At 68.4% G+C, this 55829-nt stretch carries 54 protein-coding genes (2 of these 54 cut by a window edge); 28 read left to right on the forward strand and 26 right to left on the reverse strand.

What is annotated here, in order from left to right; translation table 11 throughout:
• The 3 genes in view from Q1A87_RS01710 to phbB are tightly spaced (at most 39 nt apart) and all read left to right on the forward strand, a layout consistent with a single transcriptional unit that may run on beyond the window.
• On the forward strand, positions 1–719 hold the 3' portion of the coding sequence (locus Q1A87_RS01710) for an acetyl-CoA C-acetyltransferase (RefSeq protein WP_299646395.1). The gene continues 457 nt to the left of window position 1, outside the view; the window shows 719 of its 1176 coding nt (coding positions 458–1176); its start codon lies beyond the left edge, outside the window; its stop codon occupies positions 717–719.
• Positions 720–758: 39 nt separating this feature from the next.
• Complete coding sequence (locus tag Q1A87_RS01715; protein ID WP_299646397.1) at positions 759–1610, forward strand: patatin-like phospholipase family protein; 852 nt, start codon at positions 759–761, stop codon at positions 1608–1610.
• A 17-nt stretch (positions 1611–1627) separates the two neighbouring features.
• A complete protein-coding gene (phbB, locus tag Q1A87_RS01720) occupies positions 1628–2353 on the forward strand; it encodes an acetoacetyl-CoA reductase (RefSeq protein ID WP_299646399.1) in 726 nt (241 codons plus the stop codon).
• An 85-nt stretch (positions 2354–2438) separates the two neighbouring features.
• Here the strand turns inward: phbB and Q1A87_RS01725 are convergent, their stop codons facing one another.
• On the reverse strand, positions 2439–2612 hold the full coding sequence (locus Q1A87_RS01725) for a DUF465 domain-containing protein (protein WP_299646401.1): 174 nt from the start codon (positions 2610–2612) through the stop codon (positions 2439–2441).
• A 133-nt stretch (positions 2613–2745) separates the two neighbouring features.
• Positions 2746–2961 carry a DUF2007 domain-containing protein gene (locus Q1A87_RS01730; RefSeq protein ID WP_299646403.1) on the reverse strand — a complete coding sequence of 72 codons (216 nt, stop codon included), beginning with the start codon at positions 2959–2961 and terminating at the stop codon, positions 2746–2748.
• A gap of 65 nt (positions 2962–3026) precedes the next feature.
• Between Q1A87_RS01730 and Q1A87_RS01735 the strand changes: the two genes are divergently transcribed.
• Positions 3027–4019 (forward strand): polyprenyl synthetase family protein, encoded by a 993-nt coding sequence (locus Q1A87_RS01735; protein ID WP_299646405.1) that lies wholly within the window; start codon positions 3027–3029, stop codon positions 4017–4019.
• Positions 4020–4023: 4 nt separating this feature from the next.
• On the opposite strand, the gene Q1A87_RS01740 is transcribed toward Q1A87_RS01735, so the two are convergent.
• The 3 genes from Q1A87_RS01740 to Q1A87_RS01750 form a co-directional block, all read right to left on the reverse strand.
• Positions 4024–4818 (reverse strand): 4-(cytidine 5'-diphospho)-2-C-methyl-D-erythritol kinase, encoded by a 795-nt coding sequence (locus Q1A87_RS01740; protein WP_299646407.1) that lies wholly within the window; start codon positions 4816–4818, stop codon positions 4024–4026.
• Position 4819: 1 nt separating this feature from the next.
• Complete coding sequence (locus Q1A87_RS01745) at positions 4820–6502, reverse strand: tetratricopeptide repeat protein (RefSeq protein WP_299646409.1); 1683 nt, start codon at positions 6500–6502, stop codon at positions 4820–4822.
• 103 nt (positions 6503–6605) lie between these two features.
• Complete coding sequence (locus Q1A87_RS01750) at positions 6606–8252, reverse strand: electron transfer flavoprotein-ubiquinone oxidoreductase (RefSeq protein WP_299646411.1); 1647 nt, start codon at positions 8250–8252, stop codon at positions 6606–6608.
• 211 nt (positions 8253–8463) lie between these two features.
• On the opposite strand from Q1A87_RS01750, the gene lysA reads away from it, so the two are divergent.
• Entirely contained in the window at positions 8464–9738 is a 1275-nt protein-coding gene (gene lysA / locus Q1A87_RS01755) for a diaminopimelate decarboxylase (protein WP_299646413.1), read from the forward strand.
• Between the two features lie 33 nt (positions 9739–9771).
• Positions 9772–12351 (forward strand): DUF4175 domain-containing protein, encoded by a 2580-nt coding sequence (locus Q1A87_RS01760; protein WP_299646415.1) that lies wholly within the window; start codon positions 9772–9774, stop codon positions 12349–12351.
• 258 nt (positions 12352–12609) lie between these two features.
• Here Q1A87_RS01760 and Q1A87_RS01765 read toward each other — a convergent pair whose 3' ends face one another.
• The gene (locus tag Q1A87_RS01765) at positions 12610–13578 is read right to left on the reverse strand and encodes a zinc-ribbon domain-containing protein (RefSeq protein ID WP_299646417.1); all 969 of its coding nucleotides are present in this window, start codon (positions 13576–13578) and stop codon (positions 12610–12612) included.
• Between the two features lie 150 nt (positions 13579–13728).
• Here Q1A87_RS01765 and Q1A87_RS01770 point away from each other — a divergent pair, with 150 nt between their 5' ends.
• The 3 genes from Q1A87_RS01770 to Q1A87_RS01780 all read left to right on the forward strand — a co-directional run bounded on the left by Q1A87_RS01770 (position 13729) and on the right by Q1A87_RS01780 (position 16875).
• Complete coding sequence (locus Q1A87_RS01770; protein WP_299646419.1) at positions 13729–14514, forward strand: lysophospholipid acyltransferase family protein; 786 nt, start codon at positions 13729–13731, stop codon at positions 14512–14514.
• Between the two features lie 16 nt (positions 14515–14530).
• The gene (locus tag Q1A87_RS01775; protein ID WP_299646422.1) at positions 14531–15985 is read left to right on the forward strand and encodes a cobyric acid synthase; all 1455 of its coding nucleotides are present in this window, start codon (positions 14531–14533) and stop codon (positions 15983–15985) included.
• An 86-nt stretch (positions 15986–16071) separates the two neighbouring features.
• Complete coding sequence (locus Q1A87_RS01780; protein ID WP_299646424.1) at positions 16072–16875, forward strand: lytic murein transglycosylase; 804 nt, start codon at positions 16072–16074, stop codon at positions 16873–16875.
• 98 nt (positions 16876–16973) lie between these two features.
• On the opposite strand, the gene Q1A87_RS01785 is transcribed toward Q1A87_RS01780, so the two are convergent.
• On the reverse strand, positions 16974–17441 hold the full coding sequence (locus Q1A87_RS01785) for an Lrp/AsnC ligand binding domain-containing protein (RefSeq protein WP_299646426.1): 468 nt from the start codon (positions 17439–17441) through the stop codon (positions 16974–16976).
• 133 nt (positions 17442–17574) lie between these two features.
• Between Q1A87_RS01785 and Q1A87_RS01790 the strand changes: the two genes are divergently transcribed.
• Positions 17575–20538 (forward strand): L-glutamate gamma-semialdehyde dehydrogenase, encoded by a 2964-nt coding sequence (locus Q1A87_RS01790; protein ID WP_299646428.1) that lies wholly within the window; start codon positions 17575–17577, stop codon positions 20536–20538.
• A 4-nt stretch (positions 20539–20542) separates the two neighbouring features.
• Here the strand turns inward: Q1A87_RS01790 and Q1A87_RS01795 are convergent, their stop codons facing one another.
• From Q1A87_RS01795 to betI, 6 genes are all read right to left on the reverse strand, one after another.
• Positions 20543–20875, reverse strand: coding sequence for a hypothetical protein (locus Q1A87_RS01795; protein ID WP_299646430.1), 333 nt, complete (start codon positions 20873–20875; stop codon positions 20543–20545).
• Positions 20872–21327: a GFA family protein gene (locus Q1A87_RS01800; RefSeq protein ID WP_299646432.1), complete on the reverse strand. Its 456-nt coding sequence runs from the start codon at positions 21325–21327 to the stop codon at positions 20872–20874. The genes Q1A87_RS01795 and Q1A87_RS01800 overlap by 4 nt, the downstream gene beginning before the upstream one ends.
• A gap of 106 nt (positions 21328–21433) precedes the next feature.
• Complete coding sequence (gene betA / locus Q1A87_RS01805; RefSeq protein WP_299646434.1) at positions 21434–23080, reverse strand: choline dehydrogenase; 1647 nt, start codon at positions 23078–23080, stop codon at positions 21434–21436.
• Entirely contained in the window at positions 23080–24540 is a 1461-nt protein-coding gene (gene betB / locus Q1A87_RS01810) for a betaine-aldehyde dehydrogenase (RefSeq protein ID WP_299646436.1), read from the reverse strand. Before betB ends, betA begins: the two co-directional genes overlap by 1 nt.
• A gap of 98 nt (positions 24541–24638) precedes the next feature.
• Complete coding sequence (betC, locus tag Q1A87_RS01815) at positions 24639–26159, reverse strand: choline-sulfatase (RefSeq protein ID WP_299646438.1); 1521 nt, start codon at positions 26157–26159, stop codon at positions 24639–24641.
• Complete coding sequence (betI, locus tag Q1A87_RS01820; RefSeq protein ID WP_299646539.1) at positions 26156–26710, reverse strand: transcriptional regulator BetI; 555 nt, start codon at positions 26708–26710, stop codon at positions 26156–26158. The genes betC and betI overlap by 4 nt, the downstream gene beginning before the upstream one ends.
• Before the next feature lie 131 nt (positions 26711–26841).
• On the opposite strand from betI, the gene Q1A87_RS01825 reads away from it, so the two are divergent.
• Positions 26842–27741, forward strand: coding sequence for a choline ABC transporter substrate-binding protein (locus Q1A87_RS01825; RefSeq protein ID WP_299646541.1), 900 nt, complete (start codon positions 26842–26844; stop codon positions 27739–27741).
• 68 nt (positions 27742–27809) lie between these two features.
• Here Q1A87_RS01825 and Q1A87_RS01830 read toward each other — a convergent pair whose 3' ends face one another.
• Positions 27810–28427, reverse strand: coding sequence for a glutathione S-transferase family protein (locus Q1A87_RS01830; RefSeq protein WP_299646440.1), 618 nt, complete (start codon positions 28425–28427; stop codon positions 27810–27812).
• A 77-nt stretch (positions 28428–28504) separates the two neighbouring features.
• Here Q1A87_RS01830 and choW point away from each other — a divergent pair, with 77 nt between their 5' ends.
• The 3 genes from choW to choV are packed head-to-tail and all read left to right on the forward strand — an operon-like array spanning position 28505 to position 30770.
• Positions 28505–29338 (forward strand): choline ABC transporter permease subunit, encoded by an 834-nt coding sequence (gene choW, locus Q1A87_RS01835; protein WP_299646442.1) that lies wholly within the window; start codon positions 28505–28507, stop codon positions 29336–29338.
• Positions 29335–29757 carry a GFA family protein gene (locus tag Q1A87_RS01840; RefSeq protein WP_299646444.1) on the forward strand — a complete coding sequence of 141 codons (423 nt, stop codon included), beginning with the start codon at positions 29335–29337 and terminating at the stop codon, positions 29755–29757. The genes choW and Q1A87_RS01840 overlap by 4 nt, the downstream gene beginning before the upstream one ends.
• The gene (choV, locus tag Q1A87_RS01845; RefSeq protein ID WP_299646446.1) at positions 29754–30770 is read left to right on the forward strand and encodes a choline ABC transporter ATP-binding protein; all 1017 of its coding nucleotides are present in this window, start codon (positions 29754–29756) and stop codon (positions 30768–30770) included. Before Q1A87_RS01840 ends, choV begins: the two co-directional genes overlap by 4 nt.
• Before the next feature lie 132 nt (positions 30771–30902).
• Here choV and rfbA read toward each other — a convergent pair whose 3' ends face one another.
• From rfbA to Q1A87_RS01860, 3 genes are all read right to left on the reverse strand, one after another.
• Positions 30903–31778 carry a glucose-1-phosphate thymidylyltransferase RfbA gene (gene rfbA / locus Q1A87_RS01850; protein ID WP_299646448.1) on the reverse strand — a complete coding sequence of 292 codons (876 nt, stop codon included), beginning with the start codon at positions 31776–31778 and terminating at the stop codon, positions 30903–30905.
• An 87-nt stretch (positions 31779–31865) separates the two neighbouring features.
• Complete coding sequence (locus tag Q1A87_RS01855) at positions 31866–32525, reverse strand: ABC transporter ATP-binding protein (RefSeq protein ID WP_299646450.1); 660 nt, start codon at positions 32523–32525, stop codon at positions 31866–31868.
• A gap of 10 nt (positions 32526–32535) precedes the next feature.
• Positions 32536–34005 (reverse strand): sugar transporter, encoded by a 1470-nt coding sequence (locus Q1A87_RS01860; protein ID WP_299646452.1) that lies wholly within the window; start codon positions 34003–34005, stop codon positions 32536–32538.
• Positions 34006–34111: 106 nt separating this feature from the next.
• On the opposite strand from Q1A87_RS01860, the gene Q1A87_RS01865 reads away from it, so the two are divergent.
• Complete coding sequence (locus tag Q1A87_RS01865; protein WP_299646454.1) at positions 34112–34930, forward strand: ABC transporter permease; 819 nt, start codon at positions 34112–34114, stop codon at positions 34928–34930.
• Here Q1A87_RS01865 and Q1A87_RS01870 read toward each other — a convergent pair.
• Entirely contained in the window at positions 34905–35879 is a 975-nt protein-coding gene (locus tag Q1A87_RS01870) for a glycosyltransferase (RefSeq protein WP_299646456.1), read from the reverse strand. The two genes, Q1A87_RS01865 and Q1A87_RS01870, sit on opposite strands and share 26 nt — an antisense overlap.
• Before the next feature lie 88 nt (positions 35880–35967).
• A complete protein-coding gene (locus tag Q1A87_RS01875) occupies positions 35968–36945 on the reverse strand; it encodes an NAD(P)-dependent oxidoreductase (RefSeq protein WP_299646458.1) in 978 nt (325 codons plus the stop codon).
• A 178-nt stretch (positions 36946–37123) separates the two neighbouring features.
• Here Q1A87_RS01875 and Q1A87_RS01880 point away from each other — a divergent pair, with 178 nt between their 5' ends.
• Positions 37124–38281: an NAD-dependent epimerase/dehydratase family protein gene (locus Q1A87_RS01880; protein ID WP_299646460.1), complete on the forward strand. Its 1158-nt coding sequence runs from the start codon at positions 37124–37126 to the stop codon at positions 38279–38281.
• 435 nt (positions 38282–38716) lie between these two features.
• Complete coding sequence (locus Q1A87_RS01885; RefSeq protein ID WP_299646462.1) at positions 38717–39415, forward strand: IS1595 family transposase; 699 nt, start codon at positions 38717–38719, stop codon at positions 39413–39415.
• A 602-nt stretch (positions 39416–40017) separates the two neighbouring features.
• Here the strand turns inward: Q1A87_RS01885 and Q1A87_RS01890 are convergent.
• Positions 40018–41847, reverse strand: a complete 1830-nt coding sequence (locus tag Q1A87_RS01890; protein ID WP_299646464.1) for a DUF4422 domain-containing protein — start codon at positions 41845–41847, stop codon at positions 40018–40020.
• Between the two features lie 135 nt (positions 41848–41982).
• On the opposite strand from Q1A87_RS01890, the gene Q1A87_RS01895 reads away from it, so the two are divergent.
• Genes Q1A87_RS01895 through Q1A87_RS01905 form a run of 3 tightly spaced genes read left to right on the forward strand, consistent with a single transcriptional unit; the run spans position 41983 to position 44179 of the window.
• A complete protein-coding gene (locus Q1A87_RS01895; RefSeq protein ID WP_299646466.1) occupies positions 41983–42687 on the forward strand; it encodes an ABC transporter permease in 705 nt (234 codons plus the stop codon).
• Complete coding sequence (locus tag Q1A87_RS01900) at positions 42681–43391, forward strand: ATP-binding cassette domain-containing protein (RefSeq protein WP_299646468.1); 711 nt, start codon at positions 42681–42683, stop codon at positions 43389–43391. Before Q1A87_RS01895 ends, Q1A87_RS01900 begins: the two co-directional genes overlap by 7 nt.
• Complete coding sequence (locus Q1A87_RS01905) at positions 43388–44179, forward strand: substrate-binding domain-containing protein (protein WP_299646470.1); 792 nt, start codon at positions 43388–43390, stop codon at positions 44177–44179. The genes Q1A87_RS01900 and Q1A87_RS01905 overlap by 4 nt, the downstream gene beginning before the upstream one ends.
• Positions 44180–44224: 45 nt before the next feature.
• On the opposite strand, the gene Q1A87_RS01910 is transcribed toward Q1A87_RS01905, so the two are convergent.
• From Q1A87_RS01910 to Q1A87_RS01930, 5 genes are read right to left on the reverse strand one after another with little or no spacing between them, the layout of a single operon-like run.
• On the reverse strand, positions 44225–44698 hold the full coding sequence (locus Q1A87_RS01910; protein ID WP_299646472.1) for a DUF6505 family protein: 474 nt from the start codon (positions 44696–44698) through the stop codon (positions 44225–44227).
• Positions 44695–45342: a biotin/lipoate--protein ligase family protein gene (locus tag Q1A87_RS01915; RefSeq protein ID WP_299646474.1), complete on the reverse strand. Its 648-nt coding sequence runs from the start codon at positions 45340–45342 to the stop codon at positions 44695–44697. Before Q1A87_RS01915 ends, Q1A87_RS01910 begins: the two co-directional genes overlap by 4 nt.
• The gene (locus Q1A87_RS01920) at positions 45335–46399 is read right to left on the reverse strand and encodes an Mrp/NBP35 family ATP-binding protein (RefSeq protein ID WP_299646476.1); all 1065 of its coding nucleotides are present in this window, start codon (positions 46397–46399) and stop codon (positions 45335–45337) included. Before Q1A87_RS01920 ends, Q1A87_RS01915 begins: the two co-directional genes overlap by 8 nt.
• Positions 46396–46587, reverse strand: a complete 192-nt coding sequence (locus tag Q1A87_RS01925; protein WP_299646478.1) for a DUF6494 family protein — start codon at positions 46585–46587, stop codon at positions 46396–46398. The genes Q1A87_RS01920 and Q1A87_RS01925 overlap by 4 nt, the downstream gene beginning before the upstream one ends.
• 9 nt (positions 46588–46596) lie before the next feature.
• The gene (locus Q1A87_RS01930) at positions 46597–48519 is read right to left on the reverse strand and encodes a 4Fe-4S binding protein (RefSeq protein ID WP_299646480.1); all 1923 of its coding nucleotides are present in this window, start codon (positions 48517–48519) and stop codon (positions 46597–46599) included.
• A 111-nt stretch (positions 48520–48630) separates the two neighbouring features.
• Here Q1A87_RS01930 and Q1A87_RS01935 point away from each other — a divergent pair, with 111 nt between their 5' ends.
• Genes Q1A87_RS01935 through Q1A87_RS01970 form a run of 8 tightly spaced genes read left to right on the forward strand, consistent with a single transcriptional unit; the run spans position 48631 to position 55595 of the window.
• Positions 48631–49182, forward strand: coding sequence for a DUF3305 domain-containing protein (locus Q1A87_RS01935; RefSeq protein ID WP_299646482.1), 552 nt, complete (start codon positions 48631–48633; stop codon positions 49180–49182).
• Entirely contained in the window at positions 49179–49763 is a 585-nt protein-coding gene (locus tag Q1A87_RS01940) for a DUF3306 domain-containing protein (RefSeq protein ID WP_299646484.1), read from the forward strand. The genes Q1A87_RS01935 and Q1A87_RS01940 overlap by 4 nt, the downstream gene beginning before the upstream one ends.
• Entirely contained in the window at positions 49760–50374 is a 615-nt protein-coding gene (locus tag Q1A87_RS01945; RefSeq protein WP_299646486.1) for a molecular chaperone TorD family protein, read from the forward strand. Before Q1A87_RS01940 ends, Q1A87_RS01945 begins: the two co-directional genes overlap by 4 nt.
• Positions 50375–50401: 27 nt before the next feature.
• The gene (locus tag Q1A87_RS01950) at positions 50402–50581 is read left to right on the forward strand and encodes a twin-arginine translocation signal domain-containing protein (protein WP_299646488.1); all 180 of its coding nucleotides are present in this window, start codon (positions 50402–50404) and stop codon (positions 50579–50581) included.
• A gap of 13 nt (positions 50582–50594) precedes the next feature.
• Entirely contained in the window at positions 50595–53576 is a 2982-nt protein-coding gene (locus tag Q1A87_RS01955) for a formate dehydrogenase subunit alpha (RefSeq protein ID WP_299646490.1), read from the forward strand.
• A 12-nt stretch (positions 53577–53588) separates the two neighbouring features.
• Positions 53589–54194, forward strand: a complete 606-nt coding sequence (gene fdh3B, locus Q1A87_RS01960) for a formate dehydrogenase FDH3 subunit beta (protein ID WP_299646492.1) — start codon at positions 53589–53591, stop codon at positions 54192–54194.
• Between the two features lie 50 nt (positions 54195–54244).
• The gene (locus Q1A87_RS01965; RefSeq protein ID WP_299646493.1) at positions 54245–55465 is read left to right on the forward strand and encodes a formate dehydrogenase subunit gamma; all 1221 of its coding nucleotides are present in this window, start codon (positions 54245–54247) and stop codon (positions 55463–55465) included.
• Positions 55466–55469: 4 nt separating this feature from the next.
• Positions 55470–55595 carry a hypothetical protein gene (locus tag Q1A87_RS01970; RefSeq protein WP_299646495.1) on the forward strand — a complete coding sequence of 42 codons (126 nt, stop codon included), beginning with the start codon at positions 55470–55472 and terminating at the stop codon, positions 55593–55595.
• Positions 55596–55720: 125 nt separating this feature from the next.
• Here Q1A87_RS01970 and Q1A87_RS01975 read toward each other — a convergent pair whose 3' ends face one another.
• Positions 55721–55829, reverse strand: partial view of an NAD(P)-dependent oxidoreductase gene (locus Q1A87_RS01975; protein WP_299646497.1) — the end only. It continues 725 nt past the right edge of the window; 109 of the gene's 834 nt are visible here — the last part of the coding sequence; its start codon lies beyond the right edge, outside the window — the gene reads right to left on this strand; it ends in the stop codon at positions 55721–55723.

Raw genomic sequence — 55829 nt, forward strand, 5'->3', positions numbered from 1 at the left:
ATTACCACATGGGCACGACCGCCGAGAACGTCGCCGAGAAGTGGCAGATCAGCCGCGATCAGCAGGACGAGTTCGCCGTCGCCAGCCAGAACAAGGCCGAGGCCGCCCAGAAGGAGGGCCGCTTCAAGGACGAGATCGTGGGCTTCACCGTCAAGACCCGCAAGGGCGAGACGGTCGTCGATCAGGACGAGTATATCCGCCACGGCGCCAACATGGAGGCGATGCAGAAGCTGCGTCCGGCCTTCGCCAAGGACGGCTCGGTCACGGCCGCGAACGCCTCCGGTCTCAACGACGGGGCAGCCGCCACGCTGCTGATGTCGGTCGAGGAGGCGGAGAAGCGCGGCATCGAGCCGCTTGCCCGCATCGTCAGCTACGCGACCGCTGGGCTCGACCCGAAGGTGATGGGCGTGGGCCCGATCTACGCCTCACGCCGCGCGCTCGAGAAGGCCGGCTGGAAGGTCGACGACCTCGACCTCGTGGAGGCGAACGAGGCCTTCGCCGCGCAGGCCTGCGCGGTGAACAAGGACATGGGCTGGGACCCGTCGATCGTGAACGTGAACGGCGGCGCCATCGCCATCGGCCACCCGATCGGCGCGTCCGGCGCCCGCGTGCTCAACACGCTGCTCTACGAGATGAAGCGCCGCGACGCGAAGAAGGGCCTCGCCACGCTCTGCATCGGCGGCGGCATGGGCGTCGCCATGTGCGTCGAGCGTCCCTGACACGACGGAGGGACCGGGTTTGCGCCCGGTCCACACCGCATGCCCGGCACGCCCCTCCCCTACGAGCAGATCGTCTTCTCCGGCGGCGGACTGCGGTGCTTCTGGCACGGCGGCTGGATGGCGGCCGTCGAGGAGACCTGCGGATTGACGCCCGCCCGGGTCACGGGCAGTTCGGGCGGGGCACTCTCCGCCGCGGCCTGGCTCGCCGATCGGGAAGACGCGTTGCGCGAACGTTTCACCCGTGCGCTGCGGGGGCAGGCCGTGAACGTCACGCTGACGGATGTCGACGACGATGACGGCCGGACCCCGCATCAGCGGCTGTACGAGACGATCGTCGCCGACACCATCAACCCCGGGGCATGCGCGCGCATTGCCGACGGCCCCGTCTTCCAGATTTCCGTCTCCACGCCCGGCGGGTCGGCCGCGCCCCTGCTGCGGGCGCTCGCCGGCGGGGCGATCTACGAGGTCGAACAGGCGTTCTCGCCCATCCCGCGTCCCCGCCTGTCGTCCGTCACCGGCATGGAGCAGCGCCTGATCGACGCGAACAGGGCGGCGCGCGACGGCACGCTGGCCGACCTCATCCGCATGGCGGCGACCGTGCCCCCGGCCTTCCGGCCGGACGAATGGGACGGCGAGCACGTCTTCGACGGCGGCATGGTCGACAAGGCCCCCTTGCCGGAGCCCGATCGCGGACCGACGCTCGTCCTGCTGACGAAGCGGTTTCACGCGCTGCCCGACGACGACGGCGGCCGCATCACCTTTGTCGAACCATCCGAGGATGTGCTGCCGGGCGCGAAGCTCGACTTCACCGATCCCGACCTGCCCGCCCACGCCTGGGCGCAGGGACGCGCGGATGGCCTCGCCTGGCGCGACGCCTACATCCGGACCTGATAGAGGAGGAGAACATCATGTCCCGTATCGCAATCGTCACCGGCGGCAGCCGCGGCATCGGGGGCGCCGTGAGCCGCGCCCTTGCGGAGGCCGGCTGCAAGGTGGCGGCGACCTATGCCGGCAACGACGAGAAGGCCCGCGCCTTCACCGAGGAGACCGGCATCAAGACCTACAAATGGAACGTCGGCGACTACGCCGCCTGCAAGGACGGCATCGCGCAGGTGGAGGCCGATCTCGGCCCCGTCGAGATCCTCGTCAATAACGCCGGGATCACCCGCGACGCGCCGTTCCACAAGATGACGCCCGAGCAATGGTCGGAGGTCATCGACACCAACCTGACCGGCGTCTTCAACATGACGCACAACGTCTGGGCCGGCATGCGCGAGCGGAAGTTCGGGCGCATCGTCACAATCAGCTCGATCAACGGGCAGAAGGGCCAGTTCGCGCAGGCGAACTACGCCGCCGCCAAGGCCGGCGACATCGGCTTCACCAAGGCGCTGGCGCAGGAGGGGGCGCGGGCCGGGATCACGGTGAACGTGGTCGCGCCGGGCTACATCAACACCGAGATGATGAGCACGATCCCGGAGAAGGTGATGAACGAGGTCATCCTGCCGCAGATCCCCGTGGGTCGCCTGGGCGAGGCCGACGAGATCGCGCGCGCGGTCGCGTTCCTCGTCTCCGACGAGGCCGGCTTCATCACCGGCTCGACACTGTCGGCGAATGGCGGCCAGTACCTGCACTGATCGCGGCACATTGTGCGCCGGACCGCCACCATGAAAGCAAGAAGGCCCGCCATTCGCGGCGGGCCTTCGGTCGAATCGGGCCCCTCTAGTGGGCCATCGCGCTCAGCTTCGCGATCTCCTGCTTGATCGCGAGCTTCCGTTTCTTCATCTCCGTCAGAGCGATGCTGTCGACAGCCGGGCTTCGGGATTCCGTTTCCACCTGCTGGGAGAGGATCTCGTGCTTCTTCTGCAACGCCGTGAGATGGGACGTGAGCGACATGGCATTCTCCTTGGATTGGACAGATGAACAGCACCACACGAGCTGAGGCGCTGTCATCAGAAATTCACGAAGCAGGCGGAATGTTGCAGCGTTTTTGAATTTACTTAATGAAAAATGCGTGAGGGGCTCGTTTTCAGGTCGAAACTGAAACGCCGTTGTCGCGCATGACGGCCCGGGCCAGGAACAGGTCCCGTGCGGACACCATCATCCGGCGCGGAAGAATGCCGATCGAGCCCTCGAGCACCGAGATGTTCGCGTCGAGCACGAAGCATTCGATCCCCTCCCCCTCCAGCAATGCCGTGGCGAAGGCGACGATCGTCGGATCGTTGGTGCGCAGCAATTCCTTCATCGCGCGACAGCTAGGCACGGCGCGCGGGCTTGTCGAGCCACGCCGGATTCGCCATTGGAGGGTCGATGCCCGACGACGTCACCCTCAACCCGCTCGAGCGGCTCAGCGCGCGCCTCGCCGACGACCTGACCTGCGTGGACGGGCTGATCCGGACGCGGATGGCGTCCGAGAACGCACCCCGCATTCCGGAGGTCACGGCTCATCTGGTCGGGGCGGGGGGCAAGCGGGTGCGACCGCTCCTGACGGTCGCCGCGGCCCGGCTCTGCGGCTACGGTGGCGCCGATCACGTCAAGCTCGCCGCGACGGTCGAGTTCATCCACACGGCGACGCTCCTGCATGACGACGTGGTCGACGAAAGCGCGCAGCGCCGGGGACGGCCGACCGCGAACCTGCTCTGGGACAACCAGTCGAGCGTGCTCGTCGGCGACTACCTCTTCGCGCGCAGCTTCCAGCTCATGGTCGAGACCGGCAGCCTGCGCGTCCTCGACATCCTCTCCGGCGCGGCGGCCACGATCGCGGAGGGCGAGGTGCTGCAACTGACCGCGGCGCGCAACCTCGCGACGAGCGAGGCGACGTATCTCAAGGTCGTACGCGGCAAGACCGCCGCCCTGTTCGAGGCCGCCTGCGAGGTCGGCGGCGTCTTGGCCGGCGCGCCGGAGGCGCAGGTCCGGGCCCTGGCGACCTATGGCGACGCGCTCGGCATCGCGTTCCAGCTTGTCGACGACTGGCTCGATTACGGCGGCGCCGGCGACGCGACCGGCAAGAATCTCGGTGACGATTTCCGCGAGGGCAAGCTCACATTGCCCGTCATCCGTGCCCTGCCGATGGCCGACGACGCGGAGCGCATCTTCTGGCGCGACGCGATCGAGCGTGGCCGGTCGGAGGATTTCGCCCGCGCCCAAGCCATCGTCACGGCGCACGGGACGCTGGAGGCGACGCGGCGGGAAGCGCTGGCCTGGCGGGACCGCGCCAGGGACGCGCTCGGGGCGCTGCCGGACAACGAATTGCGCGCGATGATGGCCGATCTGGCCGATTTCGTCGTCGAGCGGGCGAGCTGACGCGTCAGCGCAGCGTGCAGGGCCGCACCCACCACCCGTCCCGCCGCAACCTGGCCGCGGCTTCGTTCGCGGCGACCTGCGTCGGGTAGAGCCCGAAACAGGTCGCGCCGGACCCGGACATCCGCGTCACCCGCGCGCCGGTTTGCCGGATCGTACCGAGAACATCGCCGATCCCGGGGGCAAGTGTGATCGCGGCATCCTGCAGGTCGTTCCTGCGTGCCCCGAGCCAGTCCAGCGCAGCGTTCGGCGTCGCGAAGGGCGGCAACTCTCCCTGCCCCGCATTCGCCACCCGGTCGAGCGCGCGAAACACCGAGGGCGTCGGAACCGCCAACCCGGGATTGACCAGCACCGCCGGCAGTGGCGGCAGATCAACCCGCACGACGTCCTCGCCGACCCCGCGCATCCGTGCAGCGCGTCCCATCGTGCAGACCGGGACATCCGCCCCGAGTGACAGGAGTTCGGCGGTCGAGAGCCTGGCCCCGGCCAGCGAAAGAACGGTCGCCGCGTCCGACGAGCCGCCGCCGAGTCCGGCCGGATGCGGCAAGCGCTTCTCGAGCGTCACCGCGCGCCGGAGGTTGGCCAGTCGCAAGGCGCGGCAAATCAGGTTGGACTCGTCGGCCGGCACGCCTTCGGCGAACGGACCGATGACGTCGAGCCCGTCGCCCGGCGCCACCATGACGACGTCACCGAAATCCGCGAAGGCCACGAGGCTGTCGAGCAGATGATAGCCGTCGGCGCGGCGTCCGGTGACGTGAAGCGTCAGGTTGACCTTCGCGGGCGCGAGCCCCCGGACCGCCACGTCAATCCCGCGCGGCCTCGACGGCGCCCGACTGGGCCTCCTTTTCGAGAACCTGGTCCAGGCCGACCTCCAGCTTGCGCCTGATGCGGTCGAGATCCTCCTCGGGATCGAGGCTCAGGGCGCGGCGCCACTGGAACTCCGCCTCCCGCGTCCGACCGACGACCCAGAGCACGTCGCCCAAGTGGTCGTTGATCAGCGGATCGAGCGGTTCCAGCATGACGGCGCGTTCCATCGGCTCCACAGCCTCCTCGAACCGGTCGAGCCGATAGAGGGCCCAACCGAGCGAGTCGGTGATGTAGCCATCGTTCGGCTGCGCCTCGACCGCCCGTTCGATCAAGTCCAGCGCCTCGTCGAGATCGGTGCGCTGCTCCACCAGCCCGTAGCCCAGATAGTTGAGCACGTTCGGCTGCTCCGGGCTGAGTTCCAGCGCGCGCCGGAAATCGGTCTCCGCCGGATCCCAATCCCCCAGTTCCTGATGGGCCGTGCCGCGCGCGAAGAACCAGAACCAGTTCTCCGAGGCGTCGCCACCGTCGAGTTCAATGGCCCGGTCGTAGGCCGCGACGGCGTCGGCGGGCCGATCGACGCGCCGGAGCGCATCGGCATAGGCCGACCAGACCTCCTTGCGATCCGCGTTCGACCGCGACAGCGCCCGCAGCGCCTCGATCGCCGCATCCTCCTGATCGGACGCGAGTAGGACGTCGGCCCGCGCGATCTCGGCCCCGAAGAAGGCCGGATCGTCGCGCGACACCTCGGTCAGGACCGACGCGGCCAGATCGTGCTGGGCCTGACTCTCGAGCAGTTCCGCCGTCAGGATCAACGCGTCGGATTCGTCGGGCCGAAGCGTCGTGGCGGCCCGGGCGTTGAGAAGCGTGAAGGTCGTCGAGGATTCGTCCGCCAGCAGGAGCGCGAGCGTGAAATACGCCTCCGCAAGTCCGTCCCGCGGCGAGGTGACGACGTCATAGGCCACGTCCTCCCCCGCCTCTATCCGCGCCTGCAGATCCTGCAGGACCGGGGCGTTCGCCGCGTCGTTCGCCTGGCGCAGAAGGTCGAGCGCGTCGGCCTCCCGGTCGAGCTTCATCAGGATCTGCGCATGCGCCTCGACGACCCGCACGTTTGCGGGCAACGGCCCATGTGCCCGCCCGGACAGGATCTCGTCGGCGCCCTCGAAATCGCCGGCCATCGCCAGCGCGTAGGCCTTCTGTATCCAGGCGAAGGGCGCGAAGCTCTCGGTCTCGGCCAGCGTGTCGAACTGCGCCAGACCGTCGGTCGTCTCGCCCGCCGCGATCGCGACCCAGGCGCTCAGGAGTCCGTCGAGCAGAGCGCCCCCGACGCCTTCCTCCTGACCGAGTAGCGCCCGCGCATCCTCGTAGCGCGCATCCACGAGGGCCTGTACCAGCTTCGCGCCGGACGCGAACTGGCTGCGCTGGCCCAGCGCCTCGAGATCGTCGGCGATCTCGGCGGCCGCTTCGAACCTGCCGAGCACGGAGTTGATGATGATCGCGTTCTCCAGCGCCTGCGCGTTGCTGTCGTCGCGCCGGATCAGCTGTGCGTAATACTCGCTCGCCGCGACATAGTCGTTCGAGAAGCCGGCGATCCGCGCGGCGAGATACGGCCCGGCCACGCCCTGCGCCTGTGCGCCGAACGGCCCCAGGATCGCGGCGGACAGAAGAAGCGAACGAAGCATGAGGCGAACTCCCTGAGCGGCCACGGCCGCGTTTGCATCGAAAGCTAGGTTCGCCCGCCGCCCGATGCAACGCATGCCACGACGTTCGCGGCATGCGGCATCGTCACATGTTCGGGTAGTTCGGCCCGTCGCCACCCTGCGGCGGAGTCCAGACGATGTTCTGTGCCGGGTCCTTGATGTCGCAGGTCTTGCAGTGGACGCAGTTCTGGAAGTTGATCACGAACCGCGCGTCGTCCCCCTGGCCCACGAACTCATAGACCCCGGCCGGACAGTAGCGGCTGCTCGGCCCGGCATAGTTCTTGAGGTCGACCGCCACCGGCACGTCCGGGTCCTTCAGCTTCAGGTGCGGCGGCTGGCTTTCCTCGTGGTTGGTGAAGGAGAAGGCGACGTTGGTCAGCCGGTCGAAGCTCAGCTTGCCGTCGGGCTTCGGGTAGTCGATCGGCTTGTGCTTCGAGGCCGGCTCCGTGCTCTCGGCGTCGGATTTCCGGTGCTTGTTGGTATAGAAGGACCGGCCGACGAGGTTGTTCATCCACATCGACGCGCCGCCCACGGCCATGGAGGCCGCCAGCCCGTAATTCGACCAGAGCGGCTTCACGTTGCGCACCCGCTTCAGGTCCTTGCCGATCGGGCCGGTGCGCACCTCGGTGTCGTAATCTTCCAGCACGTCGCCCGACCGGCCGGCGCCGATGGCCGCATGCGCCGCCTCCGCCGCGGCCTTGCCCGAGAGCATGGCGTTGTGATTGCCCTTGATGCGCGGCACGTTGACCATGCCGGCGGCACAGCCGAGCAGGACGCCCCCGGGGAACGCGGTCTTCGGCAGTGATTGCCACCCGCCTTCCGAGATCGCCCGCGCCCCGTAAGCCACGCGCTTGCCGCCCTCCAGAAGCTCGGCCACCATCGGATGGTGCTTGAACTGCTGGAAGGACAGGTACGGGTTCACGTAGGGGTTCTTGTAGTTGAGGTGGACGACGAACCCGACATAGACCTGATTGTTGTCGAGGTGGTAGATGAACGAACCGCCGCCGGCGTTGCGGCCCAGCGGCCAGCCCATCGTGTGCACGACACGGCCCGCCTGGTGCTTCTCGGGGTCGATCTCCCAGATTTCCTTCATGCCGAGGCCGTATTTCTGCGGCTCCGCGTCGGCGTCGAGGCCGAAGCGGGCGATCACCTGCTTGGACAGCGATCCGCGCACGCCCTCCCCCAGCATCACGTACTTGCCGTGCAGCTCCATCCCCGGCTCGTAGCCCGTCCCGGGCGTGCCGTCCGAGGACTTGCCGAACTCGCCGGCGACGACGCCCTTCACCCGGTCGCCGTCCCAGACCAGTTCGGTGCAGGACATGCCAGGAAAGATCTCGACGCCCAGTTCCTCCGCCTGCTCCGCCATCCAGCGGCAGACATTGCCCAGCGAGACGACGTAATTGCCGTGGTTGTTCATCAGGGGCGGCATGGCCACGTTCGGCACCCGGACCCGTCCCTCGTGACCCAGCACGTAGAAGTTGTCGGACGTCACCGGCACGTTCAGCGGCGCGCCCTTCGCCTTCCAGTCCGGGATCAGCGCGTCCAGCCCGACCGGGTCCAGCACCGCGCCCGACAGGATATGCGCGCCGACCTCCGAGCCCTTCTCGAGGACGACCACCGACAGATCCGCGTCGAGCTGCTTGAGCCGGATCGCCGCGGACAGGCCGGCCGGTCCCGCGCCGACGATCACGACGTCGTATTCCATCGCTTCGCGTTCGATCTGCTCGGCCATCGCCCGTTCTCCCGTCCTTCGATCGGAATGGGTATGGGGATCGCCCCGGCACGCGTCAATCGCGTCGCCACATCGTGTCGCGGGTGGCCAGCCGCTTCTTCTTGGCCGAAATACTCCCGCCGGAGGCGCCTGCCGTTCCAACCGGACCGGACATTGGCTATGGGACCGCGACCGCAGTACAGGAACCCGCCATGCCCCGGACCGCAAGCTGATGGATCACTTTCTCTACCGCGACGGCAGTCTTCACGCCGAGGACGTGCCGCTGACCGAGATCGCCGCCGCCGTTGGCACCCCGGTCTACGTCTATTCCGCCGCGACGCTCCTGCGGCACTACCGGCTCTTCGACGAAGCGCTGGCCTGGGGGCCGCATCTCGTCTGCTACGCGGTGAAGGCGGCGAGCAACGTGGCGATCCTGAAGCTGCTCGGCGATGCGGGGGCCGGCATGGATGTCGTCTCGGAGGGCGAATACCGCCGCGCGCGGGCGGCTGGCGTGCCGGGCGACCGCATCGTGTTCTCTGGCGTCGGCAAGACCGAGGGCGAAATGCGCCATGTCCTCGCGGGCGGGGTGCGCCAGATCAACCTCGAGAGCGAGCCGGAGATGCGCCTGCTGTCGCGCGTGGCGGCGGAGATGGGGGTCGAGGTCCCCGTGACCGTCCGCGTCAATCCGGACGTGGACGCGAAGACCCACGAGAAGATCGCGACCGGACGCTCCGAGAACAAGTTCGGCATCCCCATCGCCCGCGCCCGCGAGGTCTATGCCGAGATCGACCGCCTGCCCGGCCTGCGCGTCGTCGGCATCGACGTCCATATCGGCAGCCAGCTCACCGACCTCGACCCGTTCCGCCAGGCCTACCGCAAGGTCGCCCAGCTGACCGGCGCCCTGCGCGCGGACGGCCACGCCATCGAGCGGCTCGACCTCGGGGGCGGCCTCGGCATCCCCTACGCCCGCTCCAACCTCGCCCCGCCGGTGCCGCAGGAATACGGCGCCGTCATCCGGGAGGAGGTCGGCCATCTCGGCTGCGAGGTCGAGATCGAGCCGGGGCGCCTGATCGCGGGCAATGCCGGGCTGCTTCTGGCCTCGACGATCTACGTGAAGGAAGGCGAGGGGCGGGACTTCCTGATCCTTGATGCGGCGATGAACGACCTGATCCGCCCGGCCATGTACGGCGCCCATCACGACATCGTGACGGTCGCCGAACCCGCAGCCGGGACGGAGACCCGGCCCTACGACATCGTCGGTCCGGTCTGCGAGACGGGCGACACGTTCGCGAAGGCGCGCGAAATGCCGCAGATCAAGGCCCGCGACCTCGTCGCGTTCCGCAGCGCGGGGGCCTACGGTGCCGTAATGGCCAGCGAATACAACGCCCGCCCGCTCGTCCCCGAGGTTCTCGTTCAAGGCTCGGACTGGGCCGTGATCCGTCCGCGGCCGAGCTACGAGGAGATGATTTTGCGGGAGGCCATTCCCCAATGGCTCTCGGCCGGCTAGGTTGCTGCAACGACCACCGGCGGAGGCTCACCCGTGGCCGAAGACCTGCGACCCGTTCAGCGTCAGCTCCGACTGACCCGCCTCGGCCTCTGGGCCGAACGCATCACACATGCCTTCTGGCCGGCCTGGACGGCGGCGATCCTCGCGGCGGCGGTCTGGACCTCGGGGCTCGCACCGGATCTATGGGAGTTCAGCCTGATCGCGGCGCTGCTCTTAGCGGCGCTCGTCCTCGTGATCCTGGGTCTGCGCGGATTCCACGCGCCTACCTCCGAGGAGACGCGTGCCCGGCTCGACGCCACGCTGCCCGGCCGGCCGCTATCGACGCTCGCCGACCACATGGCGGTCGGCGGGTCCGATGCCGGCGCCTCCGCCGTGTGGTCCGCGCACCGGGCCCGGATGGCGGCGCGCCTTGCCGGCGCGAAGGCGGTCGCGCCCGATCTGCGCGTCGCGCGGCGCGACCCCTACGCGCTGCGCTACATGGCGGTTCTGTTCCTCGCCCTCGCGCTGAGCTTCGGCACCCTCTGGCGCGCGCCCGTCCTGCCCGACCTGCCCGGTGTCGGCCAGCAGGTCGCGACCGGACCGGCCTGGGAAGGCTGGCTCGAGCCGCCGCGCCATACCGGTCTGCCGACGCTTTACCTGAACGACATCGACCCCGGAGAGGTTACCGTACCGGAGGGAACCCGCGTCACGCTGCGCCTTTACGGCGAAGCCGGCGCGCTCGCAGTGTCGGAGACCGTCTCCGGCCGCGACGTCACCCGACCGACCGAGCCATTGCAGGAGTTCACGGTCGCGCAGACGGGCACGCTCTCGATCGACGGGACGGATGACGCGCCGTTCTGGACACTTGCCGCGACCCCGGACGCTCCGCCTGAAATCGCGCTCGATGGCGCGGCCGGGTTCGAGCATCCCGACATCACCACCCTGCCCTGGCGCGCGTCGGACGATTACGGCGTGACCGGCGCAGAGCTGACGATCGCACTCGACCCCGACGCGCCCGATCTGGATTACGGGCTCGCCACCGAGCCGGAGCCGCGGGAGCCGCTGGCGCTCGAGATGTCGCTGCCCATCGCCGGCGACCGGACCGATTTCGCCGAGACGTTCCGCGCCGAGCTCACCAAGCATCCGCTGGCGGGACTGCCAGTCAAGATCACGCTGACGGCGCGCGACGGCGCCGAGCAGACCGGCGACGCGGTCGAGACCTTCGTTCTCCCCGCCCGGCCGTTCTACAGCCCCATCTCCGCCGCCCTGATCGAGCAGCGCCGCGACCTGCTCTGGTCGCGCGAGAACCGGACCCGCGCCGCACGCCTGCTACGCGCGATCACGTGGCAGGCCGACGGGTCCTGGGACAACCCGTCCGCCTATCTCATCGTCCGCATGGCGATCCGTCGCCTCGACCGCGGCGACCTGAGCGTCGAGACGCGCGACGAGATCGCGGAGATGCTGTGGCAGGCCGCAATCCGGATCGAGGAGAACTCCCTCGACTCCGCACGGGAACGTCTGGAGCAGGCACAGGAACGGCTGTCCGAGGCGATCCGGCAGGGCGCGAGCCCCGAGGAGATCGAGCGCCTGATGGCCGAGATGCGGCAGGCGATGGACGACTACACCCGTCAGCTCGCTCAGCAGGGGCAGCAGGGCCAGAGCCAGCAGCAGGCGCAGGGCGAGATGCAGGAAGTCACGCCCGACATGCTCGATCAGATGATGCAGCGCATCGAGGAGCTGATGCAGCAGGGCCGAACCGCCGAAGCGCAGGAGCTTCTTCGGCAGTTGCAGGAGATGATGGAGAACATGCAGGTCGCCGAGGGCCAGGGTCAGGGCGGCCAGGGGCAAGGTCAGGGCGAGCAGGCGATGGATCAGCTCCGTGACCAGTTGCGCGAGCAGCAGGACCTGTCGGACGAGGCCTTCCGCGATCTGCAGGAGCAGTTCGGCTCGAACGGCCAGCCGGGCCAGCAGGGTCAGGGTCAGCAACCGGGTCAGCCCGGCCAGGGTCAGCCCGGCCAGGGGCAACCGGGCCAAGGTCAGCCGGGCCAGGGTCAGCCGGGACAAGGACAGCCAGGCGATGGCCAGCGAGCCGAGGAGCCGGGCGCGAATGGCGGTCAGGGCGGCACGCCCGACGCCCGCTCGCTGGCCGAGCGGCAGCGCGCGCTCCGCGAAGGGCTGGAGACGTTGCGCGACGGCCTTCCCGGAGCGGGCACGGAAGCCGGCGACGCGGCGCGCGAGGCGCTCGGCCGAGCCGAGGGCGCGATGGAGGATGCCGAACGCGATCTGGCCGACGGCAATCTCGGCGGCGCGCTCGACGACCAGGCACGGGCAATGGACGCGTTGCGCGACGGGATGCAGGAACTGGGCCGCGCGATGGCCGGGGAGCGGCAGGAAAACCCGGGCGAGGGCCGCGGTCAGGCCGGGATGCAGAACGGGCAGGCCATGGATCGCGATCCGCTCGGCCGGCAATCCGGCGAGGGCGGACAGTTCGGCACCGACGAGAACTTCCTGAACGGCCCCGACGCCGCCCGGCGCGCGCAGGACCTGATGGACGAGATCCGGCGCCGCTCCGGCGAACGCGAACGCCCGCAGGTGGAGCTGGACTACCTACGCCGACTGCTCGAGCGGTTCTGAGGCACCGGACGGGTCCGGAGTATTCTACAGGCGCAAAGCACAGGCGCACGTGACGCCGAGACGGCCGTGGCGATGCGTTGAGGGCCGGAGCGTTCATCGAAACCACCTCTCCGTGTTACAGCGCCTCAAGCCCGGTCGTGAGGCCGGACGCGCCCGACGGAAGCTCTCGTTTCTGGACGTGGTTGCACCGTCCGTCTCGTGCCGCAAAGGTGAGTCGGGCGCCCCCTCGAACGCCCCGATTTTCAGAAGCTCCCGGGCTCAGGTCTCCGACAGCATCCGCGCGGTCAGCGCCTCGACCCATTGCGCGAGCGCGGTCCGTTGCGCGTCGATCCAATCGACATAGTCCGCGAGCGGGTCGGCCGCCGTCGGGAGCGCGGCGGCGATCTCGTCCGCGAAAGCGTAGACAAGGACGAACAGGCCGACGAACGCACAGGCGATCAGGAAACCGCCCCAGAAGCCGGTCGACCCTCCGGCTGCGGCATCCCCCCTGTCCTCGTCCTCGACGGTCGTGCCCGACTCGTCCGGACGTAGCGACGAATTGATCTCCTCGATATCGGGCAGGAGTTCCCGCCGCATCTTGCGGGGCGGCTCCGCATCGGGACGGGGTCCGATACCCGGATCGACCTCGTTCCGTTCGCCCGTGGCGGAGGCCGCCGGGTCCGGTCGTGCCTTCGCAGCGCGTTCGGTCCGGTTCCCGGTCGCCTCGCGCGTGCGCGCATGTTCGGCCGCGGCGGCCATGCGCCGCCGCTCCGCCGCCGCCCGTTGGCGGGCATCGTCCGGCGGGGGAACGGCGGGTGTGGGTTCCGGTCGCATCGGGGCGGTGCCCACCCGGCGCCGTTGCGCCTCGTGGTCGCGCTCCTCCCGCAGGACCCGCAGGATCGCCTCGTTCGCCGAGGCACGCGGGATTGCAGACGGCATCCCGCCCCGGTCCGCCTCTTCGTCCTCGTCTTCGAAATCCGCCTCGTCCTCGGGGAGGGCCGTCGCATCGTCCTCCGGGTCGTCATCGAGGTCGGCCTCGACATCCGTCTCCTCGGGGTCTGCATCGTCGTCGCCGTCTCCCGCGCCGGCCGGATCGCCGCCGCCCGCAGCAACGGCGGGCGAGATCGGTACGCCATCCACGTACCATGCCCGGCCGCAATTGGAGCATTGCACCTCCCGACCGTCCGACGGGATCAGATCGTCGGCGATCTCGTAGTGAACGCTGCAATTCGGGCAGATGATGCGCATGTCGGGACCTCGAGACGTTGCGCCAACGCGCCTCATCAGCCTCGCGGTGTCAACCCTGACCGCCTTTCGCGTGACCCTGACGTCGTTTCCGCGTGACTGTGAGCGGACTCGGCCTTTCACGCATCCCGCGGCTTCGCGTATGGATGGCGCATGCAGCTGATCCGCTCTCTCGTCTTCAATTTCGTGCTCTACGCCTGGATGGCGGTCCTCGGAATCGTCTATGCGCCCTGGGCGATCGTCTCGCCGGTGGGGGCGCGGGCGGCCTGCGACGCCTATGCTCGCCACGTCCGCTGGATGCTGCACCATATCGTCGGCCTGCGCACCGAGGTTCGCGGCACGCCGCCGGAGGGGGCGGCGCTCGTCGCGGCGAAGCATCAGAGCTTCCTCGACATCCTCGTCCTCTGGGACGCGCTGCCCCGCGGCTTCTTCGTGATGAAATCGATCCTGCGCTACGCCCCGGTCTTGGGTCAGTACGCCCTCCGTCTCGGCTGCATCCCCGTCCATCGCGGCAAGCGGGCCGAGGCGATCAAGCGGATGCTGGCCGAAGTGACCTCCGGACAACGCGAGAGCGGGCAGTTGCTGATCTATCCGCAGGGCACCCGTGTCGCGCCCGGTACGGTGATGCCCTACAAGATCGGCACCTTTGTCCTCTACGAGCAGTTGGGCCAGCCCTGTGTGCCGGTCGCCACCAATGTCGGGCTGTTCTGGCCGAAGCGGGGCGTGCTGCGGAAGCGGGGCCTCGGCGTCGTCGAGTTCCTCGAACCGATCCAGCCGGGTCTCGACCGGACGACCTTCATGCGTCTGCTGGAGGAGCGGATCGAGCTGGCCTCGAACCGGCTGATGGAGGAGGCGGGATTCCCCGTCGCGAAAACGCCGCAGACCTTCGGCGACCCGGTCGCGGAGGCGGCGCGCGACATCGTCCGCTCGAATTCCTGACCGCAGGAACGGAACGATGACGCGCGCGGTGATGATCCAGGGCGCGGGCTCGAACGTGGGCAAGTCGATGCTCGTCGCGGGGCTCTGCCGGCACTTCGCGCGGCAGGGCCTGCGGGTTCGGCCGTTCAAGCCGCAGAACATGTCGAACAATGCCGCCGTGACTGCCGACGGGGGCGAGATCGGCCGGGCCCAGGCGTTGCAGGCGCTGGCCTGCGGGGTGGAGCCGCGGGTGGACATGAACCCGGTCCTGCTGAAGCCCGAAACCGAGATCGGCGCGCAGGTCGTCGTTCAGGGCCACCGGCTCGCGACGGTACGGGCGCGGGACTACGCGAAGCTGAAGCCGCAGCTGCTCGAGGCCTGCCTGACGAGCTTCCGGCGCCTGTCGGACGATTGCGACCTCGTGATCGTCGAGGGGGCCGGCTCCCCGGCGGAAATCAACCTGCGGGCGGGCGACATCGCGAATATGGGCTTCGCGGCGGCGGCGGACCTGCCGGTGATCCTCGCCGGCGACATCGACCGGGGCGGCGTCATCGCGCAGCTCGTCGGCACGCATGCGGTGCTGGACCCCGGAGACGCATCCCGCATCGAGGGATTCCTCGTCAACAAGTTCCGCGGCGACGCGACGCTCTTTGCCGACGGCATGCGGGAGATCGCGGCGCGGACGGGATGGACGGGCCTCGGCATCGTGCCGTGGTTCGAGGAGGCCTGGCGCCTGCCGGCTGAGGACGTGATGGACATCCGCTCGCGTTCCCGCGACGGGGCCTTCCGCATCGCGGTGCCGCGGTTGAACCGGATCGCCAATTTCGACGACCTCGACCCGCTCTCCGCCGATCCCGCCCTCTCCGTCGAAATCGTGCCGCCCGGTCGCCCCCTGCCCGTCGCCGACCTGATCCTCATTCCCGGGTCGAAATCCACCATCGCGGACCTGGCCTCGTTCCGGGCCAACGGATGGGACATCGACCTGATGGCGCATCGCCGGCGGGGCGGTCACGTTCTCGGCATCTGCGGCGGCTACCAGATGCTGGGGCGCAGCCTGTCGGACCCGGGCGGTATCGAGGGCCCGCCCGCCACGGTCCCGGGGCTGGGCCTGCTCGACGTCGACACGGTGCTCGCCCCGAAAAAGCATTTAGCGCGGGTCGCTGCCCGCTACGTGGCAAGCGGGGCCGCCGTGGCCGGCTACGAGATCCATATGGGGCAAACCACCGGGCCCGATGCAGGGCGCGGCTGGCTCGAGGTCGACGGTGCGCGTGCCGGCGCGGCGAGCGCGGACGGACATGTGCTCGGCTGCTACCTGCACGGGCTCTTCACCGGCGACGCCTTCCGTGCGGCCTTCCTCGCCCGGATCGGGGCCGCGGCGAGCGAAGGGCAATACGGCGCGGGCGTCGAGGACGTGCTCGACCGCCTCGCCGACCACCTTGCCGCCGCTCTCGATCTGGGCGGAATCGAGCGAATTGCCCGCGTTATCAGATAGCGCCGCGCCATCGTTGCCGTAAGAGGTCCGGCAACCTATGGTCCCGCCGACCTGCCCCCGACTTTCCCCGTCCAGGAGACGCCCCTATGTTCCGCGCCCCGCTCCTCCGCGCCGCCGCCCTGCTCGTCCTCGCCGCTACGCCCGTCCTCTCCGCGCAATGTGGCAACGACGCGGGCGGCTGGGACCGTTGGAAACGGGAGTTCGGCGAGGAGGCCGCCGCCGCCGGGATCGGGCAACGCGGGTTGCAGGCCCTCGGGGGCGCGACCTACGCCACCCGGACCATCGCGGCCGATCGCAACCAGACCGGCGTGAAATACGCCCTCGACGACTTCATTCGCATCCGCCTCGGCTCCCTCGACGGGTTCGCGGCGCAGGCGAACAAGCGGCTGAACCAGAACCGCGCCTTCTTTCAGAACCTCGAGGCGCGCTACGGCGTGCCGGCTGGCATCCTGCTGGCCATTCACGGGATGGAGACGGGGTTCGGTCGCAACATGGGATCCGAGAACGTCGTGTCCTCGATCCTGACGGTGGCCTACGATTGCCGGCGCAGCGACTTCTTCACGCCGCACGCGCTGGCCGCGTTGTCGATGGTCGACCGGGGCATGCTCTCGCCCGGCCAGGACGGCGCCGCGCACGGGGAGCTCGGCCACACCCAGTTCCTGCCAGGCAACGCGCTGCGCTACGGCGTGGACGGCAACGGCGACGGGCGGGTCGACTTCTACGACATGGCCGATGCGCTGGCCTCGACGGCGTACTTCCTGCGGCAGAAGGGCTGGCAGCCGGGACAGCCGTTTCAGGAGGGAACGGCGAATTTCCGGGTCCTGGACGAGTGGAACGCAGCGACGGTCTACCAGCAGGCCATCGCGCTCTCGGCGGCCCGTATCGGCTGAGGCCCGGCGGCCCGCGGGACTTCGCCTCACGAAAGCGACGTGATGCGCAGCCGGCCCGGGCGTGCTTCCGGCAGGCCCGGGACCGTCAGGCCGAACGGCTAGATCGACGCCGAGGCGCCCCCGGCCGGGATCTCCTCGATCACGACATAGGTCCGCGTCTCCCGAACGCCGGGCAACGCGGCCAGGGCCTCGGCGAGGAAGGCGCGGTAATCGGCCATGTCCCGGTGCCGCGTCTTCAGGAGGTAATCGAACCCGCCGGCGACCATGTGGCATTCCTCGATCCCCTTCACGCCGGCGACGGCCTCGGCGAAGGCGACGAAGACGTCGCCGTCCGTCCGGTCCAGCTTGACCTCGACGAAGGCGATCAGGCCCAGACCCAGCGCCGCGTGATCCAGGCGGACCGTGTAGCCTGCGATGACGCCCGCGCGGCGCAGCCGGCGCATCCGCTCCGCCGTCGCGTTGGCCGACAGCCCGATCCGCTCGGCCAGGGCCGTGACGGAAAGCCGCGCATCCTCCTGCAATGCGCGGACAAGCCGGCGATCCGTCCGGTCGATCGGATCTATCACCGCGAAATCCTCCGTCCTGTTTCTCGATACCACGAATATACTAAGTCGCGCGGGCCGTCAGGCCCCGTTTTCGGTGAGTCCGCATGGCTTCGCCCGTGCTATCCCTGTCGGGACACGTCCGAGGAGCCTGCCGATGTCCTTCTCCGCCCCTTTCGCCGCCGCCGACGAGACGCTCGTCCCCGCGCTCCTGCCACTCGCCGAGGTCGCGCCCGAGACGCGCGAGCGGGCCGAGCGCCTGATCCAGGGTATCCGCCGCGCGCAGACGCGGATCGGCGGGCTCGAGGACTTCCTGCGCGACTACGACCTTTCGACCCGCGAGGGGCTCGCGCTGATGGCGATGGCCGAGGCGCTGCTCCGCGTGCCCGACGAGGCGACGCAGGACGCGCTGATCGCCGACAAAATCGGTGCGGGGAAGTGGGACGAGCACGAACCCTCCGACGCCTGGCTGGTCTCCGCCGCGACCTGGGGGCTCGGCATGTCGAACCGCCTGCTGCGGCCCAACGACACCGTGCCCGGCGTCCTGACGGGGCTGACCCGGCGCATCGGCGTGCCCGCCGTGCGCACCGGCGTCCGGCAGGCGATGCGCTTCATGGGCCACCAGTTCGTGCTGGGCGAGACGATCGAGAGCGCCCTGAAGCGGGCCCGAGAGAACGAAGCGAAGGGCGCGCTGCACAGCTACGACATGCTGGGCGAGGGCGCGAAGACCCGCGCCGATGCCGAACGCTACGCGAAGTCGTATGCCGGCGCGATCGACGCGATCGGTCGCGCGGCCGGCAACCGCCCCCTGCCGCACAGGCCCGGCATCTCGGTCAAGCTCTCCGCGCTCCATCCCCGCTATGAACCGCGCAACCGGGCGGCCATGCTGTGCGAGCTGACACCCGTCCTCGTCGACCTCGCCCGGCAAGCAAAGTCCTACGACCTGAACTTCACCGTCGACGCCGAGGAGCAGGATCGGCTGGAGCTTTCCCTTGAGGTGATCGAAGCCGCGTTCGAGGACGAGCGCTTGCGCGACTGGAACGGGTTCGGCCTCGCCATCCAGGCATACGGCAAGCGCGCCGAGGCGGTGATCGACTGGGCCGGCGACCTTGCCCGTCGTCATGGCCAGACGCTGATGGTGCGGCTGGTGAAGGGCGCCTACTGGGACACCGAGGTCAAGCACGCCCAGGTCGAGGGCCATGCGGACTACCCGGTCTTCACCCGCAAGGCGGTGACCGACCTGAACTACCTCGCCTGCGCGAAGAAGATGCTGGCTCTGCGCCCGCATCTCTATCCGCAATTCGCCACGCACAACGCGCTGACCATCGCCAAGATCATCGAGATGGACGCGGAGGGCCACGGCACCGGCAACCGCCATCCGGGCGGGTTCGAGTTCCAACGGCTGCACGGCATGGGCGAGGCGCTCTACGCCGCCGTCGCCAAGGAAACAGAGATGCCCTGCCGGATCTACGCGCCCGTAGGCGGGCATCGCGACCTGCTGGCCTATCTCGTCCGGCGCCTTCTGGAGAACGGCGCCTCGACGAGCTTCGTGGCCATGGCGGGCGACAAGGACGTGGACGTTGCCGCCGTGCTCGACATGCCGCAGGACCTCGCCGCGACGCCCCGCCACGCGCGCATCCCGATGCCGAACGGCCTCTTTGCCGGGCGCCGCAACTCCACCGGTGTCGAGATCGGCGCGCGGCGGGAGCTCGACGCGCTGTTCCGAGACATGCAGCGCGCGCCGGCGGCGTCCGAGATCAAGCCGATGGCCCCGTCCGACATCGACGGTGTCATGTCCCGCGCGCGCGCGGCCTTCGCCGAGTGGTCCACCACCGCACCCGCCAGCCGTGCCGCGATCCTGCGCCGCGCGGCCGACCTTCTGGAAGCGGAACGCGCCGCCCTCATGGCCACGCTCGCCCGCGAGGCGGGCAAGACCATCGACGACGGCATCGCCGAGATCCGGGAGGCGGTCGATTTCCTGCGGTTCTACGCCGACGAGGCGGAGACGCTGTGCCAGCCGCGCGCCCTGCCCGGCCCCACGGGCGAGTCGAACGAGTGGCGGGTGCGGGGCCGCGGGGTCTTCGTCACCGTCGCCCCGTGGAACTTTCCGCTGGCGATCTTCCTCGGCCAGACCGCCGCCGCGCTCGCCGCGGGCAACGCCGTCGCCGCCAAGCCCGCGCCGCAGACGCCGCGCATCGCGGCGCAGGCGGTCGCGCTGCTGCATCGGGCCGGCGTGCCGGCAGACGCGCTGATCCTCGTGCCCGGGGGCGTCGAGGTCGGCCAGGCGCTGATCGCGCATCGCGATGTCGCCGGCGTGGCGTTCACCGGCTCCACCGCCACGGCCAAGGCGATCAACCTCGCGCTTGCGCAGAAGGATGGCCCGATCGTCCCGCTCGTCGCGGAGACCGGCGGGGTCAACGCGATGATCGTCGATGCCACCGCCCTGCCCGAACAGGTGACGCGCGACGTGACCGCCTCCGCCTTCCGCTCCGCCGGTCAGCGCTGCTCGGCCTGCCGCATCGTCTACCTGCAGGAGGACGTGGCCGACCGGATGCTGGAGATGATCGAGGGCGCCGCGGCGACGCTCACCCTCGGCGACCCGATGGACCCGGCGACCGATATCGGTCCGGTGATCGACGAGGCCGCGCTGAAGAAGCTCCGCGATCACGCCGGCGCGCACCGCATTCGCTGGCAGGGCGACGCCCCGGAAGGCCGGTTCATGCCGCCGACGATCATCGAACTCGGCCCGGACGAGAGGCTCACGGAGGAGGTGTTCGGCCCGGTCCTGCACGTCAAGCGCTGGAAGGCCGGGCGGATCGACGCCGTGCTCGACGAGATCGAGGCGACCGGCTTCGGGCTCACCTTCGGGCTCCACTCCCGCATCGACGCGACCATCGCCCACGTGACCGCCCGCGCGCCGGCCGGCAACGTCTACGTCAATCGCAACCAGATCGGCGCCATCGTGGGTTCGCAACCTTTCGGCGGACGCGGCAAGTCCGGCACCGGACCGAAGGCGGGCGGTCCGCTCTACCTGCAGCGTTTTGTGGAGGAGGTCGTCGTCTCGACCGACACGACGGCCGCGGGCGGCAACGCCACGCTGATCGCGATGGAGGCGCGCTAGAGGATCACGCCGGCCGGGCCCCGTTCGCCGCGGGGCCGTTCCGGATCGCCGCGATCAGCGCCTCGTCGGATTCGAAGAACTCCGTCTCCGGCAGGAACGGTGCCATCGGCGGCCGTCCGGTCCAGCTCATGTGGATGAGCGCCACCGGTGTCGCGGCGATCCCGGTCCGCACCACGATGCGATCCCCGTGCCGGTCCCGCGCGACCACCTGCAGCCGGTCGTCTGCCGGCCAGAGGACGTGTCCCACCGGAAGCTCCGCCAGCAGATGCGTCCGGAGCGCATCGCATTCGGCGTCGGAGGGCTGCCAGAACGAGGTTCCGGCATAGGGGTTCTTCATCGCGTCAGCCCCGTCCGCTCGTGCCAGGCGGCCAGGCTTTCCTCCGGATACTGCTCGAAGGTCCTGTCCCGCGGCGCGACCTCCGGCTCCGCCCAGTTCGCCCGGGAGCCGAGAAGAATATGCGTCCGCTCCGGCGGCACCGGAAGATCGGTGTCGATGGCCGAGGCATGGGGATGGATCAGGTCCGGCCAGGCCGGCGAATAGAGCCATAGGGCGCTGCCGCAGATACGGCAGAACGTCCGTTCCGCATCCTCGCTCGATTGGTAGGTCGAGACGTTCTCCTGTCCCGTCACGTCCAGCGTGTCGCGCCTCGCCCCGATATTGATCGCGAATCCGCCGCCCCCCGCCGTCTTGCGACAGATCGAGCAATAGCATCGCTGGTAGGGAACCGGTTCCGGCGCGTCCACGGTGAACCGCACCGCGCCGCAATGGCAGGACCCTTCGAGTTTCATCGACGTATCCCCCCGTCATCGGCCCCGAACGGGAACAGGGTCCCGCGTTGGGCCCGAAGAATCAAGAGAGGCGTCTCTGGCGATGCGCGCCCGGTGGGCAAGTGCCTTACCTTTGGGCCGCTGCCCAGTGCGGATGCTGCCAGAACGGTTGCGGGTCATGCGGCAGGGACCGTCCGAGGATATGGTCCGACGCCTTCTCGCCCACCATGATCGACGGCCCGTTGAGGTTCCCGTTGGGAATCCTGGGAAAGATCGAACTGTCCGCGAGCCGCAGGTTGTCCACGCCGATCACCCGGCATTCCGGGTCGACCACCGCGCCCGGATCGTCCTTCGCCCCCATGCGGCACGTGCCGCAGGGGTGGTACGCGCTCTCGGCATGTTCGCGGATCGCGTCGTCCAGCTCGTCGTCGCTCTGCACGTGTGCGCCCGGCTGGATCTCGTGGCGGCGGAAATCGGCGAAGGCGTCCTGCGCGAAGATCTCCCGCGTCAGCCTGATGCAGGTGCGGAACTCGGCCCAGTCGTCGGCGTGGCTCATGTAGTTGAACCGGATTCGCGGCGCTTCCTCCGGATCGGCGGAACGCAGGGTCACGTCGCCCCGCGACTTCGAGCGCATCGGCCCGACATGCGCCTGGAACCCGTGGCCCTCCGCCGCGATCTTGCCGTCGTAGCGCACGGCGAGCGGCAGGAAGTGATACTGGATGTCCGGGTAGCGGATGCCCGCGCGCGACCGGACGAAGGCCGCGCTCTCGAAGTTATTGGTCGCCCCCGGGCCGCTGCGGTGGAACAGCCAGCGCGCCGCGATCCAGGCCTTGCCCAGCAGGTTCCAGTAGGTGAAGAGCGTGATCGGCTTCGAGGCGGCCATCTGGATATACATCTCCAGATGATCCTGCAGGTTCTGCCCGACGCCCGAGCGATCCGCGACCACTCCGATCCCGTGCTCCGCCAGATGCGCGGCCGGCCCGATCCCCGACAGCATGAGGAGCTTCGGCGAGTTGATCGAGGAGGCGGCGAGGATGACCTCCCGCCCGGCCTCGAGCACTTGCCCGCCCTTGAGCCGCACGCCCGTGGCCCGCCCGTCCCGGATCACGATACGCTCGGCCAACCCGCGGACCAGCCGGCAGCGCCCGGTCGCGCGGGCGGGCCTGAGATAGGCGTTCGCCGCGGACCAGCGCCGGCCTTTCCAGACCGTCTGCTCCATCGGCCCAAAGCCTTCCTGCTTCTGGCCGTTGTAGTCGTCCGTGACCCCGTAGCCGGCCTGCCGTCCGGCTTCGACGAAGGCCCGGTAGAGCGGATTGAGCCGCGTCCCCCGCGAGACGTGAAGCGGCCCGTCGGTCCCGCGCCAGGTCGGATCGCCGCCGTGGCCGCCGTCGTGCCACGTCTCCATGCGCTTGAAGTAGGGCAGCACGTCCGGGAAATCCCAGCCGGTCGCCCCCTGCTCCGCCCAATGCGCGTAGTCCAGCGGATGCCCGCGGACGTAGACCATCCCGTTGATGGAGCTCGACCCGCCCCAGACCTTGCCCCGCGGACAGGCCAGCCGGCGTCCGCCCAGATGCGGCTCCGGCTCGGTCCAGTAGCCCCAGTCGTAGCGCGGCATGTTCATCGGAAAGCTGAGCGCGCCCGGCATCTGGATGAGCGGCCCCGCATCGGTGCCGCCGAACTCGAGCACGATGACGGAACGCCCCGCCTCGGCGAGCCGGTAGGCCATGGCGCAACCCGCGCTGCCCGCCCCGACGATGACGTAATCGGCCTGCATCAGAACGCGCTCTCGACCCGGCCCATGCCGACATAGACCGTCTGGACCTCGGTGAAGTGGTCCATCGCGACCCGGGCGTTCTCCCGTCCGATGCCCGAGGCGCGGGAGCCGCCGAACGGCATGCCCGCGGGCGTGAGGTTGTACTGGTTGATCCAGCATGTCCCCGCCCGAAGCTGCGCCACGACCCGGTGTGCGCGCGCGAGGTCGCGGGTGAAGAGACCGGCGCTCAATCCGAACTCGGTCGCGTTGGCCCGCGCGACGGCCTCCGCCTCGTCCGCGAAGGTCAGCACCGACATGACGGGGCCGAAGATCTCCTCACGCACGCAGGTCATGTCGTCGCTCAGGTCCGTCAGCACAGTCGGCTCGATCCAGTAGCCCGCGCGGTCCAGACGACGGCCGCCGATCGCGACGGTCGCGCCCTCCGCCTCGGCCGTCGCGATATGCCGCATTACGATATCGGCCTGCGCCGCGGTGGTGATGGGCCCGAAATTCGTGGCCTCGTCGAGCGGGTCGCCCATCACCACACCCGCGAGCCGCGCACGAAGCCGATCGAGGAATGCGTCGTGCAGGCTCTCATGCACGAAGATGCGCGTGCCGTTGGAGCAGACCTGGCCGGACGAATAGAAGTTCCCGTTGATCGCCCCCGAAACGGCATCCTCCAGATCGGCATCCTCGAAGACGAGGATCGGGGACTTGCCGCCGAGCTCCATCGTGACGTGCTTCATGCCCCCGGCCGCGGCGGCCGCGACCTTCCGCCCCGTCGCCACGGAGCCCGTCAGCGAAACCTTCGCCACGCGCGGGTCGGTGGTCAGCGCCGCACCCACCTCGCCCGCGCCCTGCACCACGTTGAAGAGCCCGGCCGGCAGCCCCGCCTCGATCAGGATCTCGGCGAGATTGAGCGCGCAGAGCGGTGTCGTCTCGGACGGCTTGAAGACCATCGCGTTCCCGGTGGCGAGCGCGGGCGCCGCCTTCCAGCACGCGATCTGCGTCGGATAGTTCCACGCCCCGATGCCGACGCACACGCCGAGCGCACGTCGGATCGTATAGGCCCAATCTTCACCGAAGCGGATCGAGGTCCCGGTCACGTCCGGCGCGAGCCCGCCGAAATATTCGAGCGCGTCCGCGCCGGAGGCGGCATCGGCCACCAGCGTCTCCTGCAGCGGCTTGCCGGTATCGAGCGTCTCCAGTTCAGACAGGGCCCGGTTCCGCGCGCGGAGCAGGTCGGCCGCGCGCCGCAACACCCGGCCCCGCTCGACCGGGTCGGCGACGGCCCACGCCACCTGCGCGCGCTCGGCCGACGCCAAGGCACGCTCCAGGATCCCGGGCGTCGCGGCATGCACCGTCGCGATGGTATCGCCGGTCGCAGGATAGATCACCGGGATCGGCGTGCCGGCGGCGTCCTCGACATAGGCGCCGTCGACGAAATGGCTGGCCACGGGTCTCGCATTGGGTCTGGTCATCGGGAACCTTCCCGGACGCCGGCCGGCTGGACCTGCGCCCTTCTTCTTGGTTGAAATACTCCGGGGAGCGCGAGGGGTTGGCCCCTCGCTCCGCCATCTCAGTCCTTCGGCGCGCGCTGGCTCTCCTCCAGCACGTTGAGATCCATGTGGTTGCGCATGTACCGCTCCGACGCGACCTGCAGCGGCTGATACTCCCACGGGTAATAGCCGCCCTGACGAAGCGCCGCGTAGACGACCCAGCGCCGGGCCTGACTCTCGCGCACCTCGGCATCGAAGCGGTCGAGGTCCCATCGTCGGTCGGCCTCGTCGCGGAACGCGGCCAGCGTCTCGGCATGGGCCGGATCGTCCGCAAGGTTCGTCAGTTCGTGCGGGTCGGCGTCGAGGTCGAAAAGCTGCTCCGGATCGAGCGCACAGCAAGTGTACTTCCACCGTCCCAGGCGCAGCGCGACCAGCGGCGCGTAGCTGCCCTCGGCCGCGTATTCCATCGCCACCGGCGTTTCGCGCCGACCGCCCTGCCCGAGGGGGACGAGCGACTCGCCCGTCGTCCAGGGCGCGACCTCGCTCAGGTCCACGCCCGCAAGGTCGCAGAGCGTCGGACAGACGTCGATGTTGGACACGGGCGTCAGGTCGAGCCCCGGCTCGATCCCCGGCGCGGCGATCATCATCGGCACGCGCGAGGAGCCTTCGAGGAAGCTCATCTTGTACCACAGCCCCCGCTCGCCCAGCATGTCGCCGTGGTCGGAAACGAAAAGGACGATCGCCTCCTGGCGCGTGTCCTCGAGAACCTGCAACAATTCGCCGACCTTCTCGTCGAGATAGGAGATGTTGGCGAAGTAGGCCCGGCGGGACCGCATCACGTCCGCCTCGGTGACGTCGAAGTTGCCCCGGTCGTTGGCGTCGAGGATGCGCCGGGAATGCGGATCGTGCGCCTCGTACGGCATTTCGCCCACCTCCGGCAGCAAGTGGTCGCAATCCTCGTAGAGGTCCCACAACCGCTTGCGCGCGACGTAGGGGTCGTGCGGATGCGTGAAGCTTGCCGTCAGGCACCAAGGTCGCGCGTCCTGCTTCCGCGCGGCGTCGTAGAGCCACATCTTCGCGAAATGCGCGACCTCGTCGTCGTATTCCATCTGGTTGGTGATCTCGCCCACGCCCGAGCCCGTGACGGAGCCCATGTTGTGATACCACCAGTCGATCCGCTCGCCGGGCTTGCGGTAGTCGGGGGTCCAGCCGAAATCGGCGGGATAGATGTCGGTGGTCAGCCGCGTCTCGAACCCGTGCAGCTGGTCGGGGCCGACGAAGTGCATCTTGCCCGACAGACAGGTGCGCCAGCCGGCACGCCGCAGGTGATGCGCGTAGGTCGGGATGTCGGAGGCGAACTCGGCGGCGTTGTCGTAGACCCGCGTGCGGCTCGGCAGCAGGCCCGACATGAACGAGGCCCGGCCCGGCGCGCAGAGCGGCGAGGCCGTGTAGCAGTTCCGGAACCGCCGCGACCGCGCGGCGAGCCGCTTCAGGTTCGGCGCATGCAGCCATTCGGCGGGACCGTCGGGAAACAACGTGCCGTTGAGCTGATCCACCATCAGGATGAGGATGTTCGGTCCGTTCGTCTGGGGCATGCTCATGCCAACCCCCTGTCGATGTAATCGAGGACGAGCGCGGTGGAGGCCGCGCTGTCGAGATCGTCCGGCCGAAGCGCCTGGCGGACGTAGAGTCCGTCGATCATCGCGCCGATTCCCTCGGCCAGAACTTCCGGCCGCTCCGTCAGCGGTCGCAGCGCGTGGACGAGGTTCGAGCGCAGACGCGACTGGTAGACGCGCAGGAGGCGCTGGGTCTCACCGGGACGCTGTGCCTGGACGTAGAAGTTGAGCCAGGCGGCCACGACCTCGTCGTGGAAGTTCGACGGCGCGAAGCTCGCCCGCACGATCGCCTCGAGCCGCGCCCGCGGCGTCTGCGCGGCGGCAAGCGGAGCCCGCACCTCGGCGACGAAGACGGAGAGGACGTGCCGCATCGCGGCCAGCAGCATCCTGTCCTTCGAGCCGAAATAATGATGCGCCAGCGCCGGCGACATGCCGGCACGCTTGGCGATCCTGGCCACGGTCACCTCGCCGGCCCCGGTCGCGGCGATCTCGGAAATCGCGGCGCGGACGAGCGCGTCCCGACGTTGGGGTTCCATTCCGATGCGCGGCACCGCAAACTCCGGTCAGTGAAGGGCTGTATGCTGATTGACTGATCAATCAACTCAACGGCCAAGTCAATATTGATCGGGAGATTGAGATGAACCGCATTGTTGCACTCGCCTCGGCGATGGCCGTCACTGTCGGCGTCGCTCACGCGCAGGATTCCTGCGAAGAGATCGTCTTCGCCGATGTCGGCTGGACCGACATCACCGCGACCACCGCCGCGACCACGGTCGTGCTGGACGCGCTCGGCTACGAGACCGACATCAAGGTCCTGTCGGTTCCGATCACCTATACGTCGATGGCCGAGGGCGACGTGGACGTGTTCCTCGGGAACTGGATGCCCACGATGGAGGCCGACATCACGCCCTATCGCGAGGCCGGGACCGTCGAGACGGTGCGTGCCAATCTGGAGGGCGCCAAATACACGCTCGCCGTCAACGCGCCGGCACAGGACCTCGGGATCGCGTCCTTCGGCGACATCGTCAGCCAGGCCGAGGCGCTCGACGGCAAGATCTACGGCATCGAGCCGGGCAACGACGGCAACCGCCTGATCCAGTCGATGATCGACGACGACGCGTTCGGCCTTTCTGATTTCGAGATCGTCGAGAGTTCGGAGCAGGGAATGCTGGCGCAGGTCGCGCGCCTGACGGAGCGCGACGAGCCGATCGTGTTCCTCGGCTGGGAGCCGCATCCGATGAACGCCAATTTCGAGCTGACCTACCTGCAGGGCGGCGATGAATATTTCGGCCCCGATCTGGGCGGCGCGACGGTCTACACGAACACACGCGCGGGCTATGTCGAGGAATGCCCGAATGTCGGCCGCCTGCTCGGGAACCTGAGCTTCTCGCTCGCCATGGAGAACGAGATCATGGGGGCCATCCTGAACGACGGCGAAGACCCGCAGGACGCGGCGACCGCCTGGCTCGCGGCGCATCAGGACGTGCTGGGCGGCTGGCTCGAAGGCGTCACCACGATCGACGGCGAGGACGCGATGGCGGCCGTCACCTCCGCCCTCGGGAATTGATCGTCTCGCTCCGAGCGACATACCGACGGCGCGCGCGACCCTTGCGCGCGCCACGATTTCCGGCGGACCTACCCTGCTTGGGCGGGCAGCAACGCGTCGTCGAGCTCGGCGGCGCGGATGGCCGCGGGACGGGCCGCGTTCCGTTCGACGACCGCCTCGAAGGCCGGCCGTCGCTCGATCGTGCCGAACCGCATCCCCCAGGCGAGATGCGCGCCCACATAGAGGTCGGCCGCGGTGAAGGCCGAGCCGACCAGATGCTCGCTCTGCGTCAAGGCGGCGTCCAACGTGTCGAGCGTCCGGCCGAGCGTGCCGTAGCCGACCATCCCCTCCCGGTCCGGCGTCACCTCGACACCGAGCGCGCGGTTGGTCGCCGCCGCTTCCAGCGGCCCGGCCGCGAAGAACAGCCAGCGATAATAGTCGCCGCGCAGCGCGCTATCCAGGGGCGGGGCCAGTCCGGCATAGGCGAAGGCATCCGCAAGATACGCGCAGATCGCCGCCGTCTCCGTCACGACAGTGCTGCGATGGACGAGCGTCGGAACCTTGCCCATCGGGTTGATGTCGCCCAGCGCGCTCTTGCTTTCGAAATCGACGATCACGGTCTCGTAATCCGTGCCGACCTCCTCCAGCATCCAGCGCGCCGTCCGTCCGCGCGACATCGGGTTCGTGTAGAGGATCGGAGCGGACATGGCGGACCTTCCGTGGTTGCGTGGCGAAACGCTGACACGATTCGTGCGTTGGCAGAACGAAAAAGGGCGGGCCGCGCGTGGAATGGCTGACCGACAACAAGATCCCGCTCGGCGACTGGGCTGCCGACGCCTTCGACTGGCTGCAGGATGTGGGTCAGCCGTTCTTCGACGGGTTGGCAACGGTGATGGAGGCGATGATCGAGGCGATCCTGTGGGTCCTCCAGACGCCACATCCGCTCATCGTCGTCGCGGCCTTCGCGGCGCTGACCTGGGCACTGCAACGCTCGTGGAAGGTGACGCTGTTCGTGGTGCTCGGCTTCCTCTTCGTCCTGAACCAGGATTACTGGGAGGAGACGACGGAAAGCCTGACGCTCGTCCTGTCGGCCTGCGTGGTCTGCATGAGTGTCGGCGTGCCCATCGGTATCGCGGCAGCGCACCGGCCGCGCCTCTACGCCTGGATGCGCCCGGTGCTCGATCTGATGCAGACCCTGCCGACCTTCGTCTACCTGATCCCCGCCATCGTGTTCTTCGGCATCGGCATGGTGCCGGGCCTGATCGCCACCGTGATCTTCGTGCTTCCCGCGCCGATCCGGCTCACGCATCTGGGCATTTCCAACACGCCCCCCGCGCTGACCGAGGCGGCGGAAGCGTTCGGCGCCACGCCGCGCCAGACGTTGTGGAAGGTGGAGCTGCCCTACGCCCTGCCGCAGATCATGACCGGGTTGAACCAGACGATCATGCTGTCCCTGTCGATGGTGGTGATCGCCGCGCTGGTGGGGGCGGACGGGCTCGGCGTGCCGGTGGTGCGCGCGCTCAACCAGGTGAACACGTCCCTCGGATTCGAGAGCGGCTTCGTCATCGTCGTCGTCGCGATCATGCTGGACCGGATGCTGCGAATGGAGCGGAAATGACCGAGACACGTGAAGCCGCCTGTCATTGCGGGGCCGTCCGCCTCCGCGTCACCCTCGTCCACGGGCTGCACACCGCCCGCCGCTGCGATTGCAGCTTCTGCACGATGCGCGGTGCCGTGACCGTCACGGCGACCGGGGACGGGATAGAGGTCGTCGCGGGCGAGGACGCGCTGACGCTCTACCGGTTCAACACGAACACGGCGCAGCATTACTTCTGCCGCCATTGCGGCATCTACACCCACCACCGCCGCCGCTCCGACCCGAACGAATACGGCGTCAACATCGCCTGCATCGAAGGCGTCTCGCCCTTCGACCTGCCCCTCGTGGTCGTCAATGACGGTCAGGCGCATCCGAGCGACGTCGGCGCCTCGCGCGTCGCGGGCGTCCTGACCTACACGCGCCAGGACACGCCCGAGTGAGCCGCCCGGCCGTCGAGTTCGATCGCGTCTCCATCGTCTTCGGCGACCGGCCGGAGCGTGCCCTGCCACCCATGGATGCGGGCCGGACCCGCGCCGAGGTGCAGGCGGAGACGGATCAGGTGCTCGGCGTCCACGATTGCTCCCTCACCGTCGCCGAGGGGGAGATCGTCGTGCTGATGGGCCTGTCGGGGTCGGGGAAATCGACGCTGTTGCGCGCGGTGAACGGGCTGAACCCGGTCGTGCGCGGCGAGGTGCGGATCGACGACGGCGGCCGGATGGCCTCTGTCACGCAGGCCCGCCCGCGCGAGTTGCGTCGCCTGCGGCAGGAGCGCGTCGCGATGGTGTTCCAGCAATTCGGCCTCCTGCCGTGGCGGCGCGTGCGGGAGAATGTCGGCCTCGGGCTCGAACTCGCCGGCCGGTCGGCGGCGGAGCGGCGCGAGATCGTGGACCGGCAGCTCGAACTGGTGGGGCTGACGGAATGGGCCGATCGCAAGGTGGGTGAGCTTTCCGGCGGGATGCAGCAGCGCGTCGGCCTCGCCCGCGCCTTCGCGACCGAGGCGCCGATCCTTCTGATGGACGAGCCGTTCAGCGCGCTCGACCCCCTGATCCGGACACGTCTGCAGGACGAGCTGCTGGAGCTGCAATCACGGCTCCGGCGGACCATCGTCTTCGTGAGCCACGATCTCGACGAAGCGTTCAAGCTGGGCCAGCGAATCGCAATCCTCGAAGGCGGCCGGATCATCCAGTGCGGCACGCCCGCCGAGATCTTCACCCGGCCCGCGAACGCGTACGTGGCCGATTTCGTGGCGCACATGAACCCGCTCGGTGTGCTGACCGCCGCGGATGCAGCGACGCCCGGCGAGTGTGCCGGACCGGCGATCCCGGCGGAGATGCCCGTCCGCGAGCTCATCGAGCTCTGCGCCGGCCGCGACGGCCCGATCCCGGTCGAGCGCGACGGCCAGCCGATCGGTATCGTCGACCGGCAGAGCCTGCTCGCCCGGCTGGCGCGCTGAACCGTTCGAGGCATCAGGCAATACAGGGCAATAGCAGGAGAACGTCAGCCCCCCTTGGTGGGGGCTTCACGGCGTGATGTCGGGCGGCCCAAAGATCGAAAACCGCCGCTCCGTTGCCGTTCGGCCCGCCGCCTACGCGCCGGCGATGCGGCGCAGGTAGGTGCCGTAGCGGTTCTTGGCGTAGCGGTCGGCCTGCGCCAGCAGGTCGTCGCGTGTGATCCAGCCCGCGTCGAAGGCGATCTCCTCCAGACAGCCGGTCTGCAACCCCTGCCGCCGCTCCAGCGTCCGCACGAAGTTGCCGGCATCCAGAAGGCTCTCGTGCGTACCGGTGTCGAGCCAGGCATAGCCCCGCCCCATCCGCTCCACCGACAGCGCGCCGTCGTCGAGATACATCTGCAGAAGCGACGTGATCTCCAGTTCGCCGCGCGCCGACGGCTCGATCCCCTCCGCCCGGTCGGGCGCGGTCCCGTCGAGGAAGTAAAGCCCCGTGACCGCATAGTTCGACGGCGGCACCTCGGGCTTCTCGACGATCGCCTTCGCCTGACCCGAAGAGTCGAAATCGACCACGCCGTAACGCTCGGGATCCGCGACCTGATAGCCGAAGACGCAACCGCCCGCGGTCCGCGCATCCGCCGCCCGCAGGATCTCGGGCAGGCCGTGACCGAAGAACACGTTGTCGCCCAGCACCATCGCCGAAGGCGCGCCGTCGAGGAATTCGCGGGCGAGCAGGTAGGCCTGCGCCAGACCGTCGGGCGAGGGCTGCTCGATATAGGTAAGCGAGATGCCCCAGAGGCTGCCGTCGCCCAGCGTGCGCTGGAACTGCTCGCGGTCCTGCGGGGTGGTGATCATCGCGATCTCGCGGATGCCCGCCAGCATCAGCACCGAGATCGGATAGTAGATCATCGGCTTGTCGTAGATCGGCAGAAGCTGCTTCGAGACCCCCGCCGTGATCGGATAGAGCCGGGTGCCGGAGCCGCCGGCAAGGATGATGCCCTTGCGCTTCGTCATGTCGTCCTCGTGTCGGTTGGCCGGACGGATAGAGGGATGGGGGCGGAGCGGCAAGCGAAGCGGCGAAACATGGTTTCCCCGCGGCCGCTATTCCTCGCCCATCAGCGCCTTGTGCCGCGCCACGCCCTCGTCGAGGTCGTTGTAATATTCGAGCCGGCCCTGGTGCAGGACGAGGGCCGCGTCGCAGTAATCCTTCACCTTGCGCGTCTGGTGGCTGACCATGATCGCGCTGGCGTTGCGGATCCGCTCGCGAAAGACCGCCTTCGACTTGCGGTTGAAGCTCGCATCGCCCACGGCCGTGGTCTCGTCCACGAGGTAGGTGTCGAACTGGATGCCCATGGAGAGCCCGAAGCTCAGCCGTGCCTTCATACCGGAGGAATAGGTCCGCACCGGCGCGTCGAACTGCGCACCGAGCTCGGAGAAGTCGAGGACGAAGCGCAGAAGGCTCGCCGTGTCGACGCCGTAGACGCGCGCCACGAAGATGGTGTTCTGGGCGCCGGTCATGTCGCTGTTGAACGACCCGCTGAAGCCGACGGGCCAGGACACGGCGCCGTCGGTCACGACGCGCCCGGTATCGGGCTGCTGCACCCCGGCGATGATCTCGAGGAGCGTCGTCTTGCCTGCCCCGTTCCCGCCCAGGAGCGCGAGGGACCGTCCCTCCGGCAGCGTGAGGTTCAGGTTCGAGATGATCGTGCGCCGGACGCCCCTGTACCAGAAGCTTTTCGACAGGTTCTCGAGCCGAAGCATCGCGGCGCCCTCAGCGGCTGTCCCGGACCGAATAGTAGATCAGCACGAGGATCGACCAGCCGAGGATCAGGAACATCGCCGACAGCGCGAGCAGGACGCCGCGCCGGGGATATTCGGGGGATTGTGGCCGGGTCGGGCTGATATAGGTCGCGAGGTAGCGCGTCTGCCGACTGGCATTCGTCCGCGAGATATCGAGCGCGCTAAGCGCGGCGCGGTAGCTCTCCTCGGCGAATTCCCGGTCCACCACGAGGCCCTCGTATTCCGCGAGGAGCGTCGGGTAGTCGTCGCCGTCGATATCGTCCTGCCCGGCGGCGACGGCAGCCCGTTCCGCGGCGATACGCTCGCGGATGACGGCGATCTGACGCTCGGACTGCTCGACGCGCGGATCGGAGGCGCTGGTCCGGTCCCGCAGGATGTCGAGATCGACCAGCGCCTGCGCGAGCTGCGCCTGCAACGTGTTCACGACGGCCATGCGTCCGGCGAGGTCGGTCTCCGGATCGACGATCTGCGTGCGGGTGCGGAACAGGGTGAGCGCCTCGCGCGCCTCCTTCAGACGCGCCAGCGCCTCGTCGAGATCCTGGCGGGCGAACCGGCTCGCATCCTCCCGGGCCGTCGCGTTGAGGTCGTTCACGAGGCTCTGGCTCTCGCGCAGGATGGCCTGACCGATCTCGACCGCCTTGTCCGGGTCGAAGGCAAGAACGCGGAGCTCCACCTGTCCGCTTGTCTGATCGTAGGAGACGCGGACGATTCGCGACCAGAACCACAGCAATTCCTCGATCGTCGGGTCCGGCCAGATCGAGAAGACCGGGTCATCCGCCCAGTATTGCGAATAATGCTCGGTCAGGCCGACCTCGGCCTCGATGGCCATCACCATCGCCTGCGACTGGATGTATTCGTAGAGGATGCCCGCATCCGAGCCGGCGGACCCGCTGGAGAGCTGCGCGGCGAATCCCGTCAGCAACTCTGTCGCGGCGCCCCCCTCCTCCTGTCTGACGGTGAACCCGGCCGTGGAGGCGTATTGATCGCGCGCCGTCGTCCAGAGATACGCGCCGACGAGCGCGGTCGGCACCAGGACGATCATGACGAAGCTCAGAAGCACGCCCCAGTGCCGGCGCCGCATTCGCGCGGGCGCTCCCATCGGTGCGACCTCGACAACCCTGGCGTCATCGGCCTTGCCCTTCTTGCCGGCGCGATTCCCCTTTTTCTTGCCGCCCTTCTTGCGCTTGCCGTCCGTCTCCCCATCCGGGTCGTCGGCGTTGTCCGTGCGCTCGGATTCCCGCTCTGCACGCCGCGCGGCGCGTCGCTCCTCGCGCGCGTCATTTACGTCTTCCTCGCGCCCGATATCCCGCTCCGCCCGTCTTGCAGAGCGACGTTCCTCACGTTCCTCGTCGGAGAGCGAGCGGCGTCGCGCGACGCCCGACGCGAACGTGATCGGGGACACGTTCTTCGGTTCGGAGGCAGGGCGGTCGCGGTCTGTCATGGAGGTGATGGTCCGCCGGATGGCGCCGACCGGCTCGGGCGCACGATTGAAGTTCGTCCGGTTTTCTTAAATAGCTGCGTCCGGAAATACCAGAACGATGGCATCCATGGTCGACGCAACCTCCATTCCCCCGGCTCTCGCGCCCCGGAAGCGCCTGCGGCAGGACGGCAGCCGCCTGCGGTCGATCGCGGCGCTCGTGCTGCGGGAGATGCAGTCGCGCTACGGACGCTCGCCCGGCGGCTATGTCTGGGCGATTCTCGAGCCGCTCGGAATGATCACCCTCCTGGCCTTCGGGTTCTCGCTCCTGCTGCGGCGGCCGTCCCTCGGCGACAGCTTCCTGCTGTTCTACGCGACCGGATACCTGCCGTTCCAGCTCTACGGTCGCCTGCAGCAGATGGTCTCGCAGGCCCTGAAATACTCGCGCAGCCTCCTCGTCTATCCGGTCGTGAAATGGTTCGACGCCATCGTCGCGCGGGTTCTGCTGCATTCGCTGACGGGCTTGCTCGTTGCCACCCTGCTCCTGACGGGGATCGTCGTGATCCTGGAACTCGACGTCCATGTCGACGTGGTGCCCGTCCTGATCGCCTTCGCGATCGCGATCGGGATCGGGTCCGGCATCGGCATGACGAACGCCGTCCTGCTGTCCTACTTCCCGATCTGGCGGACGATCTGGACCATTGCCACGCGACCCCTGATGCTCGCGTCGGGGGTGCTCTACATCTACGAGGACCTGCCGCAGATCGCGCGGGACATTCTGTGGTACAACCCCCTCCTGCACATGACGGCGGTGGCGCGGAGCGGGTTCTTCCCGACCTACGATCCGCAATTTGTCTCGCCGGCCTATGTCGGAGGGTTCGCGTTCGTCGTCCTGTTCCTCGGCCTGCTCCTGATGCGGCGCTTCAACGGCCGGGTCCAGACCCGCTGATCAATGCGCGGACGGCGTCGAAGTCGCGGTCGAGCCGGCCGGCCAGACCGTCCGACATCGCCGCCCGCCAGAGCCGGAGGTAGGCCGCCCGGTCGGTCCCGTATCGCCCGGCTCGCAACCGCCAGACCGCCCCGAGGCCGAGATAGATTGCCGTGCCCAGCGCCCGCCCCACCGTCTGACGATAGACCATCGCCCGGTTCCGGTAGAGGTAGAACACCTTCCAGAGCGGCCGGACCGGCGTGCCGGCAATCGTCGTGCCGCAATCGTGCTCGAAGCGGATGGCCGGATCGAAGCCCAGCGGGCCAGCCAGTCGTCCGAGCCGCAACGTGTAGGTCGTGTCGTCCCCGTAGATGAAGAACCGGCCGTCCGGATAGCCCGCCACCTCCACCGCCCGGCGCGACAGGAACGCCCCGACGAAGGAGCCACCGTCGATGTCCACGGGGTCCGATGCCCTGAAGGCGTCGGGCGAGAGGTGGAAGGTCTCGCGACCGCGGATCAGCGCCGCGATGGTACTCCGCGCATTTCCGAACGGGTCAAGCAGTGGCCGGTTCATCTCGCAGATCGCGCCGTCGGGATATGTGACGGCGGCGAACCAGGCAGCACGGTCCTCGCGCCTCCGGGCGCGAAAGCGCGCGAAGGCCCCGGCCACGGGGCGCGCGTCGTCGTCCATGAGACACACCCATCGGGCGTCGGTCTTCTCCATGACATGCCGCAACCCCGCCTCGAACCCGCCCGCGCCGCCCTGGTTGCGCGAAAGGGTGAGGACGCGAAGCCGCGGATCCTTGAGGCCGGCGAGCCAGGCGCCTGTGCCGTCGGTAGAGGCGTTGTCGACGACGAGGATGCCGGCCAGATCGACCGGATCGCTCTCCAGCAGCCGCCGAAGCGTCACCGCGAGCAGATCGCGTCGGTCGAACGTCACGACCACGGCCCAGAGACGCGTTTCCGTCATTCAGCGCCGTCTGGAGGTGGAACGGGGTCGCCGGTCACGGCTCAGTGCCGGGTCGGCGACACCGGCGATCGAAGGGCCGACACGCGCATCAGGCGGCATAATATTCGTAGGTCCGCGCGATCCCGTCCTCGAAAGCGGTCACATGCGAGCCGAGCAGAACGCGCACGTCCTCCGCGTCCGCGATCACGTCGCGCGGCTCGGTCGCGAGCAGGTCCGTGGCCGGGACCTTCTCATAGGCGAGCGGTCGGCCCGTCGCAGCCTCGATCGCGGCGATCACGTCCATGAGCGACGTGGAACGCCCGCTGCCCAGCATGTTGATCCGCGCCGTCTCCTCGCCCTCGACCAATTGCCGCGCCAGCGTCGCGATGCCGTAGCCCACGTCGCCCGCATAGATGAAGTCCCGGCTCTGCCCGCCATCCCCGTTGACGAGGACGCTCCGCCCTTCGATCGCGGCGCGGGTGAAGGCGTGGATGGCGCTCTTCTTGTTGTCGGAGAACCGGCCGAAGACGTTGGTCAGCCGCACGACACGGAACGTCCCGCCGCGGAGCTCCACAAGCTTCTCGAGGATCATCTCCTCCGCAGCCTTGGTCGCGCCGTAGAAGTTCTTCGGGCAATAGGCGCTGTCGACGCCGACCTCGAAGGTCCCGTCGAAGAGAGCCCCGGCGGTGGAGACGAGGATGAAGCGGTCGCCCGGCTGCACCGCTTCCATGACGAAGCGCGAAGGGCCGGTCACGTTCGCCTCGATGAAGTCGAGGGGGCGGTCGCGGCTCTCGGCCACGCGCGTCTCGCCGGCGAGGAAGACGAAGGTGCGGCCCGATTGCTCCTGCGGCAGCTCGTTCAGGAATGCCACCGCCGCCTCCGTCCCATAGCCGCCCTCGTGAAGCGGCAAGTCCAGCGCCTCGTGCCCCGGCGCCGGGTTCGACAGGTCGTCGATCACCACCGGCGCCAGTCCCGCGAATTCAGGCTCCCGCGCGATGACGTCGAGGATGTTGCGACCGACGAAGCCGAGCCCGCCGACGAGGATCAGGGAGGAGGAGTTCTGCATGCCGTATGCCCCGTTTGCCATTCACCGTCCGGCGGCGCCCGGCCGGTGCTTACGGCGGACCTCTAAGGTCGCCGTGGCGGAAGTGCAAACCTCGTGCCGCGGCGTAACAGACCTGCAACAGGCCGTGTTTGCCCTCCCCACCAATTGCGGCGATACAGCGCCGCGACTGACCGTGCGATTCGATGGGAGACACGTGCACATGAAGGTGATTATCCTCGGCGGAGACGGCTTCTGCGGCTGGCCCAACGCGCTCTATCTCTCGGCGCGAGGGCACGACGTCATCATCGTCGACAACCTGTCCCGGCGTGCCATCGACCTGGAGCTCGAGGTCGACAGCCTGACGCCGATCCGTCCAATCGGAGAGCGCCTGCGCGTCTGGAAGGAGCTTACCGGTAAGGAAATTCAGTACCACAACTTCACCGTGGGCGAGCATTACCACCGGCTTCTGACGTTGTTCCAGGAGGAAGCGCCCGACGCCGTCGTGCACTTCGCCGAGCAGCGCGCCGCGCCCTATTCGATGAAGTCCGCCGCGCACAAGCGCTACACGGTCAACAACAACCTCAATGCCACCAACGACGTGCTCGCCGCGATCGTGGAGTCGGGCCTCGACATCCACCTCGTCCATCTCGGCACGATGGGCGTCTACGGGTACGGCACCGCGGGCATGCGCATCCCCGAAGGCTACCTCAAGGTCCGCGTCGAGACGCCCGTGGGCGATAGCGAGCAGGAAATCCTCTACCCGACCAATCCCGGCTCGATCTACCACATGACGAAGTCGCAGGATCAGCTGTTCTTCCACTTCTACAACAAGAACGACCAAGTCCGGATCACCGACCTGCACCAGGGCATCGTCTGGGGCACGCAGACCGAGGAGACGCGCCGCGACGAGCGGCTCATCAACCGGTTCGACTACGACGGCGATTACGGCACCGTGCTGAACCGCTTCCTGATGCAGGCGGCGGTGAACTACCCGATGACGGTGCATGGCACCGGTGGCCAGACGCGTGCCTTCATCCACATCCAGGACACCTGCCGCTGCATCGAACTCGCGCTCGAGAACCCGCCGCAGAGGGGAGAGCGCGTGAACATCCTCAACCAGATGACCGAAACGCACCGCGTCCGCGACCTCGCGCAGATGATCGCCGACAAGCTCGACGCCGAGATCGCCTATCTCGACAACCCGCGCAACGAGGCCGACGAGAACGACCTCCACGTCGCCAACGACCGCTTCCTCGGTCTCGGCCTCGAGCCGATCAAGCTGTCCGAAGGTGTGATGGACGAAGTGCGCGACATCGCCGCCAAATACGCGGAACGCTGCGACAAGACGAAGATCCCCTGCGTCTCGCTCTGGCGGTAGACCGAGGGTCCGGTCTCGACTGAAGTGGCGCCGGATGTTCTGGCGCCGCTTTTATTTTGGGGGTGTCCGCAAAGCGTGTTGGTTTGCTTCGTCTTAACTTGGAAGGGCTTTATTCGCCCGCTTTTGAAGCGGAGGATGCCCTTGCTACACCACGACATTCGCCGTTTTCTTGATGCCCTCGACGACCTGAACCCGGCTCAGATCGAAGACGCCCAGACGAAGATCCGGGGTCTCCTGCAGAAGTCCGAGGCGATCTCGGAGATCGAAACACGGACAAAGTAAGAACACAAGTGCCCTTTCTGTGGCGACAAGCGGCGCCAGAAGTGGGGTCGCACCCGAACCAGGATCCAGCGCTACCGATGCGGCGGCTGCCAGAAAACCTACTCAGGCCGAACCGGGAGCGCCATCGGCCGCATCTATCGCCCTGACCTGTTCATGGTCGCATTGAGGGATATGCTGGGTGCCTCCGCGCCGCAGTCGGTTCGCAAGCTCGCAAGGGAGCTCAAGCTCAATAAATACACGATTTGGCGCTGGCGGATGATCGTGTTCTCGATAGTCGGGAGCAGCAGCGTAGCGGCGAGCTTCTCCGGGATCATCGAGGCGGACGAGACCTACCAGCGGGAGTCCCGGAAGGGATCACGCGAATGGGTCCGCCACTTCGCCGATCCGCAGAATATCCCGAAACCACCGCGCCCACGGTGGGAAGACTTCACGACGCAAGGACTGAAGATGATGCGTGGTCTATCGAGGTGGCAGCTCCCCATTCTCACTGTCGCTGACCGCGGCGGAGCACGGCTCTTCCGCAGACTGCCGGACCGCAAAGGCGTGACGGTGGAGCGCGCGATGAAGCCCTTGGTGCCAGGCGATGCCGTGCTCTGCTCGGACGGCGGCAATGGCTACAGGAGCCTCGCGGCGGCATACGGCCTGGAGCACTTCGTGGTGGGCAGCAAGCCAGGAACTCGTGTTGCAGCAGGCTGCTACCACATCCAGAATGTGAACTCGCTCCACGCCCGCTATGGCAAGTTCATCGAGCCGTTTTGTGGGCCGGCGACGAAGAACCTGAACGGCTACATCCGGTGGCTGGAGGTGCGGATGGCAGGGGTGCGACCGGCGGATGTGATCAGGGCGTCATAGCGGATTTAAGTGGGGCGAGACCGGCAAGGTCGTCCGGCTGTTTCCGGCGTTGCCTGCCCGCGCCTATCTCGACGGTATGACGGATCTCAGAAGATCACACCCCAAGCTTTACTTACTTATTGCGCGGCCTCTGGGAGCGGTCCTTGCTGCAAGCCTCTTTGTGGCCGGCGCACACGCACGCTATGGCCTCATACGGGCGACAACGATCAAGATTGAAGCACCTGACCAGGTCCAGCCCGGACAAGTCTACGACATCCGCATTCATGCAGTCGGCCTTCCGTTCGGAGCTGGCGTCGACATCAGCGGAGATGCCACCCAAGACCGTCGAGGCATTGAACCAATCGTACCGAGACGGAACACCTACCGCGTCGTAGCTCCCAGCGAAGCCGGATTTTACGCCCTCACCGCCCGCCTATATGCTGTCGACGAAGGCGATCCCATCGCCTGCGAGGTCATAACGCCGAGCCAGGTCATATGGATGCCCCCGACCGCAATGTGCCTGTCCCGCGACCTCGATCGAGCGCGCGCCCGGATTGCGGTCGTGAGCACTCACTGAAGAGAGAAGCGCAAACCACCACGGTACGCGGACACCCCCTTTATTTTTAGCGCCGAAAGTCTCGCAGCATGACGTAGCCGCGCAGCAGAGCGGGCTTCAGTGCAGGCACGCGCTTCGCCAGGTTCCGCCCGGCCCGAACGAGCACATGGCCCCGTCGCATGGATCCTGCACGGTTCTTCAACCGTCCGATCACCTCGGCGAAGAAGTTCGTCTCGCGCAGCGCATCCCAATAGTACCGCGCAAGCGGGACCGGAACTGCGTTCCAGGGTTTATAATCCCCGGCGGCGTAATGAATCAGTTTCGGAGCCTTGCGCGCCGCCATGGCGCGTGCGTGGTTCGCGGCCGGCACGCGATTGTAGCCGGCAATAATCGTGTTGAAGACGTTCCACTCGTCCGGAAGGATGTAGAGATCGTCTTTGAAATGCATGTTCAGGATGTCCTGGTCGCGGAACAGGTAGCGTCCCTCCTGCGCGCGGGCGAAGAGCGTGCGGCCAGTCGCTTCAACGTCCATCGCGCGGAAGTCGAAAAGGAGGAGGCCCGCATTGATGTATCGCGCAATTCGGTCGTCGTTCAGCCCCATGACCTCGCGCTGATAGGTGCCGAGATCGGGCACCTCGGGGTCGATCGTGGGCGTCGCCCCGGTCAGCGTGCGCGTCATGATGTGATCCGTCACCGCGCCAAGCGCCTTGCCGCCCATGTCGGTGTCGTAGAGCTCGCAGATGTCGCCGAGCACGATCATGTCGACGTCGAGATAAAGCAGCCGGTCGAGGCCGGGCAGTAGTTCGAACAGCAGGAAGCGATTGTACGTCGCGTTCGATGGTGCCCGCGTGGCCGACCGGTAGCTGTCCGCGAACGTGTCGCCGGCATTGAGTTCGTGAAAGCGAACGTTAGGGTGGACGTCGAGTCCCTCCACAAGCATCGACATCGGCGCAGGCCGGATGTCGGTGTGCAGAAAGAACAGGTTGATCCGCCGCGACCGGTCGGCCCGCGAAAGCATCGAATGCAGCATCGCCGCCGTATGCGGCAGGTAGAACCGGTCCGCCGAGAAGGCGATGTTCACGTCCTCGGGCGAATTGCAGCTGTCGTCGGTGATGTAGGGGATGAACAGCGCCCGTGACGTGTTGACGATGTTCACCTCGCGGATGCGCAACTCGGGCCGGGTTCGCTGGAGATGGCGCAGGTACACGCCCAGCAGGCGCTCGGCGATGAAGCCCAGATAGCGGACCTGCGTGGGCGAGTAATGGCTGCGGTCGACGTCGTACGCCTCGATCCGCTCGAGGATGTCGAAGAGCCATAGGCAGTAGGGCTCGAAGATTTCGCGCCGCATCAGGAACATGTTGCCGAGCCGGATGACGTAGCCGGCCGCGTCGGTCTCGAAATCCTCGCGGAACGCGGGATAGTGCTCGGTGATGACCTCGCGCAGCACGTCGAAATCGATGGCGGCATGGCCGTTGCGGTAGTTCTCCTCGACGGTCCGCCCCATCTCGTGGAGCTTCGGAACGACGATGTCGTGATCGCCCGCGTCGCGCTCCAGCCAGTCGCCCGTCCGCTGCGCCCAGTCCCGGCTGTCGAAGCGGTCCACGAAAAGTTCCGCCTGCGACCCTTCGAACGTGCCGGCTATGTCGAGCATCCGGCGATAATGCATGAGACCGATCCGGTCGCTCTCCCGGTCGTTCTTCCACGCCCAGTAGAGCGCCGTCAGTTCGCAGTACTCGGTGTTCCGGGCCGAGATGTTCTCCCCGGTATCGTCGCCGATCATGCCCGGCAGCGGCGCGGCGGCCGTCGCGCGGCCCACGTGGATCGGCACGACATAAGGCGCGTCGATCGTCGGGGCGGTCTTGTGGAAGGCGGCGTAGAGGCTGGTTTTCTCGGACAAGCTGGTGATCCCGAACAATGCTGGCGCGTCGACGACGACCGCCTCTACCCAGCGTTGCCGCCTCCGTCAACGAAGCGCCGGACGAGGGCTTGCACCTCGGTGCCGGCCCGGTCCATCTGGCGGCCGGGAGGCGCGATGAACGATTTGCTGGCCGGTCTGGGCGAGGCGCTGCGCCTGATCCTCACGCTCGACGCGGAACTCATCGAGATCACGCTCCGGTCGCTCCGCGTGACGCTCTCGGCCCTCGTCATCGCCTGTGCGATCGGCCTGCCGCTCGGCGGCTGGCTCGCGGTGTGGCGGTTCCGGCAGCGCCGCTTCGTCATCGCCACGCTGAACGCGCTGATCGCCCTGCCGCCGGTCGTCGTCGGTCTCGTCGTCTACCTCCTGCTGTCGCGCTCCGGCCCGCTCGGCGTCCTGGGCCTCCTCTTCACGCCGGGCGCGATGATCGCGGCGCAGGTCATCATCATCACCCCGCTCGTCGCCTCGATCGCGCATCAGGCATTGCGGGATCTCTGGGCGGTCTATCACGACCTGCTGATCTCGATGAACGCCACGCGGTGGCAGCGCGTGTCGACGCTCCTGATCGACGGCCGCCGCGCCCTGCTCACCGCCGCGCTCGCGGGGTTCGGGCGGGCCATCGGCGAAGTCGGTGCGATCATGATCGTCGGCGGCAACATCGACGGCGCTACGCGCGTCCTAACTACGGCCATCGCGCTGGAGACGGGGCGCGGCGACTTCGCGCTGGCGCTCGGGCTCGGGATCGTCCTCATCGGCCTGTCGCTGGCCGTGAGCTGGGCGAGCCACTGGGTCATGCGAACGGAACGGCGGGGAACGTGGTAGCCGTCCTGCCCCTGCGCCTCACGGGCGCGTCGCTGCGGCGGCGCGGGAAGCGGCTTGTGGGGCCGGTCGATCTCGAGATCGGCGCCGAGGGCGTGACCGCGGTGATCGGGCCGAACGGGTCGGGCAAGACCTCGCTTCTGCGGATGATGCACGGGCTCCAGCGGCCCGCCGCCGGCCGGGTCGACTGGTCGCTGCCCGAGGGGGTGGCGCGCACGCGGCAGGCCTATGTCTTCCAGCAGCCCATCGCGCTGCGCCGGACGGTTCTGGCCAACCTCGCCTTCCCCCTGCGCCTGCGCGGCCTGTCCCGCGCCGAGATCCGCCTGCGCGCCGAGGCGCAGGCGGCCCGCTTCGACCTGACCGACAAGCTCGCGCAATCCGCTCCTTCCCTTTCGGGCGGCGAGATGCAGCGCCTCGCCCTCGCGCGCGCGCTCATCACCGAACCGGAGATCCTGTTCGCGGACGAACCCTGCGCGGCACTCGACGGCCGCGCCATGCGGGAGATCGAGACGCGGCTGATCGAGGCATCCGCGCAAACCCGGCTCATCATCGCCACCCACGACATGGGACAGGCGCGGCGCATTGCATCCGACGTCATCTTCCTCTTGCATGGCCGCGTCCACGAAACCGGACCCGCCCAGACCTTCTTCGACTCACCTGGGACCCCGGAAGCCCGCGCCTTTCTCAAAGGAGACATCGTCGAATGATCCGACTTCTCGCCGCACTCGCGCTCACCCTGCCGACGCTGACCCATGCCCAGACGATGCGCATGGCGGTGACGACCTCGTTCCAGAATTCGGGCCTCGCCGAGACGCTTCTGCCGGAATTCGAACTCGACACCGGCATCGGGGTCGAGCTCGTCGTCGTCGGCACCGGCCAGGCCCTGCGCCTGGGCGAGGCGGGCGACGTCGACGCCGTGCTCGTTCATTCGCGCCCCGACGAGGAGGCGTTCGTCGAGGCCGGCCACGCCACCCACCGGCGGGAAATCATGTACAACGACTTCATCATCGTCGGCCCCGAGGAGGACCCGGCCAGCGTGCAGGGCTCCGCCACTGCAGCGGACGCGATGGCCCGCATCGCCGAGTCGGAATCCCCCTTCGTGAGCCGCGGCGACGACAGCGGCACCCACAAGGCGGAGCTCGCGCTGTGGGACGCGGCGGGGGTCGCGCCGGAGGGCGGCTGGTATCGCCCGGTCGGCGCCGGCATGGGCGCGGCGCTCAACACCGCCACCGGCATGGGCGCCTACGTCCTGTCGGACCGGGCGAGCTGGCTCAATTTCGGCAACCAGGAGGGCATGACCATCGATTACGAGGGCGATCCGGAGATGTTCAACCAGTATGCCTATCTGCCGGTGAACCCGGAAACGCATCCCGACGTGAAGGCCGACCTGGCCGCGCAGCTCGAGGACTGGCTCGTCTCGGAACGGGCCCGGACGCTGATCGACAGCTACCGGGTGATGGGGGAGCAGGTCTTCTTCTTCAACGCCGAGGAATAGCCGCCTCTTCTTGGCCCAAATACTCAGCCCGGTCCGCGGCGGGCGTCACCCGTCGCCGTGGACCGCCACCTGTGCGAGTTCCGCGTCGCGCGGCGTGAGGATGCGGAACACCTCCCGCACCCCGGCCTCGCCAAGTTCGCGCGCGACGATCATCACCCGGTTCGGCTCCACCCCCTCGCAGAGATCGACCATCGCGTCGATCTCCTGCACCGCGACGGGCCAGGCGGCGGCGCGGTCGGGGGCGCCGTGCATCGTGACGAAATGGTCGGCCAGCGCGGCAACCAGCGCCTCGCGCTCGGCGGGCTCGATCCGGGTGACGGCCGCGAAGGTGACGCGCCCGAAGGTCTCGAGCCCGAGCCAGCCGTTGGCGAAGGCCTGCCGCGACTTGCCGACGAGGTCGCCCTCGGTCCAGTTCGAGAACTCGAACCCGCCGGAGATGCACCATTCCCCGGTCCGCGCCGGCACGTGAAAGACGTTGCGGTCGCTCTCGTCGAAATGAATGGCGCGGGCGAGGTTCACGGCAACTCCAGAAGGTCGGTCAACGGGTCCAGTCTGGTCTCCCCGCCGGCGCGGCGCAAGCGCCCGAACCCCGCATCGAGACCGAGATAGTCCGCGTCCTTCGCCTCGAGTTCCCACGCCGCGGCACTCCGGTCCGCGTGGAGCGCGCGCGGCCCGTCCTCCCAGGATGCGAGCCCGTGCATCAGATGGCGCGCCCAGCTTTCGAGAAGCGCCCGGGGTACGACCTCGCCGCATCCCTCCTGCCAGAGCGCCGTCTCCGTCGCGTCCGAGGGGAGAAAGTAGATGACGAGGTGCACGACGAGCCAGTCCGGGATCGCCTCGGGGTCGCCGCCCTCCGCGAGTAGCGTCACGCACCCCGCCAAGCCGCCGTTCACGAGGACACGTCCGTCCCAAGCGAGGTGAACGGGCAGTTCGGACGGCCCGATCGCCCCCAGCGCATCGCGGAGTGCCACGGCGCAGAGCGGCTGCATCTGCGCGGCGCGGACAAGCGGCACGTCGGGGGCGAAGACCACCGCCATCTCGAGCGCATCGCCCGTTCGCCAGAAGATCGTCCCGCCGTCGCAGCCCGCCCGCGCCGCCGCCCCCGCCTCGGACCTCGGGTCGTCCGCCGCCACGCCGCGAAGGAGCGGCGGGAACTCAGGCATGGCCGTCCGCCACGAGCCGGCGGGCGAGCGCGCGGAACGACGCCGCTTCCGCCCCCTGCGGCTTCGACGCGACGACCGGCGCGCCGCCATCTGCCGCGACCCGGATCGAGAGGTGCAACGGGATCTCCGCCAGCAGCGGCACGCCCAGCTTCGCGGCCTCCGCGGCCACGCCCCCGTGTCCGAAGATGTGCTCCTCGTGGCCGCAATTCGAGCAGATATGTGTGGACATGTTCTCGACCATGCCGACGACCGGCACGTTCATTTGCCGAAACATGTCGATTCCCTTCCGCGCGTCGATCAGCGCCACGTCCTGCGGCGTCGAGATCACGATGGCGCCGTCGACCCGAAACTTCTGGCTGAGCGTCATCTGCACGTCGCCGGTTCCCGGCGGCAGGTCCACGAGCAGCACGTCGAGCGCGCCCCACTGGACCTGATTCATCATCTGCTGCAGCGCGCCCATCAGCATCGGGCCACGCCAGACGACCGCCTGATCCTCGTTCGTCATCAGGCCCATCGACATCATCGTGACGCCATGGTTGCGGAGCGGCAGGATCGTCTTGCCGTCGGGCGAGGCCGGCCGACCCGACACGCCGAGCATCCTGGGCTGGCTCGGTCCGTAGACGTCGGCGTCGAGCAACCCCACGCGCCGCCCCTCGGCCGCGAGCGCCACGGCGAGGTTCGCGGCCAGCGTGGACTTCCCGACCCCGCCCTTTCCGCTCGCGATGGCGAGGATGCGGTCCACGCCCGGCACCGGCTGCGGCCCCGAAGGCTCCGCCGGCCGCCGGGGCTTCAGTTCAGGCGGCGCCGACTCGCTATGCGCGGTCAGCAGCACGCTGGCCTTCGTCACGCCCGCGATCGCCGTCAGCGCGGCCTCGGCCTCCGCGCGGACCGGCTCCATCGCCTCCCCCCGGCTCGGCGGCACCTCCATGACGAAACGCACCGCGCCGTCGTCCACGGAGAGCGCGCGGACGAGGCCGGCCGAAACGATGTCCGTCCCCTCCGGCGTCCGCACGCTCTTCAGCGTCGCGAGGACCTCCTCGCGCGTGGGTCCGCTCATTCGGGGCTGCCGTTGATCGTCCCGGTCACGACATGTTCGAGGTCGAGCCCGTCGACGGTCAGCACGACCTTCGCCTCGAACGGGCCGGACTTGCCGCTGTCCCGTGCGGCCTTCTCGATCTCCTGCTGCGAGGTCACGCCGACCTGCTTGAGGAACTTGCGCATCGACATGTTGAATTCGTCGGCCATGATCGTCTCCTAGTTGATGTAATCTTCGCTGCTGCGCGGCCGCGGCCTTGGGGCGGCGGCGAAGGGGCTGTCGGCGCTATGCGCCATCGCGTTCACCCGGCAGGTGTCGCACATCCGGATCATCCGCGCCTTTTCCGCGCCGAAGGCCGGGTGCCGGTCGGCGAGCATCCCGGCGATCCGCTCGATCGTGGAGGCGACGCCGAAGGGCTTGCCGCATTCCACGCAGAGCGCGGGTTCCTCCGCGTTCAGCACGCGCGGCGACAGTGCGTCGGGGGACAGGTCGAGCCGCGGCTCGAGCGCGATGGCGTCCTCGGGACAGATGTTGGCGCAGAGGCCGCATTGCAGGCAGGCATCCTCGACGAATCGCACTTCCGGCCGGTCGGGATTGTCGAGCAGCGCGCCCGACGGGCAGAGCGACACGCAGGCGAGACAGAGCGTGCAGGCGTCGCGGTCGAGAAGGACGGCCCCGTAGGGTGCGCCCTCGGGCAACGGCACGACCGGCGCCCCGTCGTGGAGCGCCGCGGCGGCCACACGCGTGACCTGACGGCGGGTGCCGAGCGGCAGGATCGGTTCGGCCACGGCGGCCGGCACCGGCGCGCGTGTTTCCGCCGCGAGCGCGTCGGGCTCGGCCGCGTCGAGGAGGCGTACGGCCTCCCGTCCGGCCAGCGCGTTGGCGAGCGCGATCTGCGCGAGCAGCGGGTCGCGCTCCGTCCGCGGCCCCGGCAGGATGTCGACCCGCGCGAACCCCGCGCCCAGCGCCGCCATCGCTTCGGCATGCCCGTAGGCGGCGAGCGCCGGCAGTTCCAGCGGCACGGCATGGGCCGGCAGGCCGCGCCCGTGGCGGGCGGCGAGCGCGATCATCTCGCGCCCGTGGTCGTCGTGGACGAGGAGCGTCGGGTCGGCGCCTAGCGTGCGGAACGTCCGCGCCAGCACCTCGATCCGGCGGAACGTGTGGTCCACCGGCGGCGCGTCGTAGGCGATGGCACCGGACGGACAGACCGAGGAACACGCCCCGCATCCGGCGCAGATCATCGGGTCGACGGTCACGTGCTCGCCCGCCGGCACGATCGCCCCGGTCGGACAGAGGTCGAGGCAGCGGGTGCAGCCGGTCTGCTCGGCCCGCGAATGGGCGCAGAGCGCCGGCTCGACGCGGACATGCAGCGTCTTCTCGAAGGTGCCGACGAGCTGCGACGCAACCAGAACGGCGTCCGCGACCGCCTGCGGACGACCGGGGTCGGGCCGCAGGTAACCGTCGCGCTTGTGATGCGCCGGAAAGAGCGGCGTGCCGCCGGTCAGGTCGACGATCACGTCGCAGCGCGTCCGGGCGCCGTCGCGGGGCGCGCCGAAGGCAATCTCCCGGCCCGACGGATCGACCTGGCGCAGCGCGTCCAGCGTCAGTTCGAACGCGCCGAACGCACCGGACGCACGGCGGATGCGGCCGGAGACGATCTCGACGGCGCGGTCCTCGGGCGCCTCGGCCCCTTCGGGCAGCAGGACCGTGACGGCGAGCGTGTCCCTGAGCCGATGCGCGGCCGCCATGGCCACCTCCGCCGGCCCGACGATCAGGCACAGTCCCTCGGACGCGACATCGATCATCGGCGCCTCCGACGCCGGCAGCGCCGCCTCGGCCAGGAGTGCGGCCTGCTTCGCCGTCGGATCGCCGTCGTCGGTCCAGCCCGCCCGGTCGCGGATGTCGACGAAGCGCGGCGCGCCGACCCCGGCTTCGGCGGCGAGCGTGGTCAGTCGCGGCCCCTCCTGTCCGCAGGCCATCAGGGTATCCGGTGCGGCGAAGGCCTCGGCGACGACCTCGGGCGCGGCGCAGCAGAGCGCCGTATGCACCCGATCGCAGGTCCGGCCGGTCGCCGATGCGAGTGCGTCCGCGTCGATCGCTTGCGTTCCGGCGCAGTTGCACAGGACGAGACGTCCGGCCATCATCGTTCCTCCCGAAAGATCGGAGGACAGATGCACATGCACGCGCCCCGGTTGCAAGCATCACGCGATTGTCGCTTCGCCTCCGCTACGGAATGCGGCACTAGGAGGCCAATGCAGGACGCGCCACCCAAGACCGTCGAAATGCCCGTCGGCATCCTGATCCGCCGCAGCCCCGGCGTGACGCGCTGGGTGTCGGAGGTCTGGACGCTGGCCGGGATCATTCCGCATGCCGGATCCGCAAGCTGGAAGCCGGTCCTGCGCGACGGCCCCGTGGAGGAGTTCCACGCCACGACCCTGACGTTGCTGCTCCATCGGAAGGACACCGACAGCCTGATCCAGAACCTGACGGCGCAGGTCCCCTCGGTCTGGGTCGCGCTGCGCGGGGCCGGCCGGCCGCAGGCGACGCACGTGACGGCCTCCCCCTTCGAGGCGAGCTTCCACGAGATCGACGCCGAGGACCGGGTGGAGAAGGTGGCGATGCCCGAGGGGATGATTGCGTGGGTGGAAGCCTTCGTGGCGCTGCACCATGTCGACGAGCCCTTCGTGAAACGGCAGCGCGACCGGCGGCGCGAGGGGCCGGCCCAGTCGGGCGTCGGCGATGCACGGATCGCGCAGGAGGCCGATGTCTGGCGCAACCCGCAATCGCTGAGGTTCCGGAAATGAGCGACTTCTGGTCCCGCCGCAGACAGGCCGTCGAGGCCGAGGACCGCGCCACGCGCGAGGCAGAGACGAAGGCCGCCGACGCCGAGGTCCTGCGCGTGGAACAGGCTGAACTGGCCGATCTGCCCGACGCGGAGGTTCTGGCACGGCTGGACCTGCCCGACCCCGACGGCGTCGTCTCCGGCGACGACATCTCGGCGTTCCTGCGGCGGGTCGTGCCGGGGCATATCCGCAACCGCGCCCTGCGCGCCCTGTGGCGGTCGAACCCGGTCCTCGCCAATCTCGACGGGCTCAACGATTACGACGGGGATTTCACCGGCGACGGGCTTGGCGGAGCGCCGCTGCGGACGAGTTACGAGGTCGGCCGGGGCCTGGCCGCGCATGTACGGAAGCTCGCCGCAGCGCAGCCCGACCGAAACGATCAGGAAAATGTGCCGCAAGATCAAACGGAAATAGGTCTTGCCGAGGACCTGTCCGACGTGGAACTTAGGGCTCCTGAAGACGAGGCACAGGATCATGTGCCCGCACCGGTGGAGCCGCCGCGACGGATGCGCTTCACGTTCGAGGAGGACAGGGAGACATGAACGCCAGCGCGTCCCTGCCGCATGACGGTCCGTCGGAGGAAGATCGGCTGCGGGCGGATCTCTACAATTACCTCGGTCTCGTCCTTGCCCGGCCGATGGACGCCATGACGCTCGAACAGAGCGCGGGACTGTCCGGCGACAACACGCCGCTCGGCCGCGCGATCTCCGACCTGGCCCGGACCGCGCGGGGCGCCGATCCGAAGGCGGTGCGCCGCGAATACGACGCGCTCTTCGTCGGGCTCGGGCGTGGCGAGCTTCTCCCCTATGCAAGCTACTATCTGACCGGGTTCCTCAACGAGAAACCGCTCGCGGCACTGCGCCAGGACTTCGCCCGCCTCGGGCTCACGCGGGCCGAGGGCGTGTTCGAACCGGAGGACGGCATCGCCTCCCTGATGGAGGTGATGGGCGCGATCATCGTCGGTCGCTTCGGCACGCCGATCGCGATGTGGCGGCAACGGGATTTCTGGGCGCGGCATGTCGGCCCGTGGGCCGGGCACTTCTTCACCGACCTCGCGGGCTCGAAGGGCGGTCGTGTCTATGCCGCCGTGGGCGTGGTCGGACGCGAATTCATGAACATCGAACGCGAGGCGTTCCGGCTCGCGGCCGCCTGAGCGCCGCACCTGTCTGGAGGAATCGAGATGACCGAGACGAGAGACGCAAGCCGCCGCAACTTCCTGAAGCTGGCCGCCACCGCGCCCGCTGCCGCGGCCGTCGCAACCGTGGCCGGCACCGACGAGGCCGAGGCTGCGAGGGGCTCCGAGACGCGCCTCGCCGACACCGAGCAGACCCGCGCCTATTACGACAGCGCACGTTTCTGAGGGAGGGGACCAGATGCTTCGCAGAAAGACCACGGACGCGCCCCGCAATGGCGGCACCGGCCTGATCGACCGGGCGGCACGGCGCGGCGTCGACCGCCGCGCCTTTCTGCGCGGCTCCGGCCTCGCCATCGGCGGGCTGGCCGCCATCGGCGCGACCGGCGGCACGGTCGCCAAGGCGCAACAGGCCGAGTACCCCGTCACCGAGGGCGTGACGAAGGTGAAGTCGGTCTGCACCCATTGCTCGGTCGGCTGCACGGTCATCGCCGAAGTGCAGAACGGGGTCTGGTTTGGACAGGAGCCGGGCTACGAATCCCCATTCAACATGGGCGCGCATTGCGCCAAGGGCGCCTCGGTCCGCGAGCATGCCCACGGCGAGCGCCGGCTGAAATACCCGATGAAGAAAGTCGGCGGCGTCTGGGAGCGGATCTCCTGGGAGCAGGCGATCGACGAGGTCGGCGACCAGCTGCTCGGGATCAAGGAGGAGTCCGGCCCGGATTCCGTCTACTGGCTGGGCTCGGCCAAGCACAACAACGAGCAGGCCTACCTGTTCCGCAAGTTCGCCGCCTACTGGGGCACCAACAACGTCGACCACCAGGCACGGATCTGCCACTCGACCACCGTGGCGGGCGTGGCGAACACATGGGGCTACGGCGCCATGACCAACAGCTACAACGACATCCTGAACTCCAAGGCGATCTTCATCATCGGCGGGAACCCGGCCGAGGCGCATCCCGTCTCGCTGCTGCACATCCTGAAGTCGAAGGAGGAGAACGCCGCACCGCTCATCGTGTGCGATCCGCGCTTCACGCGCACGGCCGCGCATGCCGACGAATACGTGCGCTTCCGGCCCGGCACCGACGTGGCGTTGGTCTGGGGGATCCTCTGGCACATCTTCGAGAACGGGTGGGAGGACGAGGAGTTCATCCGCACCCGCGTCTGGGGCATGGACCGCATCCGCGAGGAGGTCGCCCGCTGGACCCCCGACGAGGTCGAACGCGTCACCGGCGCCTCCTCCGCACAGCTCGAACGCGTCGCGCGCACGCTGGCGGAGAACCGTCCCGGCACCGTGATCTGGTGCATGGGCGGCACGCAGCACACGAACGGGAACAACAACACCCGCGCCTATTGCATCCTGCAGCTCGCGCTTGGGAACATGGGCATCGCGGGTGGCGGCACCAACATCTTCCGCGGCCACGACAACGTGCAGGGTGCGACCGATCTCGGCGTGCTGGCCGACACGCTGCCGGGCTATTACGGCCTGACCGAAGGGGCCTGGGCGCATTGGGCCCGCGTCTGGGAAGAGGATCTGGACTGGCTCAAAGGCAATTTCGACGTGCTGCCGGGCAAGGGCCCCGACGGCGGCGACCTGATGATGATGGGCGAAACCGGCATCCCGGTCAGCCGCTGGATCGACGGCGTACTCGAGGATGCCGAGAACCTGGATCAGCCGAACCGAACCCGTGCGATGATCTTCTGGGGCCATGCCCCCAACAGCCAGACGCGTCTGAAGGAGATGAAGACCGCGATGGAGGATCTCGACCTCCTCGTGGTGGTCGACCCCTACCCGACGCTGACGGCAGCGATGAACGACCGCACCGACGGCGTCTACCTCCTGCCGGCGGCGACGCAGTTCGAGACCTACGGCTCCGTCACCGCGTCGAACCGTTCGCTGCAATGGCGCGAGAAGATCGTGGAGCCGCTCTTCGAGAGCCTGCCGGACCACACGATCATGGCGAAGTTCGCGCTCAAGTTCGGCTTCGCGGACCGCATCTTCCGCAACATCGAGGTCAACGGCGACGAGCCGCTGATCGAGGATCTGGTGCGCGAATACAATCGCGGCATGTGGACGATCGGCTACACCGGGCAATCGCCGGAACGGATGCGGACGCACATGCAGAACCAGCATACGTTCGACCGCAAGACCCTCCGCGCGGTGGGCGGCCCGGCGGACGGCGATTTCTACGGCCTGCCCTGGCCCGCCTGGGGCACGCCGGAGATGAACCATCCGGGCACGGCGAACCTGTACGACATGTCGATGCCGGTGGCCGAGGGCGGCCTGACATTCCGCGCCCGGTTCGGCGTGGAGCGCAATGGCGAGAACCTGCTGGCCGAGGGTGTGGCCACGCCCGGCTCGGAGATCGAGGACGGCTATCCCGAGTTCACCATGCAGATGCTGCAGGATCTCGGCTGGGACGCGGACCTGACGCCCTACGAGCGGGCGATGATCGAATGGGTTTCGGGCTTCCGCGACACGCGGCCCGGCACCCCGGAGGTCGGCGAGGTCGAGTTTCAGGGCGAGCGTCCGACCGACTACAACGAGCAGGTCGGCGGCGTGAACTGGAAGACCGACCTGTCGGGCGGTATCCAGCGGGTCGCCATCGCGCATGGCTGCGCGCCGTTCGGCAACGCAAAGGCCCGCGCCGTGGTCTGGACCTTCCCCGACCCCGTGCCGCTGCATCGCGAGCCGCTCTACACGCCCCGGCGCGATCTGGTGGCCGAATACAGCACCTACGACGACAAGAAGTTCTGGCGCGTGCCCACTCGTTACGCCTCCATTCAGGAGCAGGATTTCAGCCAGGACTACCCGATCATCCTCACCTCCGGCCGTCTGGTCGAGTACGAGGGCGGCGGCGACGAGACGCGGTCGAACCCGTGGCTCGCCGAGCTGCAGCAGGAGATGTTCATCGAGATCAACCCGCGCGACGCCGGCAATCTTGGCGTCACCGAGGGTCAGGACGTCTGGGTCGAGGGGCCGGAAGGCGGCAGGATCATCGTCAAGGCGATGGTGACCCCCCGCGTGGGCGAGGGCGTGGCCTTCATGCCGTTCCATTTCGGGGGTATCTCCGAAGGTCGCGACCTGCGGGAGAACTACCCCGAGGGGGCGGACCCGATCGTCCTGGGCGAATCGACGAACACGGCGCAGACCTACGGCTACGACTCGGTCACCCAGATGCAGGAGACCAAGACGACGCTGTGCAAGATCACCGCGGCGTAAGGGAGAGTTATCATGGCAAGAGCGAAGTTCCTCTGCGACGCCGAGCGCTGCATCGAATGCAACGCCTGCGTCACCGCTTGCAAGAACGAGCACGAGGTTCCCTGGGGCATCAATCGCCGCAAGGTCGTGACCATCCAGGATGGCGAGCCGGGGGAACGGTCGATCTCGGTCGCCTGTATGCATTGCTCCGATCCGCCCTGCATGGCGGTCTGTCCGACCGACTGCTTCTACCAGACGGCGGACGGGATCGTGCTGCACTCGAAGGACCTGTGCATCGGCTGCGGCTATTGCTTCTACGCCTGCCCGTTCGGCGCGCCGCAATATCCGACGGCCGGCAATTTCGGTTCGCGCGGCAAGATGGACAAGTGCACCTTCTGCGCCGGCGGGCCGGAAGAGACCTTCTCCGACGCGGAGTTCACGAAATACGGCCGCAACCGCATCGCCGAGGGCAAGCTGCCGATCTGCGCCGAGATGTGCTCGACCAAGGCGCTTCTGGCCGGCGACGCCGACACGGTGTCGGAGATCTACCGCGAACGCGTGGTCGCCCGCGGCTTCGGCTCCGGCGCGTGGGGCTGGGGCACCGCCTACGGCGAAAACCCGACGCAAGCCGAACTGTGACGAACCGGCCGCCCTCGGGCGGCCGAACCTGACCGAGCGGGAACCGACCGATGATCCGAGCCCTACTCCTCCTCCTTGCCCTCGCCCTGCCCGCCGCTGCGCAGGAGGCTGATTTCGTACCGTCCGGCAGCCAGACGGTCGAGGACATCATGGCCCGGCAACGAGCTTTGGCCGATGGTGACGAGAGCGTCCGGGCCGTGCGCGACCGGGAAGGCATACCGAACGAAACTGCCGAGGACGGGACGGGACTTGCCGTCGATGGTACGGTGGGGCGGCCCGCCGACTGGTCGGATCCCGGCATCTGGCGTGGCGTACGCTACGACGACCTCGACATGCGTTCACAAATCCGGGGGCCGGCGGCGACTACGTTGATCCAGACGGGCGGAATGGAATGGCTCGAACGCCGGGCCGGGCCGCTGCGCTTCTGGGGTGGCGCCTTGCTACTGCTTACACTTGGCGCGCTCGGCATCTTCTTCCTCCTGCGTGGCCGCATCCGGATCGACGGCCCGCGCACCGGACGCACCCTCGTCCGCTTCCGTGTCTACGAGCGTTTCGCCCACTGGCTCCTTGCCGGCAGCTTCATCGCGCTGGCGATCACGGGGCTTCTCGTCCTGTTCGGGCGGGTGGCGATCATTCCGCTCTTCGGGCACGAGGTCTGGGCGCCGGTCGCGATCGTATCGAAATGGGTCCACAACAACATTAGCTGGGCCTTCATGCTCGCCCTCGTGATGGTCTTCGTCCTGTGGGTCCTGCAGAACATTCCCGACCGAACCGACTGGCAATGGCTCAAGCGCGGCGGCGGCATCTTCGGCGGCGGCCATGTTCCCGCAAAGAAGTTCAACGCTGGCCAGAAGGCGATCTTCTGGTCGGTGATCATCCTCGGCGGCTCGATCAGCGTGTCAGGCCTGTCCCTCCTCTTCCCGTTCGAGATGCCGCTTTTCGGGACGACCTTCGCTCACCTGAACGATTGGGGCGTTGGAGGTCTGTTCGGCGGCCTGCCGGCCGATCTCGCGCCGCAGGAGGAGATGCAGCTATCGCAACTCTGGCACGGGATCGTGGCCTTCGTCCTGATCGCGATCATCTTCGCGCACATCTATCTCGGCTCGATCGGGATGGAGGGCGCCTACGACGCGATGGGCAAGGGCCGGGTCGAGGAGCAATGGGCGCGGGAACACCATTCGATCTGGGCCGAGAAGGCTTTGGCCGAGCGTGACGATCCCCGGCGGAAGCAGACCGGCTCGCCCGATGCCAATGCGACACCTGCGGAGTAAACCGATGAAGACCATGCTCAGCGCTTTCGCCGTCGCCATCCTGATCGCCTTCGTCGCGCAATACACGTTCGATGCCCTGCCCTTCAGCTCCGCCGAGCAACAATCGGCGGAGAATGTGCGTCTGGACTAAGTTCGAGCCAGACAGCGACCATACCGAGTGGACAGGACGCGTATCTGCTAGCTTGAGGGCGACGACGAAACCTCGTCCTTCGCCGGACCGGGACCGCGTCGCATACGGTGCACGGCCCCTCCGCTTCAGCCCATCTTGCGATCGTCCACGATCGTCATTTGCGCCAGACCGCTCTCACCGAGATCGACCTTGGCGAAGGGCCCGCCGTGGCACATCTGTGCCGGGTCGGTCGGG

It is taken from the genome of uncultured Jannaschia sp. (assembly GCF_947494055.1).
Taxonomy (GTDB): Bacteria; Pseudomonadota; Alphaproteobacteria; order Rhodobacterales; family Rhodobacteraceae; genus Jannaschia.

Bases quoted from the DNA above. Each gene is read 5' to 3' on its own strand.
- Q1A87_RS01715 (WP_299646397.1), top strand. From the start codon at position 759: ATGCCCGGCACGCCCCTCCCCTACGAGCAGATCGTCTTCTCCGGCGGC.
- phbB (WP_299646399.1), top strand. From the start codon at position 1,628: ATGTCCCGTATCGCAATCGTCACCGGCGGCAGCCGCGGCATCGGGGGC.
- Q1A87_RS01725 (WP_299646401.1), bottom strand. From the start codon at position 2,612: ATGTCGCTCACGTCCCATCTCACGGCGTTGCAGAAGAAGCACGAGATC.
- Q1A87_RS01730 (WP_299646403.1), bottom strand. From the start codon at position 2,961: ATGAAGGAATTGCTGCGCACCAACGATCCGACGATCGTCGCCTTCGCC.
- Q1A87_RS01735 (WP_299646405.1), top strand. From the start codon at position 3,027: ATGCCCGACGACGTCACCCTCAACCCGCTCGAGCGGCTCAGCGCGCGC.
- Q1A87_RS01745 (WP_299646409.1), bottom strand. From the start codon at position 6,502: ATGCTTCGTTCGCTTCTTCTGTCCGCCGCGATCCTGGGGCCGTTCGGC.
- Q1A87_RS01750 (WP_299646411.1), bottom strand. From the start codon at position 8,252: ATGGCCGAGCAGATCGAACGCGAAGCGATGGAATACGACGTCGTGATC.
- lysA (WP_299646413.1), top strand. From the start codon at position 8,464: ATGGATCACTTTCTCTACCGCGACGGCAGTCTTCACGCCGAGGACGTG.
- Q1A87_RS01765 (WP_299646417.1), bottom strand. From the start codon at position 13,578: ATGCGCATCATCTGCCCGAATTGCAGCGTTCACTACGAGATCGCCGAC.
- Q1A87_RS01770 (WP_299646419.1), top strand. From the start codon at position 13,729: ATGCAGCTGATCCGCTCTCTCGTCTTCAATTTCGTGCTCTACGCCTGG.
- Q1A87_RS01775 (WP_299646422.1), top strand. From the start codon at position 14,531: ATGACGCGCGCGGTGATGATCCAGGGCGCGGGCTCGAACGTGGGCAAG.
- Q1A87_RS01780 (WP_299646424.1), top strand. From the start codon at position 16,072: ATGTTCCGCGCCCCGCTCCTCCGCGCCGCCGCCCTGCTCGTCCTCGCC.
- Q1A87_RS01790 (WP_299646428.1), top strand. From the start codon at position 17,575: ATGTCCTTCTCCGCCCCTTTCGCCGCCGCCGACGAGACGCTCGTCCCC.
- Q1A87_RS01795 (WP_299646430.1), bottom strand. From the start codon at position 20,875: ATGAAGAACCCCTATGCCGGAACCTCGTTCTGGCAGCCCTCCGACGCC.
- Q1A87_RS01800 (WP_299646432.1), bottom strand. From the start codon at position 21,327: ATGAAACTCGAAGGGTCCTGCCATTGCGGCGCGGTGCGGTTCACCGTG.
- betA (WP_299646434.1), bottom strand. From the start codon at position 23,080: ATGCAGGCCGATTACGTCATCGTCGGGGCGGGCAGCGCGGGTTGCGCC.
- betB (WP_299646436.1), bottom strand. From the start codon at position 24,540: ATGACCAGACCCAATGCGAGACCCGTGGCCAGCCATTTCGTCGACGGC.
- betC (WP_299646438.1), bottom strand. From the start codon at position 26,159: ATGAGCATGCCCCAGACGAACGGACCGAACATCCTCATCCTGATGGTG.
- betI (WP_299646539.1), bottom strand. From the start codon at position 26,710: ATGGAACCCCAACGTCGGGACGCGCTCGTCCGCGCCGCGATTTCCGAG.
- Q1A87_RS01825 (WP_299646541.1), top strand. From the start codon at position 26,842: ATGGCCGTCACTGTCGGCGTCGCTCACGCGCAGGATTCCTGCGAAGAG.
- Q1A87_RS01830 (WP_299646440.1), bottom strand. From the start codon at position 28,427: ATGTCCGCTCCGATCCTCTACACGAACCCGATGTCGCGCGGACGGACG.
- Q1A87_RS01840 (WP_299646444.1), top strand. From the start codon at position 29,335: ATGACCGAGACACGTGAAGCCGCCTGTCATTGCGGGGCCGTCCGCCTC.
- rfbA (WP_299646448.1), bottom strand. From the start codon at position 31,778: ATGACGAAGCGCAAGGGCATCATCCTTGCCGGCGGCTCCGGCACCCGG.
- Q1A87_RS01855 (WP_299646450.1), bottom strand. From the start codon at position 32,525: ATGCTTCGGCTCGAGAACCTGTCGAAAAGCTTCTGGTACAGGGGCGTC.
- Q1A87_RS01860 (WP_299646452.1), bottom strand. From the start codon at position 34,005: ATGACAGACCGCGACCGCCCTGCCTCCGAACCGAAGAACGTGTCCCCG.
- Q1A87_RS01865 (WP_299646454.1), top strand. From the start codon at position 34,112: ATGGTCGACGCAACCTCCATTCCCCCGGCTCTCGCGCCCCGGAAGCGC.
- Q1A87_RS01870 (WP_299646456.1), bottom strand. From the start codon at position 35,879: ATGACGGAAACGCGTCTCTGGGCCGTGGTCGTGACGTTCGACCGACGC.
- Q1A87_RS01875 (WP_299646458.1), bottom strand. From the start codon at position 36,945: ATGGCAAACGGGGCATACGGCATGCAGAACTCCTCCTCCCTGATCCTC.
- Q1A87_RS01880 (WP_299646460.1), top strand. From the start codon at position 37,124: ATGAAGGTGATTATCCTCGGCGGAGACGGCTTCTGCGGCTGGCCCAAC.
- Q1A87_RS01885 (WP_299646462.1), top strand. From the start codon at position 38,717: ATGGTCGCATTGAGGGATATGCTGGGTGCCTCCGCGCCGCAGTCGGTT.
- Q1A87_RS01895 (WP_299646466.1), top strand. From the start codon at position 41,983: ATGAACGATTTGCTGGCCGGTCTGGGCGAGGCGCTGCGCCTGATCCTC.
- Q1A87_RS01905 (WP_299646470.1), top strand. From the start codon at position 43,388: ATGATCCGACTTCTCGCCGCACTCGCGCTCACCCTGCCGACGCTGACC.
- Q1A87_RS01915 (WP_299646474.1), bottom strand. From the start codon at position 45,342: ATGCCTGAGTTCCCGCCGCTCCTTCGCGGCGTGGCGGCGGACGACCCG.
- Q1A87_RS01920 (WP_299646476.1), bottom strand. From the start codon at position 46,399: ATGAGCGGACCCACGCGCGAGGAGGTCCTCGCGACGCTGAAGAGCGTG.
- Q1A87_RS01925 (WP_299646478.1), bottom strand. From the start codon at position 46,587: ATGGCCGACGAATTCAACATGTCGATGCGCAAGTTCCTCAAGCAGGTC.
- Q1A87_RS01930 (WP_299646480.1), bottom strand. From the start codon at position 48,519: ATGGCCGGACGTCTCGTCCTGTGCAACTGCGCCGGAACGCAAGCGATC.
- Q1A87_RS01935 (WP_299646482.1), top strand. From the start codon at position 48,631: ATGCAGGACGCGCCACCCAAGACCGTCGAAATGCCCGTCGGCATCCTG.
- Q1A87_RS01940 (WP_299646484.1), top strand. From the start codon at position 49,179: ATGAGCGACTTCTGGTCCCGCCGCAGACAGGCCGTCGAGGCCGAGGAC.
- Q1A87_RS01945 (WP_299646486.1), top strand. From the start codon at position 49,760: ATGAACGCCAGCGCGTCCCTGCCGCATGACGGTCCGTCGGAGGAAGAT.
- Q1A87_RS01950 (WP_299646488.1), top strand. From the start codon at position 50,402: ATGACCGAGACGAGAGACGCAAGCCGCCGCAACTTCCTGAAGCTGGCC.
- Q1A87_RS01955 (WP_299646490.1), top strand. From the start codon at position 50,595: ATGCTTCGCAGAAAGACCACGGACGCGCCCCGCAATGGCGGCACCGGC.
- fdh3B (WP_299646492.1), top strand. From the start codon at position 53,589: ATGGCAAGAGCGAAGTTCCTCTGCGACGCCGAGCGCTGCATCGAATGC.
- Q1A87_RS01965 (WP_299646493.1), top strand. From the start codon at position 54,245: ATGATCCGAGCCCTACTCCTCCTCCTTGCCCTCGCCCTGCCCGCCGCT.
- Q1A87_RS01970 (WP_299646495.1), top strand. From the start codon at position 55,470: ATGAAGACCATGCTCAGCGCTTTCGCCGTCGCCATCCTGATCGCCTTC.